Annotated in this window: 44 protein-coding genes (1 of these 44 only partly in view); 26 read left to right on the top strand and 18 right to left on the bottom strand. The window is 37.0% G+C overall.

Annotated elements, in window-relative coordinates; genetic code table 11:
* Window positions 1–114 precede the first annotated feature (114 nt).
* Genes EPA86_RS07045 through EPA86_RS07035 form a run of 3 tightly spaced genes read right to left on the bottom strand, consistent with a single transcriptional unit; the run spans window position 115 to window position 3409 of the window.
* A complete protein-coding gene (locus tag EPA86_RS07045; RefSeq protein ID WP_140602724.1) occupies window positions 115–1518 on the bottom strand; it encodes an alkaline phosphatase in 1404 nt (467 codons plus the stop codon).
* A gap of 57 nt (window positions 1519–1575) precedes the next feature.
* Window positions 1576–2772, bottom strand: coding sequence for an endonuclease/exonuclease/phosphatase family protein (locus EPA86_RS07040; RefSeq protein ID WP_140602723.1), 1197 nt, complete (start codon window positions 2770–2772; stop codon window positions 1576–1578).
* Between the two features lie 4 nt (window positions 2773–2776).
* Complete coding sequence (locus EPA86_RS07035; RefSeq protein WP_140602722.1) at window positions 2777–3409, bottom strand: TetR/AcrR family transcriptional regulator; 633 nt, start codon at window positions 3407–3409, stop codon at window positions 2777–2779.
* 708 nt (window positions 3410–4117) lie between these two features.
* On the opposite strand from EPA86_RS07035, the gene EPA86_RS07030 reads away from it, so the two are divergent.
* From EPA86_RS07030 to deoA, 3 genes are all read left to right on the top strand, one after another.
* Window positions 4118–7243 (top strand): TonB-dependent receptor, encoded by a 3126-nt coding sequence (locus EPA86_RS07030; RefSeq protein WP_140602721.1) that lies wholly within the window; start codon window positions 4118–4120, stop codon window positions 7241–7243.
* A gap of 164 nt (window positions 7244–7407) precedes the next feature.
* The gene (cdd, locus tag EPA86_RS07025) at window positions 7408–7842 is read left to right on the top strand and encodes a cytidine deaminase (RefSeq protein ID WP_140602720.1); all 435 of its coding nucleotides are present in this window, start codon (window positions 7408–7410) and stop codon (window positions 7840–7842) included.
* Window positions 7843–7852: 10 nt separating this feature from the next.
* The gene (gene deoA, locus EPA86_RS07020; RefSeq protein WP_140602719.1) at window positions 7853–9199 is read left to right on the top strand and encodes a thymidine phosphorylase; all 1347 of its coding nucleotides are present in this window, start codon (window positions 7853–7855) and stop codon (window positions 9197–9199) included.
* Between the two features lie 95 nt (window positions 9200–9294).
* Here the strand turns inward: deoA and upp are convergent, their stop codons facing one another.
* The 5 genes from upp to udk form a co-directional block, all read right to left on the bottom strand.
* Window positions 9295–9921 (bottom strand): uracil phosphoribosyltransferase, encoded by a 627-nt coding sequence (upp, locus tag EPA86_RS07015; RefSeq protein WP_140602718.1) that lies wholly within the window; start codon window positions 9919–9921, stop codon window positions 9295–9297.
* Window positions 9922–9967: 46 nt separating this feature from the next.
* The gene (locus tag EPA86_RS07010) at window positions 9968–10546 is read right to left on the bottom strand and encodes a thymidine kinase (RefSeq protein ID WP_140602717.1); all 579 of its coding nucleotides are present in this window, start codon (window positions 10544–10546) and stop codon (window positions 9968–9970) included.
* A gap of 111 nt (window positions 10547–10657) precedes the next feature.
* Window positions 10658–11431: a deoxyribose-phosphate aldolase gene (gene deoC / locus EPA86_RS07005; protein WP_140602716.1), complete on the bottom strand. Its 774-nt coding sequence runs from the start codon at window positions 11429–11431 to the stop codon at window positions 10658–10660.
* Window positions 11432–11439: 8 nt separating this feature from the next.
* On the bottom strand, window positions 11440–12684 hold the full coding sequence (locus tag EPA86_RS07000; protein ID WP_140602715.1) for a NupC/NupG family nucleoside CNT transporter: 1245 nt from the start codon (window positions 12682–12684) through the stop codon (window positions 11440–11442).
* A 15-nt stretch (window positions 12685–12699) separates the two neighbouring features.
* On the bottom strand, window positions 12700–13341 hold the full coding sequence (gene udk, locus EPA86_RS06995) for a uridine kinase (protein ID WP_170309589.1): 642 nt from the start codon (window positions 13339–13341) through the stop codon (window positions 12700–12702).
* A gap of 286 nt (window positions 13342–13627) precedes the next feature.
* On the opposite strand from udk, the gene EPA86_RS06990 reads away from it, so the two are divergent.
* On the top strand, window positions 13628–14845 hold the full coding sequence (locus EPA86_RS06990; protein ID WP_140602714.1) for a phosphopentomutase: 1218 nt from the start codon (window positions 13628–13630) through the stop codon (window positions 14843–14845).
* Window positions 14846–14919: 74 nt separating this feature from the next.
* Window positions 14920–17223, top strand: coding sequence for a TonB-dependent receptor (locus EPA86_RS06985; RefSeq protein ID WP_140602713.1), 2304 nt, complete (start codon window positions 14920–14922; stop codon window positions 17221–17223).
* A 72-nt stretch (window positions 17224–17295) separates the two neighbouring features.
* On the opposite strand, the gene deoD is transcribed toward EPA86_RS06985, so the two are convergent.
* The 4 genes from deoD to EPA86_RS06965 all read right to left on the bottom strand — a co-directional run bounded on the left by deoD (window position 17296) and on the right by EPA86_RS06965 (window position 20411).
* Window positions 17296–18000 carry a purine-nucleoside phosphorylase gene (gene deoD / locus EPA86_RS06980; protein ID WP_140602712.1) on the bottom strand — a complete coding sequence of 235 codons (705 nt, stop codon included), beginning with the start codon at window positions 17998–18000 and terminating at the stop codon, window positions 17296–17298.
* 154 nt (window positions 18001–18154) lie between these two features.
* Window positions 18155–18325, bottom strand: a complete 171-nt coding sequence (locus tag EPA86_RS06975) for a DUF1427 family protein (RefSeq protein ID WP_140602711.1) — start codon at window positions 18323–18325, stop codon at window positions 18155–18157.
* A 39-nt stretch (window positions 18326–18364) separates the two neighbouring features.
* On the bottom strand, window positions 18365–19375 hold the full coding sequence (gene add / locus EPA86_RS06970; protein WP_140602710.1) for an adenosine deaminase: 1011 nt from the start codon (window positions 19373–19375) through the stop codon (window positions 18365–18367).
* A 130-nt stretch (window positions 19376–19505) separates the two neighbouring features.
* Complete coding sequence (locus EPA86_RS06965) at window positions 19506–20411, bottom strand: endonuclease/exonuclease/phosphatase family protein (RefSeq protein ID WP_140602709.1); 906 nt, start codon at window positions 20409–20411, stop codon at window positions 19506–19508.
* 198 nt (window positions 20412–20609) lie between these two features.
* On the opposite strand from EPA86_RS06965, the gene EPA86_RS06960 reads away from it, so the two are divergent.
* The 4 genes from EPA86_RS06960 (at window position 20610) to EPA86_RS06945 (ending at window position 25835) form a co-directional block, all read left to right on the top strand.
* A complete protein-coding gene (locus EPA86_RS06960) occupies window positions 20610–21167 on the top strand; it encodes a phosphoribosyltransferase (protein WP_140602708.1) in 558 nt (185 codons plus the stop codon).
* 436 nt (window positions 21168–21603) lie between these two features.
* Window positions 21604–22905, top strand: a complete 1302-nt coding sequence (locus EPA86_RS06955) for a response regulator (RefSeq protein WP_140602707.1) — start codon at window positions 21604–21606, stop codon at window positions 22903–22905.
* 177 nt (window positions 22906–23082) lie between these two features.
* Window positions 23083–25266: an OsmC domain/YcaO domain-containing protein gene (locus EPA86_RS06950; RefSeq protein ID WP_140602706.1), complete on the top strand. Its 2184-nt coding sequence runs from the start codon at window positions 23083–23085 to the stop codon at window positions 25264–25266.
* Window positions 25267–25340: 74 nt separating this feature from the next.
* Window positions 25341–25835 (top strand): GAF domain-containing protein, encoded by a 495-nt coding sequence (locus tag EPA86_RS06945; RefSeq protein ID WP_140602705.1) that lies wholly within the window; start codon window positions 25341–25343, stop codon window positions 25833–25835.
* A 377-nt stretch (window positions 25836–26212) separates the two neighbouring features.
* Here EPA86_RS06945 and EPA86_RS06940 read toward each other — a convergent pair whose 3' ends face one another.
* From EPA86_RS06940 to EPA86_RS06930, 3 genes are all read right to left on the bottom strand, one after another.
* A complete protein-coding gene (locus tag EPA86_RS06940) occupies window positions 26213–26530 on the bottom strand; it encodes an antibiotic biosynthesis monooxygenase family protein (RefSeq protein WP_140602704.1) in 318 nt (105 codons plus the stop codon).
* A 229-nt stretch (window positions 26531–26759) separates the two neighbouring features.
* Complete coding sequence (locus tag EPA86_RS06935) at window positions 26760–27365, bottom strand: PEP-CTERM sorting domain-containing protein (protein ID WP_140602703.1); 606 nt, start codon at window positions 27363–27365, stop codon at window positions 26760–26762.
* Between the two features lie 301 nt (window positions 27366–27666).
* Window positions 27667–28257, bottom strand: coding sequence for a TFIIB-type zinc ribbon-containing protein (locus EPA86_RS06930; RefSeq protein WP_170309588.1), 591 nt, complete (start codon window positions 28255–28257; stop codon window positions 27667–27669).
* A 243-nt stretch (window positions 28258–28500) separates the two neighbouring features.
* Here EPA86_RS06930 and EPA86_RS06925 point away from each other — a divergent pair, with 243 nt between their 5' ends.
* Window positions 28501–28935, top strand: a complete 435-nt coding sequence (locus EPA86_RS06925) for a CBS domain-containing protein (RefSeq protein ID WP_140602701.1) — start codon at window positions 28501–28503, stop codon at window positions 28933–28935.
* Between the two features lie 161 nt (window positions 28936–29096).
* Window positions 29097–30428, top strand: a complete 1332-nt coding sequence (locus EPA86_RS06920) for a M20 metallopeptidase family protein (RefSeq protein WP_140602700.1) — start codon at window positions 29097–29099, stop codon at window positions 30426–30428.
* A gap of 256 nt (window positions 30429–30684) precedes the next feature.
* Here EPA86_RS06920 and EPA86_RS06915 read toward each other — a convergent pair whose 3' ends face one another.
* Window positions 30685–33036 (bottom strand): YgiQ family radical SAM protein, encoded by a 2352-nt coding sequence (locus EPA86_RS06915; protein WP_140602699.1) that lies wholly within the window; start codon window positions 33034–33036, stop codon window positions 30685–30687.
* 255 nt (window positions 33037–33291) lie between these two features.
* Here EPA86_RS06915 and EPA86_RS06910 point away from each other — a divergent pair, with 255 nt between their 5' ends.
* From EPA86_RS06910 to EPA86_RS06875, 8 genes are all read left to right on the top strand, one after another.
* Window positions 33292–35202, top strand: a complete 1911-nt coding sequence (locus EPA86_RS06910) for a DUF885 domain-containing protein (protein ID WP_140602698.1) — start codon at window positions 33292–33294, stop codon at window positions 35200–35202.
* Between the two features lie 145 nt (window positions 35203–35347).
* On the top strand, window positions 35348–36913 hold the full coding sequence (locus EPA86_RS06905; protein WP_140602697.1) for an MFS transporter: 1566 nt from the start codon (window positions 35348–35350) through the stop codon (window positions 36911–36913).
* A gap of 120 nt (window positions 36914–37033) precedes the next feature.
* Complete coding sequence (locus tag EPA86_RS06900; protein WP_140602696.1) at window positions 37034–38818, top strand: M1 family metallopeptidase; 1785 nt, start codon at window positions 37034–37036, stop codon at window positions 38816–38818.
* A 252-nt stretch (window positions 38819–39070) separates the two neighbouring features.
* Window positions 39071–39577, top strand: coding sequence for a GNAT family N-acetyltransferase (locus EPA86_RS06895; protein WP_140602695.1), 507 nt, complete (start codon window positions 39071–39073; stop codon window positions 39575–39577).
* Between the two features lie 231 nt (window positions 39578–39808).
* Window positions 39809–41812 (top strand): serine/threonine protein kinase, encoded by a 2004-nt coding sequence (locus tag EPA86_RS06890; protein ID WP_140602694.1) that lies wholly within the window; start codon window positions 39809–39811, stop codon window positions 41810–41812.
* Window positions 41809–42552, top strand: coding sequence for a PP2C family protein-serine/threonine phosphatase (locus tag EPA86_RS06885; RefSeq protein ID WP_140602693.1), 744 nt, complete (start codon window positions 41809–41811; stop codon window positions 42550–42552). The genes EPA86_RS06890 and EPA86_RS06885 overlap by 4 nt, the downstream gene beginning before the upstream one ends.
* 68 nt (window positions 42553–42620) lie before the next feature.
* Complete coding sequence (locus tag EPA86_RS06880; protein ID WP_140602692.1) at window positions 42621–42968, top strand: FHA domain-containing protein; 348 nt, start codon at window positions 42621–42623, stop codon at window positions 42966–42968.
* 283 nt (window positions 42969–43251) lie between these two features.
* Window positions 43252–45402 carry a putative bifunctional diguanylate cyclase/phosphodiesterase gene (locus EPA86_RS06875; RefSeq protein WP_140602691.1) on the top strand — a complete coding sequence of 717 codons (2151 nt, stop codon included), beginning with the start codon at window positions 43252–43254 and terminating at the stop codon, window positions 45400–45402.
* Window positions 45403–45470: 68 nt separating this feature from the next.
* On the opposite strand, the gene EPA86_RS06870 is transcribed toward EPA86_RS06875, so the two are convergent.
* Entirely contained in the window at window positions 45471–45920 is a 450-nt protein-coding gene (locus EPA86_RS06870) for a hypothetical protein (protein ID WP_140602690.1), read from the bottom strand.
* Between the two features lie 183 nt (window positions 45921–46103).
* Here EPA86_RS06870 and EPA86_RS06865 point away from each other — a divergent pair, with 183 nt between their 5' ends.
* Together EPA86_RS06865 and EPA86_RS06860 are read left to right on the top strand one after the other, a co-directional pair.
* On the top strand, window positions 46104–46499 hold the full coding sequence (locus tag EPA86_RS06865) for an OsmC family protein (protein WP_140602689.1): 396 nt from the start codon (window positions 46104–46106) through the stop codon (window positions 46497–46499).
* 93 nt (window positions 46500–46592) lie between these two features.
* Window positions 46593–47270 carry a LuxR C-terminal-related transcriptional regulator gene (locus EPA86_RS06860; protein WP_140602688.1) on the top strand — a complete coding sequence of 226 codons (678 nt, stop codon included), beginning with the start codon at window positions 46593–46595 and terminating at the stop codon, window positions 47268–47270.
* Window positions 47271–47292: 22 nt separating this feature from the next.
* Here EPA86_RS06860 and EPA86_RS06855 read toward each other — a convergent pair whose 3' ends face one another.
* The gene (locus EPA86_RS06855) at window positions 47293–50793 is read right to left on the bottom strand and encodes a hybrid sensor histidine kinase/response regulator (RefSeq protein ID WP_140602728.1); all 3501 of its coding nucleotides are present in this window, start codon (window positions 50791–50793) and stop codon (window positions 47293–47295) included.
* Window positions 50794–51122: 329 nt separating this feature from the next.
* Here EPA86_RS06855 and EPA86_RS06850 point away from each other — a divergent pair, with 329 nt between their 5' ends.
* The 5 genes from EPA86_RS06850 to EPA86_RS06830 form a co-directional block, all read left to right on the top strand.
* Entirely contained in the window at window positions 51123–52163 is a 1041-nt protein-coding gene (locus EPA86_RS06850; protein ID WP_140602687.1) for a DcaP family trimeric outer membrane transporter, read from the top strand.
* 115 nt (window positions 52164–52278) lie between these two features.
* A complete protein-coding gene (locus EPA86_RS06845; RefSeq protein ID WP_140602686.1) occupies window positions 52279–53082 on the top strand; it encodes an ABC transporter ATP-binding protein in 804 nt (267 codons plus the stop codon).
* A complete protein-coding gene (locus tag EPA86_RS06840; protein WP_140602685.1) occupies window positions 53082–55073 on the top strand; it encodes a long-chain fatty acid--CoA ligase in 1992 nt (663 codons plus the stop codon). The genes EPA86_RS06845 and EPA86_RS06840 overlap by 1 nt, the downstream gene beginning before the upstream one ends.
* On the top strand, window positions 55070–55963 hold the full coding sequence (locus EPA86_RS06835; protein ID WP_140602684.1) for a branched-chain amino acid ABC transporter permease: 894 nt from the start codon (window positions 55070–55072) through the stop codon (window positions 55961–55963). The genes EPA86_RS06840 and EPA86_RS06835 overlap by 4 nt, the downstream gene beginning before the upstream one ends.
* 30 nt (window positions 55964–55993) lie before the next feature.
* A protein-coding gene (locus tag EPA86_RS06830) for a branched-chain amino acid ABC transporter permease (RefSeq protein ID WP_140602683.1) crosses the window boundary here: on the top strand, window positions 55994–56237 show its 5' end (the start). It continues 830 nt past the right edge of the window; 244 of the gene's 1074 nt are visible here — the first part of the coding sequence; it begins with the start codon at window positions 55994–55996; its stop codon lies off the right edge, out of view.

The following is a 56237-nucleotide window of genomic DNA, read 5'->3' as shown; positions in this document are numbered from 1 at the left end:
GCCTCATATGGCCTTAAAATACAAAACGCCTGATGAAATTCATCAGGCGTTTTAGAAAAAAAGTGTCAACCTATATCAGGACAACACATTATTTGTGAGTATTCTTTTCGCAGCTTATTGTTTCTTACCTAATAGTGAGAATAGTTTTTCTGCAATATCAGTATTATCAAGTTGACCTGAAAAAATATCATGCTGCTTACCAAGCGCATAAATCGGCACATCAATACCTGTATGACCACCACTTGTCCATCCAGTATTTGTTCTGCTATCAATTAAACGCTTAACCGCTTTGTGCATGAATTTTTCTACACTAGGCTCTTTCATTTTTGCTTGTGCCGTTTTAGATAAATTTCTGTATTTTTCGCGTTGCTCAAAACCTTTATATTTCGCTTGTTGCAATTGTTGTGCTTCCAGTTTAGACACTTCAAAATTTAAAATAGTGGAAATTTCATTTTGAGTTAAGTCACTTTTCGCTAACTGTTTAGCTAAAGTTTTTGGTGATTTTTTTATTTGATGTAGTAGGGCAGGTTGCCAAATATATTTACCATTAGCCGCAACAGTTAATCCGCCGGTACTATGATCGGCTGTTAATACAACTAGCGTATCAGGGTTGTTTTTAACGTACAGTTCAAGGTACTCCATGGTTTTAGCAAGATCATCCATTTCTGCCATGGCAGATGCGATGTCGTTACCATGGCCAGCCCAATCTACTTGACTCGCCTCAACTAATAGAAAAAAGCCATTATCATTAGCCAAATGTGATGTAGCTGCTTTGGTCATCATAGATAAACGGTGCGGATTGCTGTCATCTAACGCAGCGGGTAAGCCAACTTCGGCAAATAAACCTAATACAGGTTTTTGAGGTGCTAATTGCGAAATTGCTTGGTAATTATCAATATACTGAAAATCTGCCTGAATATATTCACTAACGAGGTTTCTATCTTCTCGAATAAAGTATTTCCAGCCACCTCCTAAGATTAGGTCGGTATTAATGCCGTTATCTAAATAGCTATCAGCGATGGCATTATAATTTTCACGACTTTCATTGTGGGTAATGTAAGCTGCGGGTGTGGCATGGTTAACTTGCGATGTGACGACTACGCCCGTTTTTTTACCTTGTTTTTTTGCCCACTGTAAAACGGTATTAACAGGCTTTTTGTTTACATCAACAGCAATAGCACCGTTGTATGTTTTTATACCTGCAGATAATGCAGTTGCGCCAGCTGCTGAATCAGTAATATAACCTGATTCTCTGGCAGGATAGGTACTACTTAGACCAAGTAAATGTCTATCAAAGACAGTTTCTTCGATATGTGCGGTTGTTTTATCATCTTTAAAATATCTATAAGCTGTTGTATAAGCTGGTCCCATGCCATCAGCGACAACCATGATAATGTTTTTGGGAGTTTCTACTGAGGTTTCTGGAATATTTGTAATGCTAGTGGTATTGGTTTTCACTGTTGCATTACATGCGGTTAAAGCCAAGGTTATTGTGATACAGGTAAACAGTTTATTCATTGTGAATTTATCTATATTTTCGTTAAGTTAATGATTATTAGATTTTCGATAAAGTGATTAATTTGTGAGTTCAAGTTCCACCCAAACTAGTCTGTGATCTGAAGATGCTGTCCTATCTTTAATTAATCGAAAAGTGGGTTCGTTCTCTAAAGGCCAGAAAACCCCAGAGTTTACATATTTAAAGCCCTGTTTTGAAGGCAATACATAATCGGCTCGCATACGCCAATATGCTGTATGGTGTTGAGCATTAGTATTATTTTTAGAATGCTTTTTACCGCCATCACTACTTGGCATGACATCATTAATTTTATCATGATTCAAAAGAGCATCTATGCCAGTGTTTATTGCGTCGCCATCAACATTTGAGGCATTCAAATCACCAAGGATGATAAAAGGGCTTGATTGAGTTAAACCGCCTTTCTGACCATTATCATCGTAAATATAACCGTTATTATTATCTGAAATGTAATCATGCCAAAAGCGTATTTCATCATGATTTCTTTTGCCATTACGATCTTCTGGACCGTCAAAAACAGGTGGAGTAGGGTGACTCGCCAATATGTGAAGCGTTTTATTATTAACGGTAATAGGAACGTCCCAATGAGATTTAGATGAGAGCCTTAATGATGACCAAGCATTATCCTTGAACCATGATTGATTCGTTTTTTCATCAATTGGTTGAAGTGCATTAGGCATATCAGCCCATTTGAAATGCTGAAAGGTTCTAATGTTTTTAATATCAATAGGGTATTTAGATAATATCGCCATAGCGAAATGCCCTGGAAAATAACCAAAGCCAAAACCATCACCGGGTAACTGCCCTTTTATACCATTGCCATCTAAATCAAAGCCAGAGTTTACACCCGTATTTACTGGGCCTTGATAGAAGTATGGGTATTTTTGCGGGGCTTGTCCCTGTTGACTTTTTGCTAAATAATTATCTAAAAAATCTTTTAGCGCACTATGCTTACTTTGTAGATTATTATCTGAAAAATCAAACTCATTTAATAAAATAATATCTGGGTTTACTCGTTGTATTATCTCAGCAATGTTTTTAATTTGCGCGTTATTCTGCTGTAAGGCCTTAGTTAAAGTGTTGCTAGGTACAATACTATTGCTGCCACGTTTATGCTCAATATAATTTAATGCCTCCATACTGACATTGAAAGTAGCAACTTTAATGTTTTTTGAATGCGCATTTTTCATAGGTAATAAAGCTAACCCTAAAGCAAAGATAAAGACTATTTTACTCATATAATTAAGCTAAACCACAACCACGTAAAATCATTTGTGAGAGAAAAGCTATGACTTGTTCTACATCATCTTGCTCATATTCTGCTCTATTCATAATAGTCAAAATCTGTGTTTCAAAGTCAGCGTAATGTTGAGTTGAAGACCAAATCAAGAAAATGAGGTGTACGGGATCTACAGCGGCCATTTCACCGTTATCAATCCACTGTTGAAATAGCTTAGCTTTTTCTCTAACCCACTGTCTTTGATAAGTTCGGGCAAACTCTTTTAAGTGTTGAGCACCTTGAATAATTTCCATAGCATAGATTTTCGAGGCTTCAGGGTGATTAAATGACATCCTTACTTTTGCATCAATAAACTTTTCAATCGCTGCTTTAGGGCCTTCAGAAGGATCAATATCACCAATTCCTTCGTCCCACATCTCAAGGGTATGCTCTAACACAGCGTGATAAATATTTTCTTTATTTTTAAAGTAATAAAGAATATTTGCTTTAGGCAGGCCCGCTCTATCAGCTATCGATTGCACAGTAGCCCCTTTATAACCTTGTAATACAAACTCAGTAGTTGCGGCAGTAAGGATCTTTAACTGACTTTTGGCCCTAATATTCCCTGTTTTTTTAACTTTATTATTATTTGTCATACTGAAAACTCAATTTATAACTATTATTAGTGTTAACTTTTTAAACTGTTTTTAAGGTGATTTGTATTCACTTTTACCTGGATGAGGTATCGACTTACCAATTGGTTAAGAAAATTATGTCGCGTATTTCTTTATTGCCCGATCAAATCGAGTTGAAATGTAGCGTATTTGCTCTGAAATGTACATTGGAATAGTGGTAAATACTGTTTTATCTTATTTTTTAAAATAAATGCTAAATCATTTTTTAATTTCGCGCGGATTAACTGGTTGAATGTGTGACAGTAACTATTGTTGTTTTTGTTTTAAGTAATTGAAAATTGGTTTTTTATTGTGTTTTTGTTCTTGAAGTTTAGTTAAGAACCTTTTTTATATAATGAAACATCACTAGTTTTGATGATGTTAATAACAATTATGTATATGAAGCTGAATATTGGGCAAGTTTTCTCATTTTTCAGGAGGTGTAAAAATTTAACTGGTTGTATTTTATGGGTTTTAGTTGTTTTGTATACAATTTGTTCTGCCTGGTTTGACCTCTAATGTTTACCCAATGTAATAAAACGGTAAAAAAATGTAATGAAACTGACATAAAAATCTGGTCTAATTTGCAGCGAAATTAAAAAACCGAGCAAATGGTTAAGTTTTTTTTAATGATTTGCTTGATAAATAATAAATTACATTACTGATTAAAACATAACCAAGGAATAACAGATGAAAACTCATCGTCTCTCACGCATTACTGGCGCGTTAGTACTTGCGCTTGGACTTTCAACGTCAGCTTTAGCAAATACAACAACGTCAGCCATTAAAGGTAATATTAGTGGTCCTAATGGTAACCCTGCTGCCGGCACACAAATAACAATAATTCATGTGCCTTCAGGAACTACTAAAACAGCAACAGTAAATGACTCAGGTCTATTTACAGCAAAAGGTTTAAGAGTGGGTGGTCCTTACAAAATCATTGTTGATTCGGACCAATTTAAGGATACTGAGCTAAATGATGTTTTCTTAACCTTGGGACAAACATTCCCTGTAGCAGTAGCTTTAGAAGCAAAACTAGAAACAGAAGTTATTGAAGTTACAGGTAGAGCCATTAGTAAGTTTGCAACAGGAACAAGCCCAGCTGCCCACTTCAATGCTGAAGATTTAGCGAGCTTACCTGCTATCAACCGTGATTTAAAAGATATCGTTCGTGTTGACCCGCGTATTTATGTTGATGAAAGCCGTGAAGATGCGATTCAATGTGGTGGTGGTAACCCTCGATTTAACAGCTTAACGCTTGATGGCGCTAAGATGAATGATAACTTTGGTTTAAATGATAATGGTTACCCTACAGTACGTGTACCATTCTCATATGACTCAATTGAGCAAGTATCGGTAGAGCTAGCTCCTTTTGATGTGAAATACGGTAGCTTCACTTCATGTAACATTAACGCGGTTACTAAGTCAGGTACTAATGAAGTACACGGTGGTGTATTCTTTGATTATACTAATGATTCATTAAAAGGTGATAAAGCCAAAGGTAAAGATATTCCTACAGGCTCTTTCAGTGAAAAACGTTACGGCTTCAATGTTGGTTTCCCAATTTTAGAAGACAAAGTGTTTGCCTTTGTTTCATATGAAAAGCTTGAAGGTGTAGAATTATTTGAATACCAACCATTAGGTAATCAAATTTCACAAGCAGATGTTGATCGTGTAGTACAAATTACTAAAGACGTATACGGTTACGATGCCGGTGGCATGCCAGGTAACATGCCTGTAGAAGATGAAAAGCTTTTATTAAAACTTGACTGGAACATCAACGATGAGCACCGTGCAAGTTTTGTTTATAACTACAATGACGGCTTTAAGTTATCTCAATCAGATAACTGGGCACTAACTCTAGATAGCCACTTCTATGAAAAAGGTGCTGAGTTAAAATCATTTGTTGCTTCATTACACTCTGATTGGACTGATAACTTTTCAACATCAATTAGTTACGGTCAAATGGACTTAGATAACCGTCAGCAATCACTTGATTCAGAAAGTGGTTTTGGTGAAGTTCAAATTAGGCACGGTGGTTCAACAATCTTCTTAGGTCCTGATGATTCTCGTCAAACTAACGATTTATACTGGGATAACCAAACCTTTAAGATTTCAGGTAACTACTATCTTGATGATCATACGATTACCGCAGGTTATGAGTATGAAACATTAACTGCATTTAACTTGTTCATGCAGCATACTGATGGTGAGTTTAGATTCAGATCTATTGAAGACTATGAAGCTGGTTTAGCTGATCGTATTTACTACAACAACTCTGCTGGTACTAATATTCCTGAAGATGCGAGCCAAGAGTTTACCTACGACGTTCATACTTTCTATTTACAAGATGAGTATACGTTCACTGATATCGACGCAACCTTAATGTTTGGTTTCCGTTACGATATGTACAAAAGCTCTGATAAGCCACGTTACAACGCCCAGTTTGAAGAAAGATATGGATATGCCAATAACCACACGTTTGACGGTATAGATTTATTTCAACCACGTGTTGGCTTTAGCTGGAATGTAGATGATAACTTATCTGTAAGAGCTGGCTTTGGTTTATACTCTGGCGGTAACCCAAATGTATGGTTATCTAACTCGTACTCAAATGACGGTTTAGTTCAAATTGCAACCCGTGAATACAAAGTTGATTTAGTTGAGCAAGATGGCAAAGTAGATTTATTTGCTAACGATTGGACAAGCCCTGGTACACCAATTTATGGTGTTCCTCAAGCAATGTATGACCAAATTCAAGGTATTCCACAAGAAGGTGGTGACGGCTCTGTAAATGCAGTTGATCCTAACTTCGAAATGCCATCAGAATGGAAATACTCAATTGGTGGTACTTACACCACTGATAACGGCTATAACTTTACCGCTGATTTGTTATATAACCAAAAAGTTGATTCTGCAACGGTTAGAGATGCTGGTATTACATACTCTGGTGAAGTCGCGCCAGACGGTCGTCCGTTATACGAAGAAGTAGCGGGTCGTTCAAGTGAGTTTATTTTAACCAACAGTGGTCGTGATGGTAAATCAACTATCTTATCATTTGGTGTTAATAAGACCTTCGACTTTGGCTTAGATGCAACCTTTGGTTACTCTTACACCAACTCAGAAGATGCTAACCCAATGACAAGTGCAATAGCAGGTTCTAACTATAGTAACTTAGCTACAACTGATGCAATTAACCCTACTATTGCAACGTCAGATTATGAAATTCCTCATCGATTCACCATGACGTTGAACTATAACGTTGAATTAATTGATAGCTTAAATACTCGTATTAGTTTATTTGGTCAATCAAGTGCTGGTCGTCCATATTCTTATACGTTTGATAATTCAGACAGAGGTTTTGGCGATAGTAACTGGAATGGTTCACGTCAATTACTTTATGTACCAGCTGTAAATGATCCAAACGTTGTCTATGCAGACGGTTTTGACAAAGAAGCATTTGATGCCTTTGTTGAAAGTGAAGGTTTAGCGCGTGGTCAAATCCAAGGTCGTAACGCTCATAATGCTGACTGGTGGACTACATTTGACTTGAAACTTACTCAAGAACTTCCTGGTTTCTCTGCAGACCACCGAGGCAGTGCATTCATTATCGTTAAGAACATTGGTAACATGTTAAATGACGATTGGGGTGTAATGAGTAAAGGTTCATTCGTTGGTAATCGTATGGTTGAAATTTCTGCAAATGACCAAGGTCAATACGTATTTGAAGAATTCAATGACGGTAACCAAGAGCAAGATATTCAAAACAAACCATCATTATGGGAAATCCGTGTAGGTGTTAGCTATAACTTCTAGGGTGACTCGATAATTGCTTCTTAGTTAATAAGTCGCATAAATAATAAAAGGCTGCATTGTGCAGCCTTTTTTGTTTCTATAATTCCTGATTAAATACTTGACCATATGGTCAATAATGATATGCTCGATAATAGATTGAAAATACTATTAGATTACTGAGTTTTATGAAAGATACACATATAACGTTAACTGAAGTTGTTATTTCAGATGAATTAAAAGCTGCGGCAAAGGCGGCATACAACAATGCTTATGCACCGTACAGTCAATTTAAGGTTGGCTCTGCAGCATTAACGAGTGATAACACCATTGTCAGTGGCTGTAATGTTGAAAATGCTTCTTATGGATTAACGGTTTGTGCGGAGCGAAATTGCATCAGCCAAGCAGTAATACAAGGTAAACAAGCATTTCAACTCATAGTTATTTATACCGAGCAAGATAAATTGACTCCTCCTTGTGGCGCTTGTCGTCAAGTTATTGCTGAGTTTTTTGAGCAAAATGCACCCGTTGTGGCATTTAATCACAAAGATGAACAGCAAGTTTGGCAAGTAGCTGAACTTTTACCCGATGCCTTCACCCCTAAATTCTTACTTGATTCATAGGAGCCTTATAATGACTGATGTTCAAACTCTAACTAGTCAAACAGTGGCTAATAGCTTTTTACCGCAAGAGATTATCAAAATTAAGCGAGATGGTAACTTCCTTAATGAACAAGCCATACAAGCGTTTGTACAAGGTTTAGTTGACGGTGGTTTTTCTGACAGCCAAGTAGGAGCAATGGCTATGGCCATTTTTCAACAAGGTATGAGTGTTGATGAAAAAGTGAATTTAACCTTAGGCATGATGAATTCAGGTGATGTGTTAAATTGGCAAGGTTTTGATGGCCCAATAGTTGATAAGCATTCTACTGGTGGAGTAGGCGATAAAGTTAGCTTCATGCTGGCGGCCATTGTGTGCGCTTGTGGTGGTTATGTGCCGATGATCTCCGGCAGAGGTCTAGGTCATACTGGTGGCACAGCAGACAAGTTAGAAAGTATAGCTGGTTTCAACGTACAACCTAGCATTAAAGAGTTTAAAAGCATTGTTAAAAATGTTGGTATGGCAATTATTTCACAAACGGATAATTTAGCGCCTGCCGATAAACGTTTATATGGGATCAGAGATGTAACAGCGACCGTTGAATCTATTCCCCTTATTACGGCTTCAATTTTATCGAAGAAACTTGCTGCGGGTCTTGATTGTTTAGTGATGGATGTAAAAGTAGGTAATGGCGCAATGATGTCGTCATTAGAGGATGCAAAAGCGTTAGCTGATAGTATTACCAGTGTTGCTAATGGTGCTGGCGTTAAAACACAGGCAATAATTACCGATATGAATCAAGTGCTAGGTACTAGTGCAGGTAATGCTATTGAGATGTACGAAACCGTTAAGTATTTAACAGGTAAGCAACGAGAGCCTAGACTACATCAAGTTGTACAAACGCTCGCCAAAGCCATGTTAGTTAATACTGGTTTAGCGACTAATGATAAAGATGCTCTTGATAAAATAGATCGAGTACTTAAATCAGGTAAAGCGGCTGAAGTGTTTGAACGAATGATAGTTGCCTTAGGTGGGCCAAGCGACTTTATTGAAAACCCTTGGGGAGCCATGACTAAAGCGAATGTCATAAGTGAAATTAAAGCAACGGAGCATGGCTATTTAGCTCAAATGGATACTCGAGCCGTTGGTATGGCTGTTGTTGGTTTAGGCGGTGGGAGAACTGCACCGCAGCAACGAGTTGATCACTCTGTTGGCTTTGATCGCATTTTACCACTTGGTGTGAAGGTTAATCGCGGTGAAGTGATTGCACGAGTACATGCCAGTAGCGCTGAAGCGGCTGAATTAGCGAGTCAGCAGTTTGCTCAAGCAATTAAATACAGCGACGAAACACCAGAGTTATCGCCAGTTATTTATAATTAACTTTATTTATTATTCGTTTATTTAAAAAAAAGCTCTAACATTGAATTCAATGTTAGAGCTTTTTATATAGTTATTTATGTTGCTAATTAATGAGACTACAAGGTGCCGAAAATTTTATCTCCCGCATCGCCAAGACCAGGCAATATATAACCTTGTTCATTAAGCTTTTCATCAACTGTAGCAATGATCAGATCAACATCAGAATGAGCCGACTGCAAAGCATCTATCCCTTCAGGGGCAGCAACTAAAAAGACAGCTATGATATGCTGACAACCTGACGCTTTTAATAAATCTATTGTCGCTAACGCCGTACCGCCTGTTGCAAGCATAGGATCGATGATAATCGCTGTTCTTTCAGCTATATCGTTAACAATGTTCTGATAGTAGCTTTCAGGCTCTAAGCTCTCTTCATTTCGTTGTAAGCCTACCACACTGACTTTGGCACAAGGCAAGATAGTTAAAGCACCCTCGAGCATACCTAAACCAGCACGTAAAATAGGTACTAGCGTAGGCTGTTTATCAGCAAGTGTTGGGGCAGATATTTCACCGGACCAACAAGTTAATGGCTTAGTTACTAAAGAAAAATGTTGTGTTGCTTCCACGGTTAATAATACCGATAGTTCCTGTGTTAGCTCTCTAAAACTTTTAACTGAAATATCATGATGACGCAGTAAACTGACTTTATGTTTTACCAGCGGATGTGTACTTTCAAAAACGGACATAAAGAATTCCTAATTAATTTTGCTTAAAGCATAGAACAATTCAATGCTATTGCCAGACGAGTCGTTTGAAATGCGCACGACACAGTGGCTCGTATCTTTCATTACCGCCTACTTCAACTTGCTCACCACCTTTTACTGGCTTACCGTTTGCATCTCGGCGAATAACAAAGTTGGCTTTTCTGCCACAATGACAAATAGTTTTAAGCTCAATGAGTTTATCTGCCCATGCAAGAAGTGCTGCACTGCCAGAAAATGTTTGTCCTAAAAAGTCAGTGCGAATGCCGTATGCAAGTACAGGTATATGCAAGATATCGACAATATCAGTAAGTTGTTGCACTTGTTCTTTTGATAAAAACTGGGCTTCATCAATTAACACGCAATCAAGCTTTTTGCTTTGATGTTTTTCCGTAATTTGGTTAAATAAGTTACTTCCATCATCAAATAAAAAAGCATCGGCATCGATACCTAAGCGAGAAGCAACTTTGCCTTGGGCAAATCTATCATCAATTTTTGCTGTATAAATTGCCGTGGTTAATCCGCGCTCTTGATAGTTGTACGATGATTGCAGTAAATGCGTTGATTTACCGGCATTCATAGAAGAGTAATAAAAATACAATTGAGCCATGTGTTTGTTCTTTTTATGCTAGAGAAAATAGCATCAAGGAGTTGGAAATTGCTTTATGGTAAACAGCTTGATGCGATTATTATGGTAAAAATAAACTTGGTCTAATTTGACCTAATACTGATTAGCTTGAGCTTGTTGACCTTCATAACCGAGAGTGTCTAACAGGCTGTTTAATAAGCTACTTGCGCCAAAACGAAAATGATTAGCATCAGCCCAGTCTTTTCCTAAAATACTATCAGCAAGTGCTAAATAAACTTGCGCATCTTCTGCATTTCTAACACCGCCCGCTGGCTTAAAGCCCACATCTGTATTTTTGTTTTTAATGACTTCGAGCATAATTTTTGCGGCTTGCGGTGTCGCATTGACAGCCACTTTACCCGTTGAGGTTTTTATAAAGTCAGCACCTGCATTAATGGCGATTTCACTGGCTTTTTTAATTAGCTCATCAGATTTTAATTCACCCGACTCTATAATGACTTTTAGTTTAGCTGAGCTATTACAAGCATGTTTGCACACTTTAACCATATCAAAGCCAATATTTTCATTGCCGTTCATTAATGCTTTATAAGGAAAAACCAAATCAACCTCATCAGCACCGTAAGCTACAGCTGCTTTGGTTTCAGCTAAAGCGACATCAATATCATCACCACCGTGAGGGAAATTGGTTACAGTGGCGACTTTAACATGAGGTGTTTGTTGTGCTTTTAAGGCCTTTTTAGCAAGCGGTATAAAGCGCGGAAAAATACAAATAGCTGCAGTTTCACCAGCAGGAGACTTCGCTTGCTGACAAAGTGTGATAATTTCTTGGTTAGTTTCTTTGTCAGTCAAGCTGGTTAAATCCATTAAAGATAAAGCACGCTGGGCTGTTGTTTTAATATCAGTCATAAAAATTCCTATAATGAAATAAATACGCCGGCAATTGCCGCGCTCATTAAATTCGCTAATGTTGCTGCAATCATGGCTTTCATGCCTAATCTTGCAATATCATGACGTCTGCTTGGCGCCATAGAGCCTATGCCACCTAACAAAATAGCGATAGAAGATAAATTGGCAAAGCCACATAAAGCAAAGGTGATAATTGCCTGTGTTGGTGCAGACAAACTGTCTTTTATTTCTACAAAGTTTACGTAAGCAAAAAATTCGTTAACTACAATTTTTTGGCCTATAAAGCTACCTGCTTGTAGCATTTCATGACTGGGAACTCCAACAATGAAAGCAAGAGGCGCAAAAAAGTAACCGAGTAATAATTCAATGGTGATATCTTCAAAACCTAATAAACCGGAAATACCACCCACTATTGTGTTTAACAAGGCAATAAGTGCGATAAAAGCTAGTAACATTGCCCCTACATTAACAGCGAGTTTTAAGCCTGATGCTGCGCCAGAGGCGGCAGCATCAATCACATTCGTTGGTTTATCATCGTCACTGTTGTAATCAACGGTTTCATTGACGATTTCATTTGCTTGAGTTTCAGGGTAGATAATTTTAGCCATAAGCAAGCCACCAGGAGCTGCCATAAATGAAGCGGCAATAAGGTATTTTAATTCAATACCCAGGCCAGCATAGCCCGCTAAAATGGAACCGGCTACCGAAGCTAAACCACCAACCATAATGGCAAATAATTCAGACTGCGTCATTTTAGCGATGTAAGGTCTTACGATGAGTGGCGCTTCTGTTTGACCGACAAAAATATTGGCCGTAGCAGAGAGTGATTCTGGGCGACTGGTTTTTAATAGTTTTTGTAAGCCTCCGCCAATGATTTTGATGACCCATTGCATAATGCCGAGGTAGTAAAGTACAGCAATCAATGAAGAGAAGAATATAATATTTGGTAATACGCGCACGGCAAAGACAAAGCCAACGCCATTACTGAACATAGCATCGGTGCCTAAACCACCAAACAAAAAGTTAATGCCAACTTTGGCACTGTCAATAACACTTTGTACGCCATTGGTCATAGAGGCGAGAACGTCTTTACCAAAGGGAACATAAAGTACAAAGGCACCCAATAAAACTTGCAATGAAAAGGCTAGGGCAACAGTGCGAAAATTAATAGACTTTCTGCTGCTTGATAACCACCAGGCTATAGCCAGTAGAATAACAATCCCCAATACACCTCGTAGTGCTGATAACTCCATAAATACCTCTTATTATTAGTGTTGTGGCGGTAATTTTGATAGTTGACGAATTTTTGCTTTAAGTACTTCAATTGCCATGCGGTTTTTTCCTCCGCGTGTAATGACAATATCAGCCCAAGCTTTTGAAGGTTCAATAAATTGATAGTACATTGGTCTAACGGTTTCAAGGTATTGATTGGTTACTGATTCGACACTACGACTTCTCTCAATAAGATCACGTTTGATACGTCGAATTAAGCAAATATCTAAAGGAGTATCCATATAGACTTTGATATCAAATCTGTCTCTAAGCTCGATATTAGACAGTAATAAAATCCCTTCAACTAAAATAATTTTAGTTGGCGTAAATTCGCGTGTCTCATTAGTGCGAGTATGTGTTTTATAGCAATAAACAGGACTATTAATCGTTTCATTATTAACTAAGCTGCTTAAATGCTTATTTAATAGTTGGTGTTCAAAGGCGTCAGGGTGATCGTAATTAGTTTGTTCTCGCTCAGCCATGGTCAAGTGAGATTGATCTCGGTAATAGGCATCTTCATATAAAATAGAAATACCATTTTCACCAAGTTCATCAACAAGTTCGTCATGAATGGTTTGGGCAAAAAGAGTCTTCCCTGAGGCTGAAGGGCCAGCTATTGCAATTATTGTTGGTTTCATCAGTTCCAAAATACCTATGTGGTAGCGCTACATTCGTACATAATATTTTTAGCTATGCTTAAGGTTATAAGTCTCATAGTTAAAAATAAAAGTTTATGAGTAAATTAATGAATAATAAAGGGAATAATGATTTTTAATCTATAAAAGCTCAAGTTAAGTCTTTGTAAGAAAATAAATAGATTATTTACCCATATTTTAAAAGGTGTTAAATTAACACATCTTGACCAGTTGGTCATATTTTTTATCGATAATTTGATTCATTAGATCAAAAAATATAGGAATTAGCATGGCGCGAGCAATTGTTATTGTAATAGACAGTTTTGGTATTGGCTTTTCACCCGACGCAGAAAGCTTTGGTGATGTAGGGGCAAATACCTTGGCAAATCTTGCGACAGCATATTTTGAGGAAACAGGCAAAAAGCTTTCTTTACCAAACTTATCCGCTTTAGGTGTGGTTAAAGCTTGTGAAAATGCAGGTAAACAAAGTTTTCCATATGAGCCACACCCAATAAAACAAGGGGCTTATGGTTATGCTCAGGAAATTAGTACAGGTAAAGATACACCTAGTGGTCATTGGGAAATGGCTGGGGTGCCAGTGCTTTTTGATTGGGGATATTTTACAGATAAGGAAAATGCTTTTCCTAGTGATCTCATCGCAACCATTAACCAAAAGTCGGGTTTTTCAGGCATGCTAGGAAACTGTCATGCTTCGGGGACAGAAATTTTATCGCGTCTTGGCGAAGAGCATATTAGAACAGGGTTGCCTATTTGTTATACCTCAGCAGATAGTGTCTTCCAAATTGCAGCTCACGAAGAACATTTTGGTTTAGATAAGCTTTATCAATACTGCGAGCAGGTTAGAAGCTTGCTTGATGAGCTAAATATAGGACGTGTTATTGCACGCCCGTTTATTGGTGACAGCGCTGAAAACTTTACCAGAACAGGTAATCGCAGAGATTATTCTGTTTTACCGCCTGAACCTACCGTGCTAGATAAAATTTCTGCTAAAGGTACACATGTGATCAGTGTGGGCAAAATTGCTGATATATTTGCTCATCAAGGCATTAATGAAAAAACAAAAGCAACAGGGTTAGATGCCTTGTTAGATGCGACTATTTCACATATCGAAAGCGCACAAGATAATAGTTTAATCTTTACTAATTTAGTTAACTTTGACCAAGACTTTGGTCATAGGCGAAATGCGGTTGGTTATGCTCAAGAACTTGAAGCATTCGATGCCAGAATACCTGAGTTAATGCAGGCAATGAATGAAGATGATTTATTGTTGTTAACTGCAGATCATGGTTGTGACCCGACATGGCCTGGTACCGATCACACCCGTGAATATGTACCAGTCATCGCCTATCATCAAAACATAAGTTCTATCGACTTAGGTGAGCGAGCAACATTTGCAGATTTAGGGCAAACCATTGCTGAATTGTTTGATGTTGAGCCGATGAATTACGGAAAAAGTTTCTTAAAACAGCTAAATTTCAAATCTTAACTTATACTCAAAAGGTTTGTTAATCGTCGTAAGAACGGTAAACCTTTAATTTTAATGATGTTTGGGGAATAAAAATGAATTCTTTTAAGAGAACTTCTCTTTCTTTGTGTGTCAGTACTGCCATTTTAGGCTCGGCTAGTTTTTCAGCGGTTTCTGTCGCTGAAGAAGCGGATAAAACTAAACTGGAGGTTATCGAAGTTACTGCTCGTAAGCGTGTTGAAAATGTGCAGGAAGTTCCTGTATCCGTTTCGGCTTTGCAAGGAGAAAACCTTGATGTGTACAGTTCTGCGGGTATGGATATTCGTTTTATGAGTGCACGAATTCCAAGTCTTGCTGTGGAGTCTTCTTTTGGACGAAGCTTTCCACGTTTTTATATTCGTGGTTTAGGTAATACTGACTTTGATTTAAATGCCTCTCAACCAGTATCGTATGTTGTTGATGATGTTGTACAAGAAAACCCTATTCTGAAGGGGTTTCCTGTATTTGATGTTGAACGTGTAGAAGTACTTCGAGGTCCCCAGGGTACACTGTTTGGAAGAAACACACCCGCTGGTCTTGTTAAGTTTGATTCAGTGAAACCTTCTCAAATTTTTGATGGATACGTGGCAATTTCATATGGTAGTCGTGGCGCAATAGATAGTTCAGCAGCCTTTGGTGGTGGATTAACTGATAACTTATCGGTACGCGTTTCAGGGTTACATCAGTCAAAAGATGACTATATCGATAATAGAGCGGTTGGTTTTGAACAGGCTGACCAATTAGGGGGGTATGAAGAGAACGCTGCTCGTATCCAATTTTTATATGAAGGCAATGATTTTACGGCTTTATTTAATTATCATTTCAGGGATTTAGATGGTTCTCCAATTATCTTCCATCCTAATATTGCTACACCAGGAACTAATAAAATTCGCAGTGGTTTTAAGTCTGATGTGGTGTACCAAGATGCAGGCCAATTTGCTACTCAACAAGTCGAAACACAAGGAAGTAGCTTAAAATTAGAGTGGGACTTTAGCCAACATACATTAACATCGATTACCGCTTGGGAGAGTGCAGAAATATATTCACGTGCCGATGTTGATGGTGGTTACAATGGCTTTCCACCTGCTGGTGATCCTAATGCTGTTTGGTGGGGCGCACAAACGGCGGATGAAATTCCTGATCACGAGCAATTCACTCAAGAATTACGTTTAGCATCTAATTTCACTGGCAATTTGAACTATCAAGTTGGACTTTTTTACTTCAGTGAAGAGCTGACTATTAATACGTATGATTTTTATACCCGTGATGCGAATTCTACACCGTCAGACCCTGCTCATGGTGCGCAAAATGGTGAATCTACTCAGTTTCAAGATACTACTGCATGGGCCATTTTTGGTTCAGTAGATTATGACGTAACTGATGATTTCTCTGTCACAGTAGGTCTTCGTTATTCGGACGATGAGAAAGAGTTTACAGCTGAGCTTATCGACCACCCATTTATTCCTGGGCCTGATGGCGGTAATTTTACTCAGTCAGTGAACCCAAGCGATAGTCATGTGAGTTGGGATATTAGTAGTAATTACAAAATAACACCGGATATGAATTGGTATGCGAGAATCGCTAATAGCTTTAGAGCGCCTAGTGTTCAGGGGCGAGTGTTGTATGATCAAAATGTCAGTGTTGCTGATTCTGAGACAATTACTTCATATGAAACGGGTATTAAATCAGACATTTTAGATGGTTCAGGTCGTTTAAATGCTTCAGTTTATTACTTTAATATGGATAACCAACAACTAACTGCTGTTGGTGGAAATGCAAATTCAAATACTTTATTAAATGCTGATACCACAACAGGTTACGGTATTGAACTAGATTCTGAGTTTATAGTTTCTGAAAACATTATTGCTACGTTCAATATCAGCTATAACAAAACAGAAATAGATCAGCCAGGCTTGGCTGTGGCTGCTTGTGGTTCAGGTACGTGTACGGTAACAGATCCTACTTTCCAAGTACCTGGTGGATTTGGCCCAATCACTATGGCTTATATTGATGGCAACAGCTTGCCTAACTCACCTGAGTGGATATCTAATTTAACTTTAAGTTACGCGAAGGAAATTGGTGATGGAGAGTTCTTTATCCATTCTGATTTGACTTATCGTAGTGAAGTGGATTTCTTTTTATATCGAGCAAAGGAATTTGAAGGTGAGTCTTTAGTTGAACTTGGTGCACGTACTGGCTATAACTGGATTATAGGCGACAATGAGTATGAAGTATCTGCTTTTGTCCGTAACTTAACTGATGAGCAAGTAATCATTGGTGGCGTTGATTTCAATAACAATTCAGGCATGGTTAATGAAGAGCGCTTTTATGGCGCAGAGTTTAAAGTCTCCTTCTTCTAATCTGCACGAGATAACACTAAAAAGGGCTAACAGATGTTAGCCCTTTTTTTGTTATTATTAATATGGCGGATATTACAGAATACTTTCTAAAGTTAGTTCCATCATATCTTTGAATGTGGTTTCACGTTCATCGGCCGTAGTTTGCTCACCTGTTTTAATATGATCGCTCACCGTTAATACCGTTAATGCTTTTTTGCCGTATTCAGCAGCAACACCATATAAACCTGCAGCTTCCATTTCTACTGCTAATATGCCGTATTTCTCCATAGTGGCGAACATTTCAGGTTGTGGTGTGTAAAATAAATCAGCAGTAAAAATATTACCTACACGGACTTCTTTCCCCGTTTTTTCGGCAGTATCTACCACGCTTTTTAATAAAGAGAAATCTGCACAGGCAGCAAAATCAACACCATTAAATCGTTGGCGGTTAACATTTGAATCAGTACTTGCCGCCATACCAATAACTATGTCACGGATGTTTATATCGTCACGAACTGCGCCACAAGAGCCAATTCTAATGATATTTTCTACACCGTAATCTTTGTATAGTTCAGTAGCGTATATAGATACGCTAGGCACACCCATGCCTGATCCCATTACTGAAATACGTTTTCCTTTATAAGTACCGGTATAACCAAACATGTTGCGCACGCTTGTCACACATTTTGCGTCATCAAGAAAGTTTTCTGCAATGAATTTGGCTCTAAGAGGATCACCTGGCATTAATACTGTTTCGGCGAAATCACCAGGTTGTGCTGAAATATGAGGAGTTGACATAAGAGTTATCCTTTTTAAGTTTAACTCAGTAAGTTTCAAGCCAGATCTGAACTGATCAAACTGCTATCAAGGGTTTTTTACTGAAAGATTGTATTTTAAGTTTTCTTCATTTTCGGTTTTGCAACGTCATAATTGAAGAGTGCTAATGATAATGCTAACTAAAGAATCGTTCAAGGATCCAGTGATAAGCTGTGCCACCAAGGTAAATACCAAAGATACCGACAATACCCGATAAAACAGGTGGTGCAGGTAAAGGTAATTTGAGTAATGAAAAAATTACACCGACTAAAATACCTGTACCGAAGGCTGCTAAAATTTCAACCATATTTTCTCCTTTTTGTTGCTTTGAGTTGAAGTTTTGTATTTAAACTAATAAGTTAGCTTTATGGTCGTTTAACAGCTTTTGTTTTTCACTGTCACTAATAAAGCTCATTTGTAATGCATTTAACTGTAATTGAGTGATTTGCTCTGATGATAAGCCAACAATTTCGCTTGCTAAATGATATTCAAAAGGTAATTCAATATTTTCTACAGCAGGATCGTCCGTGTTTAAGCAAACATATAACCCCTTGTCTAAAAATGTTTTGACGGGGTGGTTTGAGATATCTTTAACGGTGCCGGTTTGAAAGTTTGAAGTTAAACAAGACTCAATGCCAATGTGATGTACTTTCATAAAATCCATAAGCTTTTCATCGTGCATGCAGGCAACACCATGACCAATACGTGAGGCACCTAACTTTTCAATGGCATGCCAAACACTTTCAGGCCCCGCTGCTTCACCTGCATGTATGGTTACTTGTAATCCAGCATCACGCACTTTAGTAAAATGAGACTCAAAAAGATGTCCAGGGAAGTTATATTCATCACCTGCTAAATCGATAGCCACCAAGTGAGTTTTATGGCGTAGTAAGGCTTCTAATTCTGTCAGGGTTTTTTCTACTCCGAATGTACGACTTAAAATACCAATAAGGTTAACTTTGGTCTTAAATTTTTGTTGGCCTATACGTACACCTTCAATTACCGCTTCGATTACGCCGTCTAATGGTAAGTTATGTGCCATGGCCATATAAAATGGTGAGAAGCGTAATTCACAATACTGAATATTGGCTAAATGGGCGTCTTCAACATTTTCATAGGCGACTCTTACAACGTCATCCAAAGAGGAGAGCACATTGACTCCCCAGTCTAATTTTTTTAGAAACTCTACTAAATTCGCCTCACTGCCTTGAACTTGAGTGTAGGGTAAAAAATCAGAGAAATTAGTTTCTGGCAAAGAAATTTCGTTTTGTTGAGCTAGTTGCCAGATAGTTTCTGGGCGGATGTTACCGTCTAGGTGTCTATGCAGATCAATTAACGGGAGTTGGTGGTTTATCATAAGATATATCCAATAGGTGAAAAAGCCGTGATAGCTAAATTCATCATTTTTTAGTTATCACGAGTAATTCTAGTTAATTATATCTGTTCAACGAATAGCTAGCAAAATAATACTGATAACTTTAGTGAGATTAGAAATTAAGTTTGACCGAAATAGGGCAGTGATCACTTAAAGTCTGTGATAACTTACGAGTATATTTTTCGGAAAAGACTAGTTGCTCAAATGAGTTGTCAATATAGTGTTTTTTAGCTTTAGGGCTAAATACAATATGATCGATATAGTCTTTATAATAACCGCCCCAACAATCTGAGTTTTTACTGGCTGTAGGCGTCCATAACTGTTGAGAGTCATCATCATTAATCGCTTGCCATAATCCTTGTTTTTCGGAGTATTCTTTTGCAATATCTTGTGAAAAACGTCGATTGAAGTCACCTATTATAATAAATGCTTGGCCTTGGTTTTGTTTATCATCTATCCATTGCGATAGGGGCGTTTTTTGTTTACTTAATGTTTGGCAGGCAACTTTTTTTCTTTCTTCTTTTTCTGTTTTATTTGGCATGCCTTCAACCGTTGCCTTATCTAGCGGCTTTGCAAAACAACCTGATTTCAAATGAACCGCTAGTAAAGAGGTGGTTTTACCATTTCTTGTTAATGTCACATCTAAACCATGACGAACTCTGCCTACATCTAATGCTTTATATTCTGTGGCTTTAACCGATAGACCTATATCTTTTTTAACGGCAACACCTACACGTTGAACCCAGTCTTTTGTTGAAAAGTAATAAGTGTATTCATCACCAAGTACTTTTTTGGCCCAATAGGCGCTTTCTACTTCTTGTAGTGCTATGACATCAGCGTTAAGCGTTTTTGCATAAGCAGCTAATTTTTTATAATCGTTTTCTTTTCTTTCGTTATATTCGTGCGAACCTAGCCAAGCAATATTCCATGAAGCAATTTTTAGTTCTTCGGCAATGGCAGATGTGTTTATGAATAAACCAAAACTTATAGCTAAGGTTGTGATAACTGACTTTTTCATTAATACTTCTCTAGGTTCTATTGATTAATAACGTAGCAGCATGCCTGAAAACGTTTAGTTAGTTTCCATTGGTTATGCACCATGATGAACATGCTTGTTAAAATTCTGTCATTATATGCTACATTTAACTTAACCAGTCGGTCAAGTTTTGCTATAATTTGCCACATTACACTAATATCACCGTAAGAAACAACCAGTATGTCGAAAAAATTTATCACTGCCCAAGAATTGTTAGAAGACTCATTTAGAGTTGCAGCTAAAGTTTATGAAGATGGTTTTAGACCTCAGTTTATTGTAGGGATATGGCGAGGTGGAGCACCTATTGGTATTGCTGTACAAGAGTATTTTGATTTTAAAAAAGTTGTTACTGATCATATCGCTGTTCGTACATCATCTTATTACGGTATTAATCAGCAAAGTAAAGAAATAAAAGTGCATGGTTTGCATTACATTATTGAGAATGCTAATGCAGATGATGGTCTATTAATTGTTGATGATGTTTTTGATTCGGGCAGAAGTATTGATGCCTTAATTAAACAATTAGAAAAATTAACTCGTAAGAATATGCCATCAGATGTTCGCATTGCTTGTCCTTGGTATAAACCTCAAAACAGTAAAGTAGATATTAAGCCTGATTACTATATTCATGAATCAGATGAGTGGTTAGTTTTCCCTCATGAATTGTCTGGTTTAACACAGGAAGAGATTTCTGAAGGTAAAACAGACTTAGCTAATGTAATTGATTTATTTAAGTAAATAATATTTATATTATCTGATTAAAAACGCTGAATATGTTAAATGTTCAGCGTTTTTTTGTTTAATAGCAATGTTTGGTGTTTGGTGTTTGGTGTATGTTTAATCGACTATAAAAGAACATTGCTAAAATGTCGTTTTTCATTTTATTTGATAAAAACTAAGGTAACTTTTCCTCATAAAATAAGCTATTTTCAGTCATTGACTTAATACGAACTTACGATCACGCTCACGGTGATAGTTAATGTTTTAAAGGATATTTCCATATTAACGTTTGCTAAGTCTTTGAAACAAAGTAAAGTTAAATTTTTATTTGTTATCTTTTACTTATTTATTTTTTATATGAATATATAATAACGTTTTGTTTGTTATGCATTATTTTAATGTTAACTTATACTTAAATTAATATCGCTTTATTTTGTATATTGAAGGTCAGTTCATGGTGCTAGTTAGAGATAATGTAAGAAAAAAAGATAACTCTAAGCATTTAATTCCCATAGATAAGCCCATTTTATTGATAGAAGATCAAGAATCAATGCTGTTAATGTTAAAAGGGCTTATACAGGAAAAGTATAAAATAGAGATTCATACTGCAAGTAATTACGCACAAGCTAAAGCACTTCTAAGTAAACACCGTCACGAATATTATCTTGCTATATGTGATTTACACTTACCTGATGCGCCTAATGGTGAAATTGTTAGTTTGCTTAATAGAGCTAACGTTAAAATGATTACTTTAACGGGCACTTTTGGTGAAAGGGATAAAACCTCCATTTTGCCAAAAGGCGTTATAGATTACATTATTAAAGACAGTATTAATGCGTATGAGTACGTAGTAGAGCTTGTTGGTCGCCTCTACAACAATTGCCATCATAAAGTTTTAGTTGTAGATGATTCTGCCATAAGCTGTACGATGATAGCGAATATGTTAACCATGCAAAACTTTGAAGTACTAGTCGCAGAAGATGGTGTGCAAGCACTGGAAGTTTATAAGAATAACTCAGGTATTAATCTAATCATCACTGATTATCATATGCCTAATATGGATGGCTTTACTTTAACGCTAAATTTGCGAAAAGACTATTCAAAAGAGCAGTTAGCTATTATTGGTTTATCGGCTAGTGGCGATACTGATTTAGGTGCTCAATTTATTAAATATGGCGCTAACGATTTTCTTGCCAAGCCTATTAGATATGAAGAGCTACTTTGTCGTGTTAATCAAAACATCAGTATGCTCGAATATATGGAAGCACTTCGTAATGCTGCTAATAGGGACTTTCTAACAAGCCTTTATAATCGCCGCTACTTTTTCTCGCAAGGAAAACAGATTTTTCAACAAGCGATAGATAATGAATCTGATATTAGTGTTGCCATGTTAGATATTGATCATTTTAAACAAATAAATGATAACTATGGCCATGAGGCGGGTGATGATTTATTAATCCATTTTTCAGAACAGCTAACAGAGCATTTTGAAAAAGATCTTATTGCTCGTATTGGCGGTGAAGAGTTTGTTATTTTATTTGATGGCCTAACTGATGATATCGTCATAAAGATGTTAAATGACTTTCGTGAAAAAATTGCTGCGCAAGTTATAACATGTGATGAAGCAAAAATATCAATGACAGTCAGTATTGGCTTTAATAGCCATAAAGAGCAGCATTTAGACGCAATGCTTAAAATAGCTGACGAAAACCTCTATAAAGCTAAGCAGTCTGGTAGAAATCAAGTTGTTGGTTAACTTATCGACCTGTTTACGTATTTAATTGTGTTTATTAAGTAAATAAGCCAAGACTATTACGTCAAAAAAGCTGATAATTACGGCAATTATAATTACCTACTGTGTTGAATAGCCGCTACTGTTATCGATATATAACACCTGCTTTTTATCAGCTCAGCATTTTTCGGATATAACCCCATGGAAATCAAAGTAAACTATCTCGATAACCTAAGAATTGAAGCGAAATTTGATGATTTTTCAGTTATCGCAGATCAACCTATTCGTTATAAAGGAGATGGTTCAGCACCCAGTCCTTTTGACTATTTTCTAGCCTCTTCAGCTTTATGTGCAGCTTATTTTGTTAAGGTGTATTGCAATGCTCGTGATATCTCTACTGATAATATTAGGTTATCTCAAAACAATATTGTTGACCCTGAAGATCGTTATAATCAAATATTTCAAATACAGGTTGAATTACCAGAAAGTATTTCAGAAAAAGATAAGCTGGGGATATTACGCTCTATCGATCGTTGTACTGTAAAAAAGGTTATTCAAACAGAACCTGAGTTTAAAGTTGAAACGGTAGAAAACCTCGAAGAAGATGCGCAAGCAATGCTTATGGCCAAGCCAGAAGGAGATGAGAGCACATTTATTCTAGGTAAAGATTTACCGCTTGAACAAACTATAGCGGATATGACAGGGATTTTGGCTGATTTAGGAATGAAGATTGAAATATCCTCATGGCGAAATATTGTTCCTAATGTTTGGTCTTTACATGTACGTGATGCGGCATCACCTATGTGTTTTACCAATGGTAAAGGAGCAACCAAAGAAAGTGCATTATGCTCTGCTTTAGGCGAATTTATTGAGCGATTAAACTGCAACTTTTTCTATAATGACCAATTTTTCGGTGAAGACATCGCAAATAGTGAATTTGTGCACTACCCAAATGAAAAGTGGTTTAAACCAGGAGCCAATGACGAGCTGCCAGCTGATATTCTTGATGACTACTGTTTAAGTATTTATGATGCCGATGGCGAGCTTAAAGGCTCGAATCTGATAGATACTAACTCAGGTAATGTCGAGCGTGGTATTTGTTCTATTCCTTATCAGAGACATTCTGATGGTGAAACAGTATATTTTCCTTCTAACTTAATTGAAAACTTATTTCTAAGTAATGGCATGAGTGCAGGGAACAATTTATTTGAAGCTAAAGTCCAGTGCTTATCCGAAATTTTTGAACGTGCCGTAAAAAGACAAATTATTGAAGATGAAATAGTTTTGCCAGATGTGCCAGAGCATGTTTTAGTTAAATATCCGAATATATTAGCAGGCATTAAAGGCTTAGAAGAGCAAGGCTTTCCTGTCGTTGTTAAAGATGCTTCATTAGGTGGTCAATTCCCCGTGATGTGTGTCACGTTGATGAATCCAAGAACAGGTGGCGTTTTTGCTTCTTTTGGCGCTCACCCCAGTTTTGAAGTTGCCCTTGAACGCAGTTTAACTGAATTGCTACAAGGCAGAAGTTTTGAAGGATTAAACGATGTTCCTAAACCAACGTTTAATAGTATGGCGGTGTCAGAGCCTGAAAACTTTGTTGAGCACTTTATTGATTCAACGGGAGTCATTTCTTGGCGATTCTTCAGCGCTAATCATGATTATGAATTTAAAGAATGGGATTTTACCGGCACCAATGAAGAAGAATGCCAACAATTATTTGCGATTTTAGCTGAATTAGGTAAAGAAGCCTATGTAGCTGAATTTGATCAACTAGGCGCAACGGCCTGTCGTATTTTAGTTCCTGACTTTTCTGAAGTTTACCCTGCTGAAGATCTTATATGGGATAACACAAACAAAGCATTGCATTATCGAGAAGATATTTTGAACATTCACTCACTCGATGAAAGCGCGTTAGTGAGTTTAGTTGAGCGTTTAGAAGAAAGTCAGTTAGATAATTATATCGATATTATTACCTTAATTGGTATTGAGTTTGACGAAAATACTGTTTGGGGACAACTCACAATATTAGAGCTTAAAATACTAATTTATTTAGCGTTAGGTGAACATGAAGAAGCGATTGAGTTAGTTGGAGAGTTCCTTCAGTACAATGATAATACAGTAGAGCGTGGTTTATTTTATCAAGCGATACATGCGGTACTTGAAGTGACGTTAGCTGAGGATTTAACATTAGAGCACTTTATTGATAACTTTAACCGTTTGTTTGGTGTAGAAACCATGAAAAATGTTGTTGGCTCTATCACAGGTGATGTGACCTTTTATGGCTTAACTAAAACCAGTATGAAGCTGGAAGGTTTAGATAAACATTTAAGACTAATTGATAGCTATAAGAAATTGCACCAAGCTCGTAACAAAATGAATAAATAGTATAGTTTTTAACGTGTTAAATCAGCCATTCAGACAACTTGTGTGGCTAGTTCTTTACGAGGAATTGCTAGTTTATGGATCAGTACACTAAATTGATGACTAAACTTACTCATCCGAAAATGTCGATTGAAGATAAGTTGAAAGAAATCTGTTTAACCACGGTAAAACTTATAAAAGGTGCAGACAGAGTAAGCTTATGGCGCTTTTGTTCCGATAAAGCCTCTATAGAGTCATTAATTTGTTTTGATACATCGACACATTCATTTTCTTTTGGGCAAGTACTTAAAAAAGAAGACTATTTAGCTTATTTTCAAGGTATTTTAAAAGAAGAAGTCATTAATGCTCCAACAGCAAGAACACATGAGTTAACTCAGTGTTTTAATGAAAGCTATTTTATTCCACATGATATTTATTCATTACTTGATTATATCCTTCATCAAGATTTTGAACCTTACGGTGTTCTCTGCTGTGAAAGCATAGGTAGTATTACTCAATGGTCTGAAGCTGATGTTGAAACGTTGAAAAAGCTTGCAAGAGCTAGTTCTATGTATTTCAAAATAGATGATTAAATACTTGTCTTGATTTTATTGCCTTGGTTTCATTGTTTAAAGTAAACATCTAAAAGGTGATAATAAAAAATTATCAAAGGTTATGTTAGCTAAATTTGAGTCACTCCTTTTATTTATTTACGATAAAAACAATATTACGCAAACGATAAAAGAAATTACCGCGAGTAGGTTAAAAAAATTACCCATGCTAGTGTTTAACTCAACAAGTTTTCTTTTGTAAGATTTTTTTAGATATAGTGAGCTTTTATCAGTAAGGTTAAAGCAATGAGGACACTTCTCTTCTCGTATATTAACTTGTAGATTACAACGTTCACATGGTTTAGATTTTATTGAGCTTAAAAACATTCAAAATACTTAATTGGTGTAAGAAATATTACTTAAAGACTATAATCTCGTTCTACTTTAGCTATACGAACGTTGAAAGATGCATACCAAGAATCACGTCCTTCCTTTTGAGCTTTTATGTGCTCAGCATGTGATTTCCACTGTTTAATTGCCTCTAAACATGTCCAATAAGAGACAGTAATACCAAGACTATCTCGTGCAGATTCAATCCCTAAAAAACCGGGCTGTTGCTTAGCTAGTTCAGCCATTTTGCTTGCGGTCTCATCATAGCCATTATCAACATTAGTACGTGTTGAGGTAAATATTACCGCATAATAAGGTGGGGGTGGGGTCTTGATTAAATTTGACATTAATAAGCCTTGGGTGAATTTAAATTAAGCAATATCGCTAAGGTTGAAATAAATACTAAGTGAGTGCTACCTCATATTCAATTGAATTAGATAACTAACTCAAGGGTAGGGCGCTTTAAAGAATTTAAGTTTACTTAATTTCCTTTACTTTCGTGAATGGGGTTTAACTTCAGCAAATAAAAAAGCCTCGAAGGAGTCGAGGCTTTGGTCTTAATCTTAAATTAATTGATTATGCTGCTTTCTTTTTTCTTGAAAAGCCAATTCCAACTAAGCCTAAGCCAAGAATAGCTAATGAGGCTGGCTCAGGAACTGATACAGCATTAGCACTGGAGTTAACAACGTCTGAATAAATTACAGAGCCACGAGCTAAATATGAAGTTGTAGAACCAAAGTTATCTGGCATACGACGACTTGCTTCTAGCGTGTTAACAGTCATAGAGCCACTGAATGATAAAATATCTCCAACAGAAAGCCCTAATGAAGTTAAGTTACTTGTACCGACAACAAAATCTAAATTATTGTACGTGCCACCTTCATCGGCCCCTCTAAATTGCCATCCAGTCCAAATTGGAGCAAGTACTGATGAGCCAGCATTTATCGAAACTTCACTTGTCATTGAGATGACATCATTATCCCACCAATATGATTCACCATCGGTTGTATTCCAGATGTCTTTAAAGGTTAGGAAAACATAACTAGAGCCGGGATCCAAAGTAAGGGTGTAGCTTTCTTCCCAAGAAACAGTAAGTTCACCAGATACGCTATCATCAAAAATTAGTCCTGCGTTTGCGATATTTGCAAATAAAATAGTGAGCAAACAAATAATTTTTTTCATTTTTTTTATAACTCCATTTGAATTAATACTTATCAGCTACAATTCAGCAATTATTAAGCCAAATGTGTACCATGTTGAATTATATATGTTTTTATTTTTTATTAGGTTATAGTGTTTTTTAAGTGTAAAAATTACTGACAGTTAGGTTGATGAATTTTAAGAGAATTTATAGCAGAAGCTTAACTGATGGGATAAGAATACGCGAATAAAGGCTTAAAGATAAGCTATTAATACTAATAGCTCACTTGACTAGATAAAATATAGCTGCCAAAGAAGTTCCACTGAATTGCCAAATGTTAAGTTAAAAGCCTCGAAAGAATATCCGTTTGGGGCTAAACTTGTTCAGCATTTTTTCCATCATTTCTAAGTCAGATACCCTATCATTCAACACATCAATATTATCTTTGTTACGCTCAATGTTTCTATCTTGTGCTTTATCCAGCCCACCGCTGGCGACAAAACTACGGATTTGTTTCAGTTCACCTTTATCAAGCCAAATACCACAATGAATGCAACTATCGATAATAACGCCAGAAATGGCTTTAAAGTTTTTTCGAGTCATTAATTTTTCGCAGCAAGCACAAGGTAGGTAAGCTTCAGCTTTTGGAGTAGGCTTTTTGATGTAATTAGGATCAGATGTTTCATCACGGTAAACATCAAACTCACTGGTTAAAACAGTAAATTTTTCTGGCTCTACCCAAAGTCCCTCGCAATTTGTACATCTATCAAGCTGATATTTATTGTATTGGTGTATTTCTAATGGATGTCGGCATCTGGGGCAATTCCTTTCATTAGACTCTCTTACAATTTTCATTGTTGAGCCGCACATTGGGCAGTGTCTGACAGAACCATTGATTATGTGACTACAGCCAGTACATTGAGACTTAGACATAATAAACATCCATTATTTATAAATAATACAGGCGGCTATAATAGTACATCTTTATAGAATAGAAAGTTGTTTTTACTCTTGAGTCATGTAGTTAACAGTCAAAAATAATTTACTTTTACTTTAAGGTTTGCCGATAAGTTAATAAATTTATGAAAAACTGGTCTTTTTGCTAGGCTTTATCTACATTTACATATAGAGATGTTGTTTTGAAGAAACTTGCTTTAAATTAGCTAGGGAATGATGATGGAGTCATTAAAAGTACAAGAATATATGAACCACTACCCAATTACTTTTACACCAGAAATGGCATTGGTTGATGCGTCGTTACGATTTTTAAAGACGAAGCAAATTGGTGGACCTGTGATAGATCATAATCATAAATTATTAGGGTTTATTTCAGAAAGCGATGTGCTTTCAAAAATGCTAGATACAATTTACTACAATGAGTTAACGGCTTATGTAAGCGATATCATGCGAAAAGAAGTACTGTCGGTTAAACCTTATGATTCAATTTTGGAGCTTGCTCAAGGAATGCTCAAAAGTAAACCTAAATTGTACCCTGTGGTTGATGAAGAAGGGACTTTACTAGGGACAATTAGTCGAAATGAGGTGTTACAAGCATTTGATACTCATAGACGAGCGACTTTAGCCCTTGATAAGGAACATGCAGCTATGTAAACGATTTAGTATCAATATAAAAAGCTCAATTTGTAAGGCAAATTGAGCTTTTTTTCTATATATCAATGATAACTTGATGAATATATTATTTTTTGATTGTGGTAATGTAATTAACACTTGAGAATCAATAAAAATAGTAAAACAACACAGGTCTGAATTGAATGAAAAAATTTAAAGTATGCTTATCTACGGGCTTCGCAATAATGCTAGCTAGTTATCAGAGTCATGCAAGTACCTTAAAGCTTAGTGTGAGTGATAATTTATCAAAATTAGAGCAGTTATATTTACAGCTTCATCAAGCACCTGAGTTATCGTTGCATGAAGAGAAAACAGGAAAAATTTTAGCGAAAGAGCTCAGTCAATTGGGTTTTAAAGTATCAACGAATGTAGGTGGTTTTGGTGTTGTTGGCATATATAAAAATGGTAATGGGCCAACGGTGATGATTCGAACTGATACCGATGGTTTGCCTATTACTGAGCAAACAGGTAAACCTTATGCGTCCAAAGTGACCACACTTGATCAGCATAATAATAAAGTGGGAGTGATGCATGGCTGTGGCCATGATATCCACATGACCAGCTTTATTGGTACGGCAGAGCAGTTAGTTAAAGCTAAGGAAAGCTGGCAGGGTACACTGATGATGGTTGCTCAACCTGCTGAAGAGGTGGGGGCTGGTGCTAAGGCAATGCTGAAAGAGGGCTTATATTCGCAGTTTGCTAAACCAGATCATGTTTTGGGTTTACATGTTAGTGCTTCTGTTGAAGCAGGTAAGGTTGCTATTGCACCAGGTTATGCACTGGCAAACGTCGACTCTGTTGATATTTTGGTTAAAGGTAAAGGAGGTCACGGCGCTTATCCCCATAAGACTATTGATCCTGTGGTTATAGCTGCGCGTTTAGTATTAGCATTACAAACGATTAACAGCCGAGAAGTTTCACCGTTGAAACCTTCTGTTATTACCGTAGGCTCTATTCACGGTGGCTCTAAGCATAATATTATTTCAAATGAAGTGAAATTACAGCTAACACTTCGCTCTTATGATCGTGCAGTGAGAAATCAACAAATTTCTGCAATCAAACGCATAAGTAAGGGTATAGCCCTAAGTACAGGTTTGCCTGAAGATTTATATCCAAAAGTCCATGTTCATGAGGAGGAGTCTATTCCTTCGACGTTTAACGACCCTAAATTAGCCGTGAATGTTCAACAATTTATCGAACAAGAGTTAGGCAGCGAAAAAGTAGAAAAAAGTGACCCTGTAATGGCTGGTGAAGATTTTGGTCTTTATGGGAGAACAGATGAAAATATACCTATTACTATTTTTTGGCTAGGGGGCGTTAATCCTGAGCAACATAAACGTAGTAAGAAAACGGGTGAAAGTTTACCTTCTTTGCATTCTAGTAAATTTGCGCCAGATTATCCCTTGGCGATAGAAACCGGGGTTAGAGCGATGACAGCGAGTGCTTTAGGACTGTTTAATCAGACGAAAACCTAAGTAAGCTCAACTCGGTATAATAACTTGTTTTCTAGCAGATTATTTTCCTTACTACAGTGTTAAGTTAGTTTGCCTTTTATTAAGACAAATTGCCAAGCTAGAATCATGATAAATCTAAATTTAAGCACATTTCAAATAGCTCGCTAATTTCTTATCCTGAGTTGAGGTTAAGTATATAGACAATGTAAAAAGAGCTTAAAGTAAGCGTAAATAGCTTAACTTAAGCTCTTTTTATGAAGTCAGTATTGTTTTCTGCCTATTGATGCCGTGATGGCTTTCGCTTTTTATTGGCGGTTTGGCGCTTATTTTTTGTTTGGCTTTGCGTGTCATCTTTTGAAAATTGATTATCACTAAAGCGCGTTAAGCCTTGCTTACCTTGGCTTTGCTTCTTATTGAAACTATTCCTACCCTGATTGGCTTTATTTTGTCTTTGCTGTCCTGGTGATGTTTTATAACCATGGGCGTTATTTTTACCTTTTCCTTGCTGCATATTCTTTTCTGCACGGGTTTCATTTGGCACTAAACAACCAGGTTTGGAGCCAATGAGTTTATTAGCAAGGCCCATTTTTTTGAATGTTGCACGTAATAATGGCCAGTTGGCAGGATCATGGTATCGAAGAATCGCTTTATGTAAACGACGTTGTATAGTGCCTTTAGGTACTGGCACATTTGCATCATCTTTAGCTAAGTTTTTACTGGTAATGTTGCGTAAAGAGTTTATTTCAGTGTGATACAAAGTCGTTGCATTGGCCAGTGGTGATGGATAAAAGTTCTGTACTTGATCTAGTTTGAAATCATTCTCTTTTAACCACAACGCCAAATTGATCATATCCCTGTCGGTTGTGCCTGGGTGTGCAGAAATAAAATACGGGATCAAATATTGCTTTTTACCTGCGAGTTTTGAGTAATGATCAAACAATTCTTTAAATTTGTGATAACTGCCCATACCAGGCTTCATCATATTATTTAACGGACCATCTTCGGTATGCTCAGGGGCAATTTTTAAATAGCCACCGACATGATGACTTGCTAATTCTTTGACATATTCTGGATCTTGAATGGCTAAATCGTAACGAACACCTGAAGCAATCAACACTTTTTTAATGCCTTTAACTTTTCTCGCTTTGCGATAAAGCTCAATGGTTGGCGTATGATCTGTATCTAAATGACCGCAAATAGTTGGCCATACACATGAAGGTTTACGGCACGTTGCTTCGGCTTTTTCACTTTTACAATTTAATTGATACATGTTGGCGGTAGGTCCGCCTAAGTCAGAAATAACACCGGTAAATCCTGGTACTTTTTCTTTGATGTCTTCAATTTCATTAATAATTGACTCATGAGATCGACTTTGAATAATACGACCTTCGTGTTCAGTAATTGAGCAAAAAGTACAGCCGCCAAAGCAACCTCGCATAATATTTATGGAAGTTTTGATCATGTCATAGGCGGGGATTTTTGCGTTCCCATAAGTTGGGTGAGGTCTACGTTGGTATGGTAAACCAAAGACACCGTCCATTTCTTCTTCGGATAACGGCTCTGCTGGTGGGTTTAACCAAATTAACCGTTCGCCGTGGCGTTGAACTAATGGTTTTGCTGAGGTTGGGTTAACCTCTTGATGAAAAATACGTGAAGCATGGGCATAGAGTATTTTATTATCTTTTACCTGTTCAAAAGTAGGTAAATTGATATATGTTGTTTGCCATGGTTTTGCTTTCTCTCGCCAAGATTTATTTTTATAAACTGAAATATCAATTACTTGAGGAGTTTTGGTTATGTCTTTCTTTGCTAAAGCCTCAACTTCACTCACCTTGTTAGTGTCATTACTATCACACCTATTAGGTGTTATTTCTTCATAAGGGCTAGGAATAGGATCAATTTTACCAGGGCGGTCAATACTGCGAGAGTCGATTCCTTTCCAACCAGGTAAAGCTTGTTTAGTTAAAAAGGCACTGCCGCGAACATCAGTGATTTTGTTAACTTCTTCACCACGCGCAATACGGTGTGCTATATCGATTAAAGGACGTTCAGCATTTCCGTAGACTAATAGGTCTGCTTTTGAATCAAATAATACTGAGCGACGAACTTTATCAGACCAATAGTCATAATGGGCGATACGACGTAAGCTTGCTTCGATTCCGCCAATAATTACAGGCACACCTTTATACGCTTCTTTACAGCGTTGTGTGTATACGGTAACTGCACGATCAGGTCTTTTTCCGCCTTCATCATTTGGCGTATAAGCATCATCATGACGAATCCGCCTTTCTGCGGTGTAGCGGTTAATCATTGAGTCCATGTTACCCGCAGTAACTCCAAAGAATAGGTTAGGCTGGCCTAATTGCATGAACGCATCTTTTGAATGCCAATCTGGCTGAGCAATAATACCTACTCGAAAGCCCTGAGATTCTAACATTCTGCCAATAATAGCCATACCAAAGCTAGGATGATCAACATAGGCGTCACCTGTGACTAATATAATGTCACAACTGTCCCAACCCAATTCGTCCATTTCCTTTCTAGACATAGGTAAGAAAGGCGCTGTGCCGTAGCACTCAGCCCAATATTTAGGGTAATCAAATAGGGCATGTTGTGTTGATGATGTCATGTAATAGCTCTAAACCTGTTAAAATCTCGCCGTTGTAAACTAGGCGAAAATCGAAGAACGACAAATAAATTGTAGCGCGCGATTATAGCAGAAAGATTACCAACTGTGTATTTAGGTTTACTTTGCTTAAAGGCTTTGCTCTAATTTGAGCACAATAGCTAACCATTGCTTTATCGAGTTAGCATTTCTTATAAAAATAAATCAAGTGATAATTCCGTGTTTACTTGGATACTCACTACATCATAGGTCATAGAGATGAAATATACTGTCATTGCAAGTGCTGTACTAGCTTCTTTGCTTTTAAGTGGTTGTAATAATGAACAATCAAATAATACACAAAGCCAAGTAACACAAACGAAATCTTCTGTTGCGACTCAAGTTAGCACTAAGCAAGAAAAATCAACGGATAAAGTTGCAGCATTAAATTCGCTTTATCAAAATGCAAGTGAAACCGTTTTCAAAGAAAGGGCGTTGTCTGCCACTATGTATGGTCTTAATGAGGCTGAAATTGGATTTTATGCTCATGATAAAATGGAAAATTTTAGCCCTGAAACAGAAGCAAAATTACGCGAGAACTTATATTCAATCTCACAGCAAATAGCTAATGCTGAGTTAACAGACCAAACGTCGCAGGCTGCAATCAACCAGCAAGTTATGCATAGTATTACACGATACTTTGCCGGTGATCCTAACTTTACTATTGGTTTTATTGACACTTGGATGGGGCTTTCGCCATTTATTATTAATCAAATTAATGGCCCATTAATTGATATTCCAAGAACAATGCAAAACGATCATGCGATAACTAATGAGCAGCAAGCTCTCGATTATATAACGCGTTTAGAAAAATTTGGTGACGTTGTAGAAAGTGTGGTTAATAAACAGACTTTTGATGCCAAACAAAACTGGTTACCTCCTAAAGTAACCCTTGAAGGGGCGCTAAACTACCTAACTAACTATGTCAAAGTGCCAGCACAAAGCCATGTCTTTGTTAAAGTGTTTAAAGAAAAATTACAATCGGTGCCTGACTTAACTGATAAAAGAAAAGAAGAATTAATTTCAAAAGCGACAGCGGCAGTTGCCGACGTTGTATATCCAGCGTTTGAGCTTGCTACTGTGGCGACCAAAGCATTATTGGACAAAGGACGAGACGAGTCTGGTATATGGGCACAACCTAATGGTGCTGCTTATTATCAAGATGCAATTAAACAGCTGGGAGATAGTGAATTAAGTGCTAGTGAAATTCACCAAATAGGTGTTGATGAAGTTAATCGTATTTCAAGAGAAATGGATACCATATTAGTCGCTCAAGGTTATAGCAAAGGCAGTGTTGGTGAACGTATGGTTTCACTAAATGAAGAAGCTCGCTTCTTATATGAAGACTCTGATGCAGGTCGTGCAGAATTGCTGAGTGATTTAAACGGTTATATCGCCGAAATTACTACGAAAATGGCGCCAGTATTTACCTCAGTTCCCAAATATGATGTTGAAGTAAAAGCATTTCCTGTTGAGGTGCAAGATGGTGCGTCGGGTGGCCAATATACTGCTCCAGCTATTGATGGTAGTAAACCAGGTGTGTATTGGATAAACCTTAGAGATATGAAAGCAAATCCTAAGTTTTCTTTAAAAACATTAACTTATCATGAAGCAAACCCTGGGCATCATTGGCAAATAGCGTTAAATATGGAGCAAGCCGATATGCCATTTTTACGCAGAGTAGCTCCATATAACACTTATATAGAAGGCTGGGCACTTTATTCTGAACAAGTCGCTTACGAGTTAGGTATGTATGAGAACGATCCTTTTGGTAATTTGGGCCGTTTACAAGCTGAACTCTTTAGGGCTGTTAGATTAGTTGTAGATACTGGTATTCATGATAAACGCTGGACGCGTGAACAGGCGATCAGCTACATGAGTGAAAAAACCGGTTCAGCAGAATCTGATGTAACTTCTGAGATTGAACGTTACATGGTTTGGCCAGGACAGGCACTTGGTTACAAATTAGGTATGCTTAAGATTTTAAGTTTACGAGACAAAGCCCAAAAAGCCTTAGGTGATAAATTTAAACTGAATGAGTTTCATGATGTTGTTTTATTAGGCGGTGCTGTTCCTATGGATGTTTTAGATAAAAATGTTAGTGCGTGGATTAATTCTATTGCTAAGTAGTAAGCATTAAAAAAGCTGAAGTAATCTCCTCAATCTTACTATCAGGGGAAGATAGAAAAGCCAGTTGTTTAATCACAACTGTGCTTTTTTTTGTTTTTAATGTATATTGCATGCGATTTTAAAAAAGTTAATAAAAGGTGTTTAAGTGAGTCAAAATAATAAATATGCAGAAAATGACTTAAAAGATGTTAAACAGCTCGGTTTGTGGGCTTCGATTTTAAGCTTAGGTTATATTTTCTGGCTAGTTGGAGGCATGGAAATAGTAGAGCGTGTTGCCTATTACGGTGTTAAAGCCAGTGCAAGTTTATATGCAACAGATGCAGTTTCCAAAGGTGGTTTAGGCTTAACCATGAGCGATTATGGTACCATCATGTTTATTTTTGCCTTAACACAAACATTTATTCCTATCTTACTCGGTGGTACCGCAGATCGTATCGGTTATAAAGAAACCATTGCTATTTCAACGGTGATAAAAATTGCCGCCTATTTAACTATGGCAATGTTTCCTTCATTTTTAGGTTTCACTATGGGGGCTATGTTACTTGCCTTTGGTACGGGTATTTTTAAACCCGGTATACAAGGCACTATGGTTAAGTCGGTAAAACGAGAGACCAGTACCATGGCGTGGGGCATCTTTTATCAGTTAGTAAATATTGGTGGCTGGTTAGGACCGTTAATTGCGGTGCAATTACGTCAACTTAGTTGGAACTCTCTATTTTATACCTGTGCAGCCATTATCTCGTTAAATTTCATTTTATTGTTAATGTATAAAGAGCCAGGTAGAGAAGAGCGCTTAGCCCATAAAAAGAAAATCAAATCAGGTGAAGTAAAACAAAATGCTTTGTGGAAAGAAGCCTTTAGAGAAGCAACTAAGCCTTTAGTACTTGGTTATATGTTTGCCTTTTCAGGCTTTTGGTTCATGTTTAATGCTATGTTTGACGTATTGCCAAAGCATATTGAAGATTGGGTTAACACTAGCACAATCGTAACCGATTTATTTGGTGCAGGTGGTACACAAAACCCAATCTGGATTGGCCTATTAGGCTTAAACCATGCAGGTACCAAAGTAATGCCTGAATATATGATGAGTGTTAACTTCATTATGATTGCAACTACCTGTTTTATTGTTGCCGGTATGACAGCGAAATTTAGAATCTTAAGTAGCATGCTCGCGGGATGTATTCTGTGTTGTATCGCAATGTTTTTAGCTGGCTTTACCCCAATGGCTTGGGCAATGCTTGTAGCTATTGCCGTGTTTAGCTTAGGAGAGATGTTACTTAGCCCGAAGAAAGGTGAGTTTATGGGTAACATTGCACCTGCTGATAAAAAAGCAATGTACCTTGGTTTTGTTATGTTACCCCAAGGTATTGGTTGGACATTAGAGGGGAAATTAGGTCCTTGGTTATATGATGTCTATGCCTCTAAAGATTTGCTTTCACGTGATTATTTATTAGATCTAGGTATGGCAGCTAATCAAGTTGCGGCCATTAAAAATGGTGAAGCCTTTGATACCTTAGTTGAGTTTACGGGCAAATCAGCTCAAACAATGACGGATACGCTGTATCAAGCAAATAATATTGGTATGGCTTGGTATATTATTGCTACGGTTGGCGCTATCTCTGGTGTCGGTATATACCTCTATGCGAAATGGGTTTACCGACTTCAAAAGCAAGTGTCAGATGAGAGCAATGCTGCTCAAGCAACCAGTTAGTTAATTTAACTAATAAAGGCCTGATTTATATCAGGCCTTTATTTATAAAACCATGTTATAAAATGCGCATTAGCTGAATACATTTCAAATAACTTATACAAAAAATCGGATCTTTACCTCATGAACCAATTTGATTTCACTCATGACTATCATTCTTACGCCAATACAAATGAAGTTAAAGTAACTCATTTTGACTTAGCCCTTGCCATCAGTTTTGACAAAAAAGAGCTTTCTGGTTATGCAAACCTTGCTATTGAACATCAGTCAGAACAATTAGCGACGCAATTAGTACTTGATACTCGTGATTTACTGATTGACCGTATTGAAAACAGCCAAGGTCAGTCTTTGAATTTTACCTTAGATGAAGCAGATGACATTTTAGGCAGTCGTTTAGCGGTTGATTTAATCGGTGACGATATTTGGGTAAAAATCTATTATAAAACTAGCCCGCAAGCGGAAGGTTTACAATGGTTAACTCCTGCTCAAACGTCAGGAAAGAAACAGCCTTATTTATTTAGCCAATCTCAACCAATAAATGCACGTAGCTGGATACCACTGCAAGATAGCCCCAAAGCACGTGTAACTTTCAATGCCAAAGTCATGGCACCGCAAAATATGTCAGTGGTCATGTGTGCAGAAAGTAATAATGAAATTGAATATCCAGGTGTATTTATGTTCCGTATGCCTGAGCCTATTCCTACTCACTTAATGGCAATTGCTTGTGGTGACTTGGCGTTTAAAGCTATAGGCGAGCGCAGTGGTGTTTACACAGAGCCAAGTATGCTAGAGGCTTGTGCTAAAGAATTTGAAGATACTGAACAAATGATAAACATTGCTGAAAGTTTATTAGGCCCTTATCGCTGGGGGCGTTATGACATGATTGTTTTACCGCCAAGTTTCCCGTTTGGTGGTATGGAAAACCCGCGTTTGGCCTTTATGACGCCTACATTAATCGCGGGTGATAAAAGCCTAGTATCAACAGTTGCTCATGAACTAGCACATTCTTGGACGGGTAATTTAGTCAGTAATGCGACATGGCGTGACTTATGGTTAAATGAAGGGTTTACCACTTATTTTACTAATCGTATTGTTGAAGCTGTTTATGGTAAAGAGATGGCTGAGCTTGAAGTAGTACTTGAATATGGCCGCTTAATGGAAGAATTCAAGATCATGCCTGTTGAGAAACAAACGGTAACGGCGAATGTGCAAACTGAAGATCCTAATAATGCATTTGATCGTTTTACCTATGACAAAGCTTCAATGTTCGTTCATGATTTAGAAAGAAGGTTAGGACGGGAAGATTTTGATAAGTTTTTATTAACTTATGTTGAACATTTTGCTTTTACTGCCATAACGACTGAAGATTTTATTACTTATGCCAAGCAAACATTGTTAGTTGATCATAGCGACAAAATCTCTGAAGCAGAATTATTAGAATGGATACATGGTACTGGCATGCCTAGTTGGTTTGTAGCGCCAACGTCAAGCAGTTTAGAAAAAGTGATTGAACAGCAAAAATTATGGCTTGACGGGGCAAATGCTACAGCATTAACAGTAGAAGGTTGGTCAGTACATCATTGGCAATATTTCTTAACGACATTACCTGAAAAGCTTACTGTGACTAAGTTATTGGAATTAGATTCTTGCTTTGCTTTTACTGAATCAAAAAATGCTGAAATTGCCTTTGCTTGGTTTACTGTTGCCGTTAGAAATAATGTTGAACAGGTGCTTGAAGCTGTGGCTGCTTACCTAAAAGCAATAGGGCGTGGCAAGTTTGTAAAACCGCTTTATAAAAGCTTAATTGATGCGGGTTACTCAACACTTGCAAATGAAATTTACCAAGACGCGAGAACGGGATATCACCCATCTATTGTTGGTATGTTAGATGATATCGTTAAAAGCTAAGTTAACCTTCACGTTATAAATAAGTAGATATAAGCCTGAAAAAGATTAACTTTTTCAGGCTTTTTTAATCGAAATATCAATAGCAGCTAAAATGGTATTATCCATGTGTTTTGCTTTTTAGTATTATTTTTTAAGGTAAAATTCAGTTTCTTCTAGGGTTAATTCTATCTTTCTAAATTAGTGTTTATAATTTTGTGTATATGGTATACATGGTGTTTAAGCTGTTCAATTTGATGCGAGGTAATAATCCAAATGAAGGCAATGGAAACTGATAGACTGATTATCCGAGAGTTAAACTTATTTGATGCAAAGTTTATTTTAACTTTATTAAATGAAAAATCTTTTATAAAAAATATTGGTGATAAGCAAGTCAGGACATTAGCTGATGCTGAAAAGTATTTGTTAGAAGGGCCAATGGCAAGTTATAAAAAGCATGGTTTTGGCTTACTCCATATAGCATTAAAGGAAACGTTTGAACCCGTAGGTATGTGCGGGATTCTTAAGAGAGATGAATTTGAACTACCAGATTTAGGCTATGCCTTATTACCGAAATTTTGGCGCAAGGGCTATGCAAAAGAAACTTGTGAATTTTTGCTTAATTACTCAAAGAACACATTAAAAATACAAGAAATTTCTGCCGTAACATCGCCTGAAAATCTTGCCTCAAATAACTTATTAGCGTTTTTAGGGTTCAAACAGTTATCTACTATCAACTTAAATGATTTACCCACCTTTTATTTTGAGAAGACACTAGGATAGTAATAGCCAGTCAGTGAACCCCTTTATTGATTATCGGTTAAGAAAATAACCTCACGCAGGGCTTTTTTTCATGATGATATTTGTTACACTCGAAAGACTTAATACCTAAAGTATTAGGTTAACAAAATAATAATAATAAATTAGTTGAAGCACATTATATGTATTTTCTTTTTAATCAATTGATTATAAAAGTAATGTGATTCACTTCAATAAGATAGGCTTGATGAGTAAATGTTAAAAGGTGCTCTGCCACTATATAAAACAGGGTGGTTTTATTTATTGCTTTGCTTTTGGTTGGTCAGTTTATGGTCAGTTAGTGCGGGCTATTTTTCAGATGTTAATCAATCAAACCTTGTTTGGCTTGTAAAACAAAATAGTGCAAGTTCAACGATAGATAATTCTGCTGTGCTTAGCAGCGCTACCCAACCCTCACTCACCATTTTTATTGCATCTATAGGCTTATTTTTTGTTGGAATATATTTAATTTGGCGCCTTAGAGCAGAAAGACTTTCTAAACAGGGCTTAATGATGTTTGGCTATATCATTGTATTGTTCGTTATGCAGTACAGTTTAGCTATTTATCAACACTTGTTTGTTATTATTCCAATGGCATTATTTGTTGTTTTATCTTGGCCATTTATTATCGCTTTTCATCATGAAGAGTCAATTTTTATAAGCTTACAGCAAGAAAATGAGCAACTATTATTTGAAAGAATTCAAGAGTATGCTTTAGCAAATCAAGTTGATAAATTAGCCAACCCTTTAGCAAAGTTAGCAGCGCATCAATCAATTCAAGAAGAGATATATCAACTGGCATTGCAGGCTGAAAAAAGTAAATATTCCGATGTTGCTCATTGTTTATATAACTGGAATGAACAAAGCGGCCTTATACATCAAGCAAGCCATGAAAAAATTATTGAGCATAAAAAAGCGTTGTTACATGCTAAAACTGCGAAGCAGATTAGTGAGCGAGAACAACGAGTTGTTATTGAAGCTGCCAATACAAAGCAGGCCTCTTTAGTTAAACAAGCTTCTTTAGAAGATGATGATGGTCAGAGTGACATCGCTCAAAACTATACAGCACCTAAGCGTACAGAAAGTAATCAACATCAAATCAATTGGCAAAAAACATTGAATGAGGCTGAGACTTCTCATGAGCTTGATAACTCGTTTGATCTCGTCGATTCTGTAGAAAAAAATCAAGGCGATATATTACAAGATAGTGATCATTACAATAATGAAGCGGAGTCTGATTTAGCAGCTACTTTGGTTATTAATCAGTCGAATAATGCATTTGAGCAAGATGAGTTAGAAGCAACCTTAGTTCTTTCGTCGCAAGATGATTTAGCACAAACCCAAGCGAAGCTTTCTGTTACGCAGGCGTTTAAGCCTCAGAGTTTTGGTCGTTACCAAGTGGAAGGTTTATTGGGTAAAGGTGCAATGGGGATTGTTTATCGAGGAGTCGACCCCAAAATTAATCGTCATGTGGCAATAAAGTCTTTGCAACTTAGTGACAGTGTTGATCAAGAAGAAGTGAGTCAAGCAAAGCAAAGATTCTTTAGAGAAGCAGAAACAGCCGGTGGATTAAGCCACGCTAATATTGTGACAATTTATGATGTTGGTGATGAAGGAAGCTTAGGTTATATCGCCATGGACTTATTAACCGGCGCACCATTGTCTCACTTTATCCACGTTGATAAGTTATTACCAACACCTCTTATTTATCAATTAATGATCCAAATTACAGATGCTCTTGAATATGCTCATAGGCAAAGTGTTGTTCATCGTGATATTAAGCCAGGTAATATTATTTATGATGATGACTTACAAAAAGCCACCGTTACCGATTTTGGTATTGCTTATGTAACTGATAATAGCCGAACTAGCACGGGTGTTATTATGGGGAGTCCATATTATATGTCGCCTGAACAAATAACAGGTGGCAGTGTTGATGGCCGAAGTGATATTTTCAGTTTAGGGGCAACCTTTTATCAGCTACTTAGCGGTCAACTACCTTTTGAAGGGGATTCTGTGGTGAGTGTTGCTTATCAAATCAGTAATGCTAAACAAATTAAAGTAACTGAGCATAAAGCAAACTTACCACCAAGTGCAGCACGTATTACCAATAAAGCTTTGCAAAAAGACGCGACAAAACGCTATCAATCAATGCAAGAGTTTAAACAAGCACTCATTAATGCCTTAAAACGCGATTTTAAGCAGGCGCCCATTATATGATGACATCAATAAGTACGTTAACAGAGCAAGGTCCTCATAGAAAGAATAATGAAGACGCTATTTGTCATGGCTTTAATCATGCATTACAAGTGTGTTGGATGATAGTGGCTGATGGTATGGGAGGGCACAAAGCAGGTGAGGTGGCGAGTAATTTATTAACGGACTATGTAAATGCACAATTAACCACATTAACTGAAATGCCTAATCAAGGGTGGCAGAACTACGCTAGCCAGATTATAAAAGAAGCTAATTCAAACATTTACGATAAAGCGCAACAATGTAGTCAATATGAAGGAATGGGGACGACAGGGGTTGTCGCTATTTTTGATGCTGATAGTTGTTATATTGCTTGGGTGGGTGATTCTAGGGCTTATCTATTACATCAAGAAGAGCTGATTCAATTAACTGAAGATCATACCATGATTCAGTTCTTATTGAACAAAGGCGCTATTACTGCTAATGCTGCTGCAAATTCAAACACTAAAAACCTGCTATCAAGAGCTTTAGGAAGCAAAGCGATTGTAGAAGTAGATACAATTTCTAGACAAATTGATTCTGGTGACGTTTTAATGTTATCAACTGACGGTTTACATGATTTCTTGTCAGAAAGTGATATCAAGCAGTTTCTTATTGAGTACACCAAAAAAGAGGCAAATACAGCTGTCTGCAGTAAAATGGTTGATCAAGCAGTGTTACAATCTAGCAAAGATAATTTAACCCTCGGGTTAATTTGCTTATAATAGAAAAAATCTGTGTAAATGCTAAGTTGCACATATAAGAATCAAGCATAAAAGGGGAAGGAGAAACTATGGCTTATTTAGCCTTAATTGTAGAAGACGTCGTAATCAATAAATGGGAATTAAACCAAGATGAGCTTCTTATTGGCCGTGTAAAGTTTTGTGATATTCATATTGAAGATCGAGCAGTAAGTTCTAAACATGCTCGTCTAACGGTTAAGCAAGTTCCTTATGAGCAAGGGAGTAGTGTTGTTGTACTAGAAGATTTAAACAGCACTAACGGTACTGAACTTAATGGAAGGTTGATTTCACGACAATTATTAAAAAATGGTGACATGATAAAAATTGGCTTTAATCAATTTAAGTTTGTTGATGGTTCTGCGTTAAATTTAGATGAAACAGCTGTTATTGTTGAATAGTGTCGAATTAGTTACCTTAATATGTGTTGTGCGACACTAAAAAATCACATCAATAAAATGTTGACAAATCGAATAAAAATACAAGATAAATGTATTTTAAATACATTTATTGTTCTATCTCAAGGGAAGTATGCATAAAACATAATATTTTCTGTCAATTGTCTATATTAGATATTGTAAAATCTCTATAATGCCCCTAGTAAGTTTGTGGGTATTGTACATTTAAATTCTGCGCCTATTTTGATTTAGGTAGCCAGTTGAAAAGAAAACATTAAGGGTTGATGTGGTAGAAGAAAAAGTTAAATCGATAATAGACTCTCTATCACACTCGGTTTCTGACAAATTTACGGATACTATTTGCTTATCCTTAGCTGAAGTCATCAAAGCTGATATAATTTTTATTGCTTCCATTAATGAAGACGCTACCGAGGCAACCACGGTATCTCTTGCCTCTCAAGGGCAGATTCAAGAAAATTTTACTTATCTCTTAAAGCATACACCTTGTGAAAATGTCTCAACAGGTGGTGTGTGTTCCTACACAGAAAATTGCCAAAAAGCTTATCCAGATGACCAATTACTCGTAGACTTGAATATTACTGGTTATGTCGGTGTTCCGTTGAAAGCTGAAAATGGAAAAACAGATGCTATCTTGGTCGCCCTTTACCATAAGGTGATTGAGTCTGAGAAAGAAGTAACATCTTTATTTTTGCTGTTTAGTGGCATGATAAAAAAGGAAATGGAAAAACAAGCGCTTTTTAACGAACTGGCAACGCGAAATAGAATTATTGAAGTAAGTAAAGAAGCAATCGTGGTTTGTGATAAAAATGCAAAAATTATCAGTGTTAATAAAGCTTTCACAGATATTCTGGGATATAGCTTTAGAGAAGTAGAAGGAGAAAACCCAAAGATATTTAGTTCAGGAGAGCACGGTAAAGAATTTTATAGCGCAATGTGGAACGAAATTAAAGAAACAGGTTCATGGTCAGGGGAAATTTGGAATAAGAAAAAATCAGGGGAGGTTTTTCCCGAATGGTTATCCATTAATACTATTTGCGATGCAGATAATAACATAACAAACTACGTTGCCTTCTTTTTTGATATTAGTAAGAGTAAAGCGGCAGAAACTAAGATATATAAGCAAGCAAATTTTGATTTATTGACTGGTATTGCCAATCGTTTTTTATTTCTAGAAACATTAGCTCAATCATTACATTTAGTTGAATCATCTCATAAAAGCTTAGCTGTATTGCACATGGATTTAGATTTGTTTAAAGAGATTAATGACATTTATGGCCACGATCTTGGTGACAAACTTCTTATAGAAAGCTCAAAGCGATTAAAAAATCATATTAAAAAGACTGATTGTATTGCTCGTATTTCAGGTGATAGCTTTGCTATTTTACTGAATGAACTTGATGCTGTAGAAAATGTAGAGGCTATTGTTGAAAGGATCTTGCTTGCTTTTAGTAACCCTTTTGTTTTTGATGATGTCAGCTTAACGTGTACTTTGAGTATTGGTATAGCAATATGCTCTGCTGAAAGCGAAAATGAAGGAAGTATTCTTAAAAAAGCTGAAACGGCTATGTATCATGCGAAAGACAGTGGAAGAAATTCGTATAGTTTCTTTACTCAAAAGATGCAAAATATTGCTCGACGAAAGTTGATGCTCAAGAGCCAATTAGCTTTGGCTATTGAAAATAAAGAATTAAGTGTTGTTTATCAGCCGATCATCTCCATAGGTGAGCAGAAAGTACGTAAGTTTGAAGCATTAATACGTTGGAATAACTTTGGTGAGTGGATTTCGCCTGAAGAGTTTGTTGGTATCGCAGAAGAGTTTTCTTTAATTAAGCCATTAGGAAGCTTCGTGTTAACTCAAGCTTGTTTAGAGCTGAAAAAGCTAAAATCTCAAGGCTTTACAGATATCATTATCAACGTTAATCGCTCAGTTTTTGAAATTCCATTAAATAAATCAGAAAACGACCTGTGGTTAAATACTATTGCGGAGCATGATCTTCAGCCACAAGATATTTGCTTTGAGCTAACTGAGAGCGCTTTAGCACCAGATAAACGAAATAATGAAGTGCTTTTCAATCAATTAAGAAGTGCAGGTTGTACTATCGCCCTTGATGATTTTGGTACAGGATATTCGTCGTTAAGTTATTTACGTAGGATTCCGATTGATTTTATCAAAATCGATAGGGCATTTATTTCTGATATGAGTGAAAACCAAAGTGATAACATATTAGTGTCGACTATTATTGCAATGTCTAAAGCTCTAGGAAAAAAAGTAGTGGCAGAGGGGGTAGAAACACTAGAGCAGCTTAATTTACTCAGTGATTTAGGCTGTGATTATATTCAAGGTTACTATTTTTCAAAACCGCTTCCCTCAGCAGAATTAGCGAGTTATCTAACAGACTTCTCTTATCATCAGTAGTTTACTTTATCTTACTTATTACCCACATGTTTCTAGTTTTAATGATTATCTGCCTTTAATAAACTAATTTAATGCGCGATATTTTTATTCGCTAAAATATAGCCATTTGCTTCGTGTTGATTAAACTCTAACGATAACTCTTCTTTATTAATTAGTTGGCTTAGTGATTTTGGTAATATCAATGCGGAACAATTATCAGCCAATAATGCTATTTTTATCTGTGAAAATACGTCTTTCCTATTAAGAATATCGGCCTTTATTTGTACACATAGCACATTTTTTTGGTCAATATTTTCAAAGCTAGCTAATTGTGAAATTGCTGACTCTTCAGGGTTGATAAACATAATCCATTTATTTTTGACTTTGTTTTTTAGACAGATTTCGGCATATTCACTGGCTAATGCTAGCGAATTGTTCACTTCTTTTATTGTGAGTTTTTTGTTTGATTCGCTTGAGGCATCTGCAGTTACGTGCTGAGTATTTGTGTTATTTATTGTTTTTGTTGTTAATCCAAACATATCTGACCTCGATAATTTAAAATAGGTTAATAAAACGAAAGCTGTAATTTAATACAGTAACTGTACAAATGAACAGTACTCTTGTTTTGTGTGTATTTCAAGCAAAATTTAAATTTTTTTACGTGGTATTGGTTTTTATATTAGCTTGTGCTAATGTAGGTTTTGTTAATTTAAGGAGGTTGCATGAAAATTGAAGTTAGTTTATTAGCAGGGCAGCAGTTAAAAGCGAGTTTTGCAGATCATGAAATAATCAGTGATCAAAGTATATCTGCAGGTGGTAATGCTGAACATCCAGAGCCATTTGATTACTTTTTATCAAGTATGCCTATGTGTGCGGCATTCTACATGAGAAAGTTTTGTCAGCAGCGTGATATTGAAACGACTGGTTTATCATTTACTCAAGAGGTAATAACCCTTGATGAAAGTAATCCTTATAAAAAGAAAGTTAGCATGAAAGTGACATTGCCAACTGATTTTCCTAAAAAATATGAAAAGGCAATTTTGGCAGCCGCAAATACGTGCACGGTAAAAAAAGTCATTCAAGCAACTCCTGAATTTGAGGTGGAACTTGTAAAATAATCTATTTTATTTGTTCTGCCAGTATTTTTACGGTTGCCACTGTGGTAAGTTTTTAGCATTGATTACAAACTATTTACAAAGGCCCTTGGTTACATGGCAAATGCGTTAAAAATAATCATTGCAGATGATCACCCATTGTTCAGGCAAGCGCTGACTCTCACGTTAAGCGCTCACTTTAAAGGTGTTTCGTTAGCTGAAGCCCAAACTATTGATGAGTTGGATCATGCATTGAATTTGCAAGGGCAAAATAATAGCCAAGCTTTTGATTTGTTATTACTCGATCTTGATATACCAGGTGCGCAAGGGTTTAATAGTTTAATTAATGTAAGAAATACTTATCCTGAATTAGGAGTAATTGTTATTTCAGGTTATGAAGATGCTGACACCATTGCTAAAGCCATGAGCTACGGAGCTGCGGGTTTCATTCCCAAATCAACTGCAGTACCTGAAATGGTTATTGCAATAGAAGCTGTGCTTGGTGGTGAGTTGTGGACGCCTACAGGTGCATATTCTTCTCAATCAGCTAATGAGCCGCAAGAGAGTAAAATAGCTTCATTAACACCTAAACAACATAAAATATTGATGATGTTTGCTGACGGTATGCTTAATAAACAAATAGCCTATGAATTAGGTCTATCAGAATCGACTATTAAAAGTCATGCGAGCACGATTTTTCTTAAACTCGGTGTAAAAAATCGAACTCAAGCCGTTATCCTCCTTAACGAACTGCAATTAAATCAAGCGAGCTTTGGCCAAGAAACGCTTTCATAGTGCTAGTAAAACTAAATAAGCGTTAAAAGTTCGCAGAATAATTCTTAGTTAACCTTTTAGTGAGTAGGGCACTCATCAATGATCTTAATGCTAAGGGCTTTACTATTTTTCTTAAGTAGCCAATATCATTGTCTTTGGCTTGAATCACAATATCTTCATCAGTAGTTGCAGTAATTAATATGGCTGGTAATGGGTATCTACTGAGCTGTCTTAGCTCGCTAATTAATTGAATGCCATTTGTTTGCGGTTGAGCTTTGTCTGAAATAAGACTCTCACTCAGTTGATAATCAACTAATAAAATGTCGATTTGATCTTCATAGCGTTGATAAATTGACATGGCAGATTCAGCCGAATCAGCAGTAAACACTTTACATTGCCAAGCACTTAATACTTTTGACATACCTGTTAATATATCTTGTTCATTATCAATACATAGTACACCGACACCTTGCAGTGTATCTCTACTTGAACTATTGACTTGTTTGGTTTGAATTGGCGCTGCACAAATTGGCACATCAACACTGAATAAACAACCGTGCCCAGATTTAGAAACAAGGTTAATTTTGTGGCCTAATAAAGTCGCCAAACTTTGTGCAATGTTTAAACCTAAGCCTAAGCCTTTATGACCATTTTGGTTTGTTGTTTGTAGTTGGGTAAATTGTTCAAATACTTGCTTTTGTTTATCCTCAGGAATACCTGGACCATTATCGAGTACTTGAATAGATAAACAACTTCCTTGGCGTCTACAGCCAAGTAGTACGTTACCTTGATAGGCGTAACGAAATGCGTTCGATAAAAAGTTTTGAATGATCCTTAGCAATAAACTTAGGTCACTTTGTACAAAAAGCTTGCTTGATTGTAGGTGAAAATCAATATGGTATTCATCTGTTAAGGCACTAAACTCTGTATTGAGCATATCGAATAGTTGTGTAATAGAAACGGCCTCAATGGTTGGGGTAATATTACCGCTTTCAATACGAGCTACCTCATTAAGGTCTAATAGTAAGTTATTAGCTATATCAAGGGATGTTTCAATTTGCTTAACATGCAACTTTTCTTCTGTTGATATTTTAGGGTTTAATGTTAACGCTGAAGAGAATAGTCTTGCGGCGGAAAGCGGTTGTAATAAGTCATGGCTACAAGCCTTTAAATATTGACTTTTCTTAAGGTGTGCTTGTTCAGCTTTTAATTGCGCTAAGGCTAGCTCTTGGTTTGCTTTTTCCAGCTCTTTATTCGCTTGCTCTAATTGACTTGTTCTGGCTTGTACACGTGACTCTAAATCAATATTCTCATCCTTTAAGTGCTGCTCTGTTTGTTTATAAGCCGTGATGTCTGAGAATATCATAACAAAACCACCACCAGGGATCGGGTTACCTTCAATATTAATTGTTCGCCCGTTTTTTAAGCGTCTTTCGGAGCTATGACGAGAACCGTCTTTAATGAATTGAATACGCTTAGCTACTTGTTGGTCGATGTCGTTAGCAAAATACTCTTGTTGAGATAAGTTATAGCGGATCAGCTGACTAATGGGGCAGCCTATGTAAATGAAATCTTCAGGGTAGTTAAATATATCTAGATATTGTCTGTTCCAAGCAACAAGTTTTAGTTCACTGTCTATGACTGATATACCTTCACTTGCGTTCTCAATAGCACTTTGTAATACACTACGACTAAATTCAAGTTGCTGATTTGAATTGTCTTCTACAATTTTAGCTACTTGATCAAAAGCAATCTCACGACCACTCATTGCAAAAGATATGACCAGTTTTGCTGAGGCAGAGCCAATAACACTTGCTAAGGTGTCTTCGGCGTGAAGAATAAGTGCTTCGTTGAAATCTTTATTTTTTGAGTAACTATTTTTAGAGTTATTGTGTTGTTGATAAAACTGCTTTAGACATTCGTTGGTTTTCTCTGTGCCAATGAAACGCGTTAATAAAAACTCTAATTCATGTAGATCCACTTTGGGCTGAATGGGTAAACTCCATTGAATTTTTTTTCTGGCTTTATAAAAATGCTTACTTTGCATTTGTTCTCGAATACTCTGTTGAGTAAATAAAGAGACTAACCAAAGCATTAAGACATTAATGCCAAGGCCGATTAAGGTGACTACGGTGGTTGCAGGTAACTCACTTTGAGCAAACGGGTGCGGATATAGACCTAATTGTGGTAATAAATTGAATGTTGTCCAAATGATAAAACCTGTACTTATACCGGAAATCACGCCATATAATGTTGCTTGCCGCCAAAAGAAACTGGCCAGTAGTGCTGGCCCTATTTGGGCGATAGCGCCAAAAGCCACTTCACCTAAGGAAGATAAAGTATCAGGTGGAGAAAGTAACAGCATGCCATAACTGAGAAAAACGACTAACAGAACTAAACCTTTCCTTATGAATAACAATCGGGTTTGAAAGTGATTAAAGTCATGATCTTGTTGTCGTGAATATTTAAACATTAACGGAAAAACAATTTCGTTACTTAACATGGTACTTAACGCTATTGTTGAAACTATAACCATTGAGCTTGCAGCTGATATCGCACCCAAAAAGGAAAATAAAGATAACCACATTTCCCCATTAAAAGCGGGTAAAAATAGTACATAGGCATCAGCTGAAAGTGAGCTGCCATAATTCAAATTACCTGCTAAGCCCAGTGGCGCAGCAAAAAAAGCAAAAATAAGAACATAAAACGGAAATAACCAACGAGCAAATCGTGAGGTTTTTTGTTCTTTAATTTCAACAAACATCACTTGGAATTGTCTAGGTAAGCATAAAAAGGCTGACATAACGATAATAAGCATGCCAAAAAGGCCAATAAGGTTAGGAAGTTCTAACTGATGTTCAATATTGATCTGATCTTTAGCCTGATGCCAAATTTCCATCGGTGATTCATAAATAATAAAGCAAACGAATAAGCCAACCAGCATAAAAGCAATAAGCTTTACCAATGATTCAAAGGCAATGGCAATCATCACACCGGGGTGTCTTTCAGTAACATCTATGGTTCTGATACCAAAAATAATGGTAAACACCGCGAGTAAAATACTGACAATTAAGCCAAGTAACCATACAGGCATTATTTGTGTTTCTTGCAAAATTTTAAAGGAGTATACGATGGCTTTTAACTGAAGAGCGATATAGGGCATGGTGCCAATCAGCGCAACAATCGTGATCAAAATTGCTAGGTGCTGCGACTTACCAAAACGTGAAGATAATAAATCAGCAATTGAGGTTATTTTTAAGGTTAAGCTGGTTTTAATCACTCGCTGAATGAATGGCCAAGCAAAAACAAACAGTAAAATAGGTGCTAAATAAACGGGAATATAACTGAACGAGTTATTTGCTGCTTGAGCGGTAGTGCCTAAAAACCCCCAAGACGTACAGTAAACTCCTAAAGATAACGCATAAATAATGCTGTGTTGGTGAGCACTTAGCTTATGACGGTGTTTGCCACCTAAGTAAGCGATAATAAAAAGTAAGCTTATATAGCCAAAACTGACACTAATTAATAACCAATTTGAAAACATATTCTTTTTTGCCAGTTGCACTTCATTTCTAATAATCAATTTATCACAACTACTTAGTTGTTTGCTTTTCATTTTCTAATACTTAAGTACTAGTCCTTTAGTGCTCAGACTTTAGGACTAACATCAAGGGACTAAGTCTTATTGCCGATTGTGGCTTTTGGCCACTGATTTAAGATGTTTATGAGCATCGTAGTAACACTGAGTAAAACATAAGGCTTTTCACATTGAATTACCTTCCTTGTTTTCAAAGTAAGCATGTCATCGCAGAAAAACAAAACAGTTAAATCAGAAAAACATAAATAGAAACTATTAACTATGGGAATTAAGCAATGATTACATCTAAGTATAAAAAATTATTACTCGCCTCTTCGTTATGTGTAGCGGCAGGTACAGCCAATGCAGGTTATGAAATTAAACTTTCAGATGAAGACAAGATATCTTTTGGTGGTTATATCAAAGTCGATGCTCGCTATGTAGATGGAGATGTAGCCTATCGTGATTTTTGGATTGGTACAGGTACACCATTAGAAAAGAGTGCATCTCAATTTAGGTTGTTTGCAAATGAAACTCGCTTTAATACTAAATATGTACATGGCGATGTAACTGGCTTTATTGAAATGGACTTTTGGGGCGGTGGCGGAAATGAGATTATTTCTAACTCAGTTCACCCAAGACTACGTCATGCCTTCATCAAATATAAAGATGTGTTAGCTGGTCAAACTTGGTCGACCTTTATGAATACTAGTGCTATTCCTGAATCAGCAGACTTTGCTGGTGCGACAGTAGGTTTAGTGTTCATACGTCAAGGACAAGTACGCTATAACATGGGTAACTTCCAAGTTTCATTAGAGAACCCTGAGTCTTGGGGCGGTGATACTGCCAATGATAGCATGCCAGATGTGGTTGCTCGTTATAACTTAAAAGGTGATTGGGGTAGCGTATCTTTCTCTGCTTTAGGTCGTCAATTAAATACAACCTTGGGTAATTCAGAAACCGCTATTGGTGCATCAATTGCGGGTCGTATCAAAACATTCGGTAAGGATGACTTTAGATTTCAACTACACAAAGGTGAGTTAGGCCGTTATGTGGGTGTGGCATTTACTAAAGATTTAGTAGGTGAAAAAGTTGAAGACTTAACTGCATACCTTGCTGCATATCGTCATTACTGGACGGAAACATTACGTTCAACCGTACTTTATGGTCGCGCAGAAGCTGATGTATCAGGTGCTGATCGTAGTCAGTGGAGTGTTAACTTATTTCAAAACTTAACTAAGCAATTAGCTGTTGGTGTTGAGGTAGGTAACTTTGAAATGGCTGATCAGAACGTCGATTCAAATTACGCACAACTTTCGTTTAAGTACGTACTTTAAACTTGTCGTTGCAACCTTTCCCATTTGGGTTGCGTTTTTAGGAGGGGAGTTTCTCCCCTCCATTTTTCAAATTGCATGATTTCAATTTAATTTTCATCACGTTAGGAGTATGAGTATGGCTGAATCAATACTCAAAGTTGAGCACATTTCTCTAGCATTTGGCGGCGTTAAAGCCTTAACCGATGTTAGCTTTTCCGTAGAGCGCGGCTCAGTATTTTCAATCATAGGACCCAATGGAGCCGGTAAAACGTCAATGCTCAACTGTATTTCAGGTCGCTATCGTCCTAATTCAGGCAATATTATATTTAACAAACAAGATGTTACAAAGCTTAGACCTAATGACCGTGCAGATTTAGGTATGGGTAGAACTTTCCAAAATTTAGCATTGTTTGGCCACATGACGGTACTCGATAACATCATGGTTGGCAGACACCACTTATTAAAAAATAACTGGATTACAGGCCCATTGTATTGGGCTTCAAAGGCGCAAAAAGAAGAACTTGCTCATCGACGTTATGTTGAGGAAGTTATTGATTTCTTAGAAATTTCACATATTCGAAAAGCGGTTGCTGGAACACTTTCTTACGGGTTGAGAAAACGTGTTGAATTAGCAAGAGCAATGGCTTTAAAGCCTGATTTAATTCTATTAGATGAGCCTATGGCTGGCATGAACTTGGAAGAGAAAGAGGATATGGCACGTTACATCCTCGATTTAAACGAAGAGTTTGGTATTACTGTTGTCATGATTGAGCACGATATGGGGGTAGTTATGGATATTTCCCACGAAGTTATGGTGTTGGATTTTGGTAAAAAACTTATTTCTGGTTTGCCAGATGAAGTGATGGCAGACCCTCATGTTAAGCGTGCTTACTTGGGTATCGAAGATGAAGACACAGATGCTTTACAGGAGGCTGGATAATGTCTGCTACTAATCAAGCATTGCAAACGAGCAATGGCATTTCAACAGATTATGAAATGGGAGAGTTAGATACTTTTCCAAAAATACTACGTCATAACGCTAAAAATTGGCCCAATGATATTGCCATGCGTGAAAAAGAGTTTGGTATCTGGAATGAGTTTAACTGGCAAGACTATCAGAACCGCGTTAAGTGGCTGTCGTTAGCCTTAGTAAAGCAGGGTATTGCAGCTGGCGATGCTATAGCATTATTAGGTGATAACCGACCTGAATGGGTATGGGGGGAGCTTGCTGCTCATGCCATGCGCTGTTACTCCATTGGTATATTCCAAGATTCATTACATGAAGAAGTTGTTTACTTGCTAAATAAAAGTAATGCGACGGTAGTTATAGCTGAAGATGAAGAGCAATGTGACAAGCTGTTAGAGTTAGGCGATGAAATTCCTGACGTTAAAATCATTGTTTACTGTGATCCGCGAGGCATGCGTAAGTATGATGATAAGCGACTTGTTAGCATTGAAGATATGTATGAACAAGGGCAAGCCATTGATGAGTCTTCCCCTGAACTTTATGATCATTACGTAGATTCAACCTCTGCAGAAGAAACTGCAATTTATTGCACTACTTCGGGTACTACTTCAAAGCCAAAAATCGCCTTCTTAGGTGGCGGTAACTTCGTTAAACATTGCAGCTCTTATTTAAGAGCTGATCCGAGAAAACCTGGCGACAACTATGTTTCGGTATTGCCTTTGCCTTGGATCATGGAACAAGTTTATGCCGTTGGACAAGCTTTAATCGCTCGACAAATTGTTAATTTTGTTGAAGAGCAAGAAACCTTAATGGCTGATTTACGTGAAATTGGCCCAAGCTTCGTTCTACTAGCGCCACGTGTATGGGAAGGCATATTGGCTGATGTTAAAGCTCGTATGATGGACTCAACACCATTGAAGCAAAAGTTATTTAACTTTGCTTATGGTTTAGCTGAGAAAAAACAAGACGAAGGTAAACGTTCGTGGTTGGCTGATCTGCTACTGATGAATGCTCTTAAAGATAGATTAGGTTTCACTTTCTTAAAATCAGCTGCAACGGGTGGGGCTGCAATGGGACCTGATACCTTTAGGTTCTTCCAAACCATTGGTGTGCCACTTCGTCAACTTTATGGTCAAACAGAGTTGTGTGGTGCTTATACGGTACACCAAGAAGATGATGTAGATTACGACAGTGTCGGTGTTGCTTTTGATACCGCACAAGTGAAAGTTATCAACACCGATAAAGAAGGGGTTGGTGAGATTATCGCGAAAACCGTTGGTATGTTTACCGGCTATTTAGATAATCAAAAAGCTTACGATGAAGATGTTATTGATGGTTGGATGCATACCGGTGATGCAGGTTACTTTAAGCCATCAGGCCACTTAGTCATTATTGACCGTATTAAGGATTTAGCTAAAACCAGTTTTGGTGTTCAATACTCGCCACAATATATTGAAAACAAGCTTAAATTTTCATCTTTCATTGGCGAAGCGGTCATCTTGGGTAAAGACAAACCGTATTTAAGCGCTATTGTTTGTATTCGCTTTTCGATTGTTGCCAAATGGGCTGAACAGCAAGGCTTTGCCTTTACCAATTACACTAACCTTTCAACATTACCTGAGGTTTATCAAAAGCTTACTGATGAAATTCAGAAGGTTAATGATACGCTGCCTGATGCGCAAAAAATTAATAAATTTACCTTACTCTACAAAGAGCTTGATGCTGATGACGGTGAATTAACGCGTACTCGTAAAGTAAGAAGAACCGTTATTGCTGATAAATACGGCGACATCATTGAAGCCATTTATGATGGCCAAGAGGCGGTAGATATCGATACCGTTATTACCTTCCAAGATGGCAGTAATTCACGCATTCAAACACAGCTTAATATTGCTACCTTGATTGACAGTGACACAAACAGTAAGTCGACCTCAAGCGATTCAGAACAAAGGAGAGCATCATGAATTTTGAATTATTAATCCAGCTCATTGTAAACGGCCTGATTGTTGGTTTGCTTTATGGTGTTATCGGTATGTGTTTTGTGTTGGTGTATAAATCAACACAAATAGTTAACTTTGCGCAAGGTGAGTTCTTACTTGTGGGCGCATGGGTTTGTTGGGCGTCGCTAATTTACTTAGAACTGCCATTTTTCTTAGGGTTTATTTTATCACTGTGTTTTATGGCTGCCTTTGGTGTGCTGCTTCAAATGATTGTACTAAGACCTATGATTGGTGAACCAATTATCTCAGTGATCATGGTGACTATCGGTTTATCGATATTTTTCCAAGCGTTAATGAAGTGGATATTTGGTGTTTCACCGCAAAGCTACCCACAAGTGTTTGATACTCAATCAATTAATATATTTGGTTTGAACATAGAAATGGCCTATTTGATGAGTACAATCATCGCGTTAATCATCATGGTGGCATTCTATTTATTCTTTAAACATTCAAAGCATGGCCTAGCAATGCGTGCTACTGCATTTGATCAGCAGGTTGCGCAAAGTTTAGGCATATCCGTTAAGCAAGTATTTGCTATGAGCTGGGGTATTGCCGCTACGGTTTCAGCTACTGCAGGTGTGGTTATTGGTATGGTGAATGGTGTATCAGATTCACTGTCAATTATGGGTATTAAAGTGTTCCCAGCCGTTATTCTTGGTGGCCTTGATTCAATTGTTGGCGCTATTGTCGGTGGTATTACCATCGGGGTGCTAGAGAATTTAGCTGAATTCTTTGATAGCCAATATTTACACATTGGCAATATGTACGACATCGCACCATTTTATGTTCTGCTGATAATTTTATGGTTCAAACCGTATGGCTTATTTGGCACAAAAGATATTGAGCGCATTTAGCTGAACAATACACATTTTTAGGAGTTTATTATGTCGAGTTTAACAATGCGCCCGTGCGGAGATTTTCGTACTAGCTATAAACAAGATAATACAATTTTCGAAACGAAAACCATTCGTTACGCGGCAATTTTAAGCATTATTGCCTTATGTTTTGCACCGCTTTTGGTGGATAGCTACTTTATTACTTTGCTTATCCAAATATCATATTTAGGTATAGCTGCGCTGGGGTTGAATATCTTAGTCGGTTATACCGGGCAAATCTCTTTGGGTCATG

It is taken from the genome of Litorilituus lipolyticus (assembly GCF_006439335.1).
GTDB lineage: Bacteria > Pseudomonadota > Gammaproteobacteria > Enterobacterales > Alteromonadaceae > Colwellia > Colwellia lipolytica.
Note: the sequence above shows the minus strand (reverse complement) of the source record. Positions and strands in the feature narration are given on the sequence as shown.

Coding starts and splice junctions, on each gene's coding strand:
- EPA86_RS07045 (WP_140602724.1), bottom strand. CDS start 1,518: ATGAATAAACTGTTTACCTGTATCACAATAACCTTGGCTTTAACCGCA.
- EPA86_RS07040 (WP_140602723.1), bottom strand. CDS start 2,772: ATGAGTAAAATAGTCTTTATCTTTGCTTTAGGGTTAGCTTTATTACCT.
- EPA86_RS07035 (WP_140602722.1), bottom strand. CDS start 3,409: ATGACAAATAATAATAAAGTTAAAAAAACAGGGAATATTAGGGCCAAA.
- EPA86_RS07030 (WP_140602721.1), top strand. CDS start 4,118: ATGAAAACTCATCGTCTCTCACGCATTACTGGCGCGTTAGTACTTGCG.
- cdd (WP_140602720.1), top strand. CDS start 7,408: ATGAAAGATACACATATAACGTTAACTGAAGTTGTTATTTCAGATGAA.
- deoA (WP_140602719.1), top strand. CDS start 7,853: ATGACTGATGTTCAAACTCTAACTAGTCAAACAGTGGCTAATAGCTTT.
- upp (WP_140602718.1), bottom strand. CDS start 9,921: ATGTCCGTTTTTGAAAGTACACATCCGCTGGTAAAACATAAAGTCAGT.
- EPA86_RS07010 (WP_140602717.1), bottom strand. CDS start 10,546: ATGGCTCAATTGTATTTTTATTACTCTTCTATGAATGCCGGTAAATCA.
- deoC (WP_140602716.1), bottom strand. CDS start 11,431: ATGACTGATATTAAAACAACAGCCCAGCGTGCTTTATCTTTAATGGAT.
- EPA86_RS07000 (WP_140602715.1), bottom strand. CDS start 12,684: ATGGAGTTATCAGCACTACGAGGTGTATTGGGGATTGTTATTCTACTG.
- udk (WP_170309589.1), bottom strand. CDS start 13,341: ATGAAACCAACAATAATTGCAATAGCTGGCCCTTCAGCCTCAGGGAAG.
- EPA86_RS06990 (WP_140602714.1), top strand. CDS start 13,628: ATGGCGCGAGCAATTGTTATTGTAATAGACAGTTTTGGTATTGGCTTT.
- EPA86_RS06985 (WP_140602713.1), top strand. CDS start 14,920: ATGAATTCTTTTAAGAGAACTTCTCTTTCTTTGTGTGTCAGTACTGCC.
- deoD (WP_140602712.1), bottom strand. CDS start 18,000: ATGTCAACTCCTCATATTTCAGCACAACCTGGTGATTTCGCCGAAACA.
- EPA86_RS06975 (WP_140602711.1), bottom strand. CDS start 18,325: ATGGTTGAAATTTTAGCAGCCTTCGGTACAGGTATTTTAGTCGGTGTA.
- add (WP_140602710.1), bottom strand. CDS start 19,375: ATGATAAACCACCAACTCCCGTTAATTGATCTGCATAGACACCTAGAC.
- EPA86_RS06965 (WP_140602709.1), bottom strand. CDS start 20,411: ATGAAAAAGTCAGTTATCACAACCTTAGCTATAAGTTTTGGTTTATTC.
- EPA86_RS06960 (WP_140602708.1), top strand. CDS start 20,610: ATGTCGAAAAAATTTATCACTGCCCAAGAATTGTTAGAAGACTCATTT.
- EPA86_RS06955 (WP_140602707.1), top strand. CDS start 21,604: ATGGTGCTAGTTAGAGATAATGTAAGAAAAAAAGATAACTCTAAGCAT.
- EPA86_RS06950 (WP_140602706.1), top strand. CDS start 23,083: ATGGAAATCAAAGTAAACTATCTCGATAACCTAAGAATTGAAGCGAAA.
- EPA86_RS06945 (WP_140602705.1), top strand. CDS start 25,341: ATGGATCAGTACACTAAATTGATGACTAAACTTACTCATCCGAAAATG.
- EPA86_RS06940 (WP_140602704.1), bottom strand. CDS start 26,530: ATGTCAAATTTAATCAAGACCCCACCCCCACCTTATTATGCGGTAATA.
- EPA86_RS06935 (WP_140602703.1), bottom strand. CDS start 27,365: ATGAAAAAAATTATTTGTTTGCTCACTATTTTATTTGCAAATATCGCA.
- EPA86_RS06930 (WP_170309588.1), bottom strand. CDS start 28,257: ATGTCTAAGTCTCAATGTACTGGCTGTAGTCACATAATCAATGGTTCT.
- EPA86_RS06925 (WP_140602701.1), top strand. CDS start 28,501: ATGGAGTCATTAAAAGTACAAGAATATATGAACCACTACCCAATTACT.
- EPA86_RS06920 (WP_140602700.1), top strand. CDS start 29,097: ATGAAAAAATTTAAAGTATGCTTATCTACGGGCTTCGCAATAATGCTA.
- EPA86_RS06915 (WP_140602699.1), bottom strand. CDS start 33,036: ATGACATCATCAACACAACATGCCCTATTTGATTACCCTAAATATTGG.
- EPA86_RS06910 (WP_140602698.1), top strand. CDS start 33,292: ATGAAATATACTGTCATTGCAAGTGCTGTACTAGCTTCTTTGCTTTTA.
- EPA86_RS06900 (WP_140602696.1), top strand. CDS start 37,034: ATGAACCAATTTGATTTCACTCATGACTATCATTCTTACGCCAATACA.
- EPA86_RS06895 (WP_140602695.1), top strand. CDS start 39,071: ATGAAGGCAATGGAAACTGATAGACTGATTATCCGAGAGTTAAACTTA.
- EPA86_RS06890 (WP_140602694.1), top strand. CDS start 39,809: ATGTTAAAAGGTGCTCTGCCACTATATAAAACAGGGTGGTTTTATTTA.
- EPA86_RS06885 (WP_140602693.1), top strand. CDS start 41,809: ATGATGACATCAATAAGTACGTTAACAGAGCAAGGTCCTCATAGAAAG.
- EPA86_RS06880 (WP_140602692.1), top strand. CDS start 42,621: ATGGCTTATTTAGCCTTAATTGTAGAAGACGTCGTAATCAATAAATGG.
- EPA86_RS06870 (WP_140602690.1), bottom strand. CDS start 45,920: ATGTTTGGATTAACAACAAAAACAATAAATAACACAAATACTCAGCAC.
- EPA86_RS06865 (WP_140602689.1), top strand. CDS start 46,104: ATGAAAATTGAAGTTAGTTTATTAGCAGGGCAGCAGTTAAAAGCGAGT.
- EPA86_RS06860 (WP_140602688.1), top strand. CDS start 46,593: ATGGCAAATGCGTTAAAAATAATCATTGCAGATGATCACCCATTGTTC.
- EPA86_RS06855 (WP_140602728.1), bottom strand. CDS start 50,793: ATGTTTTCAAATTGGTTATTAATTAGTGTCAGTTTTGGCTATATAAGC.
- EPA86_RS06850 (WP_140602687.1), top strand. CDS start 51,123: ATGATTACATCTAAGTATAAAAAATTATTACTCGCCTCTTCGTTATGT.
- EPA86_RS06845 (WP_140602686.1), top strand. CDS start 52,279: ATGGCTGAATCAATACTCAAAGTTGAGCACATTTCTCTAGCATTTGGC.
- EPA86_RS06840 (WP_140602685.1), top strand. CDS start 53,082: ATGTCTGCTACTAATCAAGCATTGCAAACGAGCAATGGCATTTCAACA.
- EPA86_RS06835 (WP_140602684.1), top strand. CDS start 55,070: ATGAATTTTGAATTATTAATCCAGCTCATTGTAAACGGCCTGATTGTT.